Genomic DNA, 49,965 nt, shown 5'->3' with positions numbered 1-49,965 from the left:
CAACGCCGCGCTGATTGACGTACTGGAATGGCCGACCCCGAACGCATCGTATTCACTTTCGGCACGATTAGGGAAGGCGCATATACCGTCCCGGGTCCGGATCGTCGTCATGCGGTCTTTACGGCCGGTCAGGATTTTATGTGGATAAGCCTGATGTCCCACATCCCAGACCAGCTGGTCAGACGGGGTATCGAACACGTAATGCAACGCCACCGTCAGCTCCACCGTGCCCAGACCCGCCGAGAAATGGCCGCCCGAAATACTCACCGTGTGCGTCAGAAATTCACGAAGTTCTGCGGCCAGCGGTTTGAGCAATTCCTTGGGCAGGCGCCGAAGATCGGCGGGAGAATCGATGTCTTGAAGCAACGGGTAGTTTTTTAATGAAATCATATTAATAGAGGGGTTCGCGGTAGAACATCAGGATGAGTCCTATTAAAAATAAGGCTGCGACCGAGACAAATCCGGCTATATCTTTGCCCGGTTTATCCAGTTTTAACTCCAGCCAGCGGCCGCAAGCCAGTATCAGGGACATAACGCCCATCATCGTGTGGCCCACTTGAATCAGGAATGCACTTTTAGGTTGAAAGCCCACATGAGAATGCGTCAACAGCATTAATCCGCCAAATGCGGCCAGAATGGGAAAGAAATAAGGCATATGGGTATTCGCATTTTTCGATTTTCTGGCCTGGAGTTCCAGTATGCCTAAAACAAAAACCAGCAGTGTTGCAATTCTGTGCTGCAGGACTTCACCATTGTTAAACGTGCTTTCCCAAAACCCAATAGGGCCCAAGGGCCAGCTTTCCGCATCGCTGCGGAAAAATAAAAACACCCCTAGCGCTACAAAGCCAAAAGGCCAATAGCGGGTATATTTTAGGCAGCCATCAAACAGCGAAAATGCAGACGGCAAGCGTTTCGCATAAGACAGCATCGCAAAAAAACTCATTACCGTGAGGAAGATGCCCGATATGTTGTGATTATAGTCTGACCAGGCGGTTGCAGCCGGTGAAGGGACCTGGCCTATTATTGCCACTCTACCTGCTTCCCCTGCCAGTAATTCTTCATGAGTCGGTGATTGTGTTCTGGGTACGCGCGGCGTAAAAGTGCCGACAACGTCCTGCCAGCTGGCCGTTAAATTTGGAATGTCAGAGGCGGGAGGTTGTGATGCGAGACTGGCGGCCGTGAACAACAACGTGACCAGCACGAAAGTTTCGGCTTCAATGTAGTAAGGAACACGATGGTTTAACGCATAGTTATTGCCGGTCAGCTGAAATTGTTTGATTGCTTTTCGGTTCAACAGAGCAAAGCCCAGAGCCAAGCCCAATAAGATTATTTTCACCATCAACAGGTTGCCATAGCCGGTGCCGATAAAGCCGTTTATGGAATCGATGTACTGGAAAGCCATTGGTACGCCGGTACCCAGCAGTAAAATGACACCCGCGATACCGAAAGGTGAAAAACTTTTCAGAAATTGCGGCCATAAATGCGCGGGAATATCTTTACGTTGATGTAACAGCCAGACATTAACCAGTTGAAAAACCCCGCCTATCCATGCTGCAGCGGCAACCTGGTGTGCAACAGTCAAAAACATCAGCAGATATCGATTTTCAAATCGCCCGGCGCCGTGGACCAGCCAGGCACCAGAAATGATCATTGGAATGGCGATATAAGCGGCTATTCGCCAATGACTTTTCGAATAAGGATTTTGTTTTAAAAAGTAATGACAATAATAAGCCACTGACAGCGTCAGCAGCATACGCACCAGTCCCCCTTGAAACTGGACGGTATCGGCAATCTCGGGGAAGGGCCAGCGATCCAGGATGGCCGTCATCAGCCAAATTTTAAGAACGACCTTGAATAATTGCGCAAAAGCCAGGAAACAGGCCGCTTTAAAAATCAGGGCGATGACTTTTTGCAACATCAACGGGTTGTAATCGTGCGGTTTTTGCCAGGGACGCAGCAGTAAATTTGCCCAAAGGAGTCCACCAACCAACATTGAATAAAAAATCAGATCGACTCCGCCTATTAAGGAGTCAAGAAAATCTGCAATGCCTTCCATTTTCTTATCCTATTGCGAAACGGTGAAGTGAATCACGTCTTCGGTCAGATGGCCGTCTGCGGCCAGCACTTTGAGCCTGAGTGCATATTGACCCGCCGTCAACGGGGGGATGTCAACCACGATTTGACCCTGTTGATCGCCTTTGTGAATAGCTAATGTTTTATGTTTGTCACCTTCGCTGACCAGAAAAACCTGGGATAAACCAACTTCAATTTTTGAATTGAAGTTGAGTGTAACTTGAGCCGGTTGATTGGCTTGGACCGGAGCAATTTTAAGCGAATAATCCATGACGACCGCGTGTGCTAGCGTGCTTGAAGATTGAGCTGTCAGGAAAATTAAAAATAGTAAGGCTGAAAATCGTTTCATAATGATTGAGCTGAAATTAGTTTTTCTTGTTTTTTAGCGCGTGACTGGCCAAATTTTTCCCTAAATCCCAAATTGAACCGGGTACCTGATGAGTATCGGCAATCGTTTTTTCAAAGGATTGGATAATATGGTCTCTGTCTTTTTGAGTCAGTATCAGGGGCGGCAGCAGTTTGACAACGTTCATGCCGTGCCCGGCCACCTGGGTCAATATTCTGTGTTCTTTAAACAGAGGAATGGTAATCATCTGACAAAACAAACCTTTATTTGCCGTTTCGAGCATGACCCACGCGGCTTTTAAGGAAAGGCTTTTGGGTGCGTTGAATTCAATCGCAATCATGGAGCCTTTTCCACGCGCTTCTTTGAGAAATTCGTATTTACCGGACATCGCATTTAATGTGCGGATGATGTCTTCTCCCACTTTCGCGCTGTTCTCAACCAGGTTTTCAGCTTTAATCACTTCCAAACTGGCTAAGCCCGCAGCCATGGCCATATTGTTTTTGGAAAATGTTGAACCATGAACGACGGCCCTGTCCATTCGGTTAAAAACACTGTCCATAATATGATGTGTCATAGCGACGGCGCCTACCGGCACAAAACCTCCGGATAGGGCTTTAGCCATGCAGATCATGTCTGGTTTGACATTCCAATGTTCGATAGCCCAAAACTTTCCGGTACGGCCAATGCCGGTTTGTATTTCATCCGCTACAAACAAGGTGCCGTATTTTTTACAAAGCCGCTCAACTTCAGGCAGGTAACTATCATCCGGTAAATTAACGCCTTTACCCTGAATGGGTTCGACTATAAATGCTGCGACATCTTTATTGCTGAGCGCTTTTTCAAGGGCTGCCAAATCATTAAAAGGAACGGCTACACAATCAGGCAGCAGAGGGCCGAAACCTTCACGGAAAATGTGTTCGCCATTTAACGATAAAGCGCCCATGGTCAGGCCGTGATAGCCATGTTCGCAATAAACAATTTTGCTGCGCTTTGTGGTGTAGCGGGCAAATTTGATGGCGGCTTCAACCGCTTCCGTTCCTGAATTACAGAAAAACACCTTATCCAGATTATCCGGCGTTGTCGTCAAAAGTTCCTTGGCCAGCAAACCGCTGAGTATGGAAACGTCAAGCTGAACAAGATTGGGTAATTCCAATGTTAAAGTTTCTTGCAAAGCACTTATCACCGAGGGGTGGTTACGCCCGATTGCAAAAACGCCAAAGCCGCTGAGCAGATCGAGATATTCATTATCATGCTCATCGTACAGATACTGTCCCTTGGCTCTTTTATAATTACGATCGTAACCAATGGTTTTCAGGACTCTGACCATCTGGTTGTTAAGATGCTTTTCATGCAACTCGAATTTATCGGTGCTGTGTTGCGCTAAAAGCTCGGCTATGCTGAAAGACATGGATGACCTCTAATTAATTTTTTTACTGGTGAATGCAGGCAGGATGATTAAACTGCAAACGATCATGAACAATATGCCGATTGCCAGTAATAATCCCATGCTCGCTGTTCCTTTGTGGGGCACAAAGGCGAGACTGGAAAAGCTGCATAAGGTGGTTAATGCGCTAAATAAAACACCTCTGGCGGTGCTGCTTTGCAAAAAATCAGTGCGATCCGACCAGCCGTGATGAAGTCTGTGGACTACATGAATGGAGCTGTCTACTCCCATGCCCATCAATAAGGGCAGGGCAATCACATTGGCAAAGTTAAAAGGATTGTCGAGTAAAACGTTGGTGGCTCCCGTGTACAAAGCGGCAAGTATCAGAGGGCTAACGGTTAAAATAGTTTCCTTGATACTTTTTGAAATGATCAAAATAAGTAAAATGATAGCGACAAGCGCGCCGCCAAACGCTTCAATAAATGATTCAGCTACGGCATTTCCAGAGGCCTGATCCGCGACCGGTAAGCCGGAGATCGTGTCATCTACCGTTTGTACTTCGCGGACAAATTCTTTTAGGTTGCGGCTTATGTTTTGGTCTTTAGCCGGTGTGATCAGAATTTTGTAGAGTCCATCGGCGCTGATCCAATGTTCGGTGATGTACTCCGGTAAATCTTCCAGCCCATAATCCGTAGCGGTCAGGCTCGTGCTCAATCTCTGCATGGTGAAGGGCAGAAGGCTCAGCAGATTTTCCTCTAGAGCCGTGTATTCATGGTTAGTGTCGGTTTGTTGATCAGCAAAATGGGTAAATTTTTTGATGGTGTCCTGCAATGATTGCATGGCCGCCAACGGCGCAGTGGCATCTGCAGCATTGATGGCTTTTCTCAAGGTCTCGGAAAAATCCAGCAAAGCTGCTTTTTGGTCGTTCGGTGACAACGGATTATCAAATTGTTTAAGCTGTGCACCCAGGATCATGTCCAGTTCTTCAAGCATGGCCAGTTTGTCATCTTGATCCTCGGCCACAAAACTTTTTAAGGTAATGGTTTCATGCACTGAGGGCAGTTTTTCAAGTTTACCGGCAAGAATCAGGGCCTCGTCCAGGTTGTTGGTGAGCCCTGTTAATGAAAAAGGGGAGTCCGTTTTTGATTTAAGTAATTCTCTAATGGCTTTTACTGATTCGCTATCAGGGTTTCTTAAATTAATTGGGTTTGAGTCGAACTCAAGGTCCGTCAGAATAAAGCAGGAGGCTATAGCCGTCAGCAGAGTCACTATGCGAATCGGTTTGGCATGCTTGAATGGAAAAAGTGCCAGATTAGGGGGTAACTGAGATGAGCTGAATGGCTTTACATTCTTTAGCGGCATCACTTTAAAAAGAGCGGGTACGATGCTGAGCGATAAAGCCAGACCTATAAACATGCCGCCGCTAGCAATAATGCCTAATTCTGATACACCGGCATAATCGGTAGGGATAAAAGCAAGAAAGCCTAAAGCGGTGGTCAATGCGCATATAAATAAAGAAAAGCCGATGTTGTTGATGCTATCGCTGATGGCTAGCTCGTTGCTCATGCCTTCGGCTCTGCATTCCCGGTAGCGCAGGCTGATATGAGTAGCATAATCGACCCCTAGGCCAATATAGAGTACGGCAAACGCCACCGAAATAATATTCAGATGCCCTACAGACAAGGTGGCAAAGCCTGCGGTCAGGGCAAGTCCCATGATCAGAGCAATGAAAGTAATAAACAACAGCTTGAATGAACGAAAGCCAAGCCAAAGCACGGTGCATACCAGCATTAAAGAGGCAATGCCTGAAAATATGGCGCCATCGGTAACACTTTCTAATTCTTCATGTTCTAGAGCGGTTTCGCCGGTCATGCGAATGTTGACTGCCGGGTATTCGGCCATCAGCTTCTCCGCAATCTCATGTGCTGATGTGAGTGCGCTATCGGCAGGCAAAATCTCGGAGAAATCCATTTTTGGTTTAGCGATAACCAAGGTGCGCCTGGACTCAGTATTGAGTTTGTTGCCGGCCAGTAAATTTTGCCAGGATAAGTGTTGCGGTTGCTGTTCAATTCTTTGATGCAAGATGTGTTCGATTCCGGAGAGTAAAGGCACCAAATCCATAGGTAGGGTTTCTTTTTTCTCTTCCAGAGCGAGTCGAATAATCTCAAACAAACCTTTCAGATTATAATTTTCAGACAGATGTCCAATGAAAGGTTGAGCGTCAGTCAGCTTTTGGGTGAGTTCTTCCAGTTCGTCAATGTCCAGAAACAAGAGTGCTTGCTGGCGAAAAAAGGGGTTGTCGGTCGGGATATAGACAGAATCAAAAAGATTGCCCTGTTGCGTGAGTTGCAGTGCCAGTTTTTCAGCAACCTGTGACGTTTGCTCCGGCGTTTGTCCGTCAACGATCAGTAAAAGGGTTGATGCGTCTTTTGGAAAAGCATTTTCCACTCGTTTACGATTCACCTGAAAGGGCAAATCAGGTGACAGCATGTCTGCCGTATTGGTATAAAAGCCGAGATTTTCTGCCGTGTAGAATAGACTTCCGGCGCTAAGCAGCGTCGTTACTATCAACAATACCCACGGAAACTGTAAGACTTTTTTTTCCCACCACAAAAGTAGTTTGATGAGTGAGCCAACTAAAAAAGAGTGTTTGGACTTTGACATAGCAAGTAAATAGGCCTAGGGGATTAGTTCGCGTAAAGCGTGAACGTGTTTAATTTTTTGGCCGCTAATTGTAAGGTTTTTCTAGCTGAGCTGAAATCCTTTCCCAGTCTTATCAGGCTTGGAATTTCATTAGGGTGAGTCATTAAATAGCATAATAGTCTTGTCAATACGACTTCACCTTGCTTATCAATTGCAAAGCTGATGGCTTTGGGAAGATCCATCGAAGCCGGGTCGGCAATGGCTCGCACGACCAGGCAGGGCAATTCATACTGGTTTGCAACCTGTGCTATCGCATAGCTTTCCATGTCCAGTGCTTTTGCCTGCATCTGTTCGGCTATCCCTTTTTTTTCCAGTGCAGTTGAGACAATATGGGCGCTTTCCGCTAAGGTGCCGCTGAGATCACAATCCAAATTAATCGCTTGTAAAACAGTCCTGGTTTCTTCAAGCCAGGGCGAATTCAGGAAAATTGGCGGCGAGTTATCCGATACCAGACGGTCAGGAAGAATTAAATCGCCCGGTTTACAGGCTTTATGTAATGCAGCGGCACATCCCCAGCTCACTAAACGGTTTGCACCGTTACTGATTAATTGATTTGCAGTTCGGGCGGCGTTTTCCGGGCCGGTACCGGATAAACAGAGGAGTGTCGTTTCATTCAATGAATGACAGCACCCTTTAACCAGTTTTTGGCTGGTCAGGGTGCTGAGTTCTTCAGGAAGGGCAACGACAATCCCCGTGATCACGGATGACCGACCGCATTGCGGTACTTGGCAAGTGCCCAAAGCGGGAAGAACTTGTCGTAACCGTGGTATTTCAGATAGAAAACTCTTGGAAAACCAGGCGCTGTATAGCATTTGTCGTTCCAGCTGCCGTCAGTCAGTTGAGTTCTCAGTAAAAAATCAACGCCGTTTTTAACGGCCTGGCTTTTGGCTTCACCTGCTGCAATCAGACCCATCACGGCCCAGGCAGTTTGAAACGCGGTGCTGAATCGATATTGTCCTTTCAATTTATCATCGTGGTAACTGAAGTTGTCTTCGCCCCAGCCCCCATCTTCCCGCTGAACACTCTTTAACCATTGTGCAGCTCGGGTATACATGGGGTCTGATTTTTCCACCCGGGTTTGTTCAAGTCCTATCAATACAGACCATGTACCGTAAATGTAATTGGTGCCCCAGCGGCCAAACCAGGAACCATCGGCTTCCTGTTCGCTTCGTATGTAGTTGATGGTCCGCTCTAAGGCCGGCAGATATTCGTCATGATCTTTGCATACTTTGGCCATTAACATGGCGCAGCGTGCACTTACGTCCACGGTGGGCGGGTCCAGTAATGCACCGTGATCGGCAAATGGGATTTCGTTCAGATATTCGTAATTATTATCGACATCAAAAGCCCCATAACCGCCATTTTTAGACTGCATTCCTACAATCCAGCGTGTCGCTCTATGAATGGATTCATCCAGATCAGGAAGGTTGGAGTCGGCCATTGCGAAACCCACTAGACCGGTATCGTCAACATCAGGGTAATGCGGGTTGGCATATTGAAAAGCCCATCCGCCGCCTTCCAGGTTGGGTTGGGTGATCCGCCAGTCGCCGGGTTCGTCTTTAAGCTGTTTGCTTTTTAACCAATCATAGGCGCGTGTCAATGTTTCCTTGTTTTTGATCTTGTCGGTTTCTTGCAGGGCGAGTGCTACCAGGCCCGTATCCCATACGGGTGATAAGCAAGGCTGACAGTAGGCATAGTCCTCTTTGATGACCATCAATTTGTCGATGGCTTTCCTTGCAGTGACCAGTAATTCATGTTCTTTTGGCATGCCAAGCAAAAGCATGGCCTGATAAGCAGCCGCCATTGCAGGATAAATCGCGCCTAAGCCATCTTCACCATTCAATCGTTGAACAAACCAATCTTTTGCTTTGGCTATTGCTTTGTTCCGGACACGTTTGGGTATAAAAGGATTTGTTATCCGGCCAAATTTGTCGAGTCCTAGAAAAATCTTGTTCAGTAGCGTTCTTTCCGGAAAATAATGTTTTTCCAGGTCAGGGTGGACAACGAACAGCTCCAATACATCGATTTTCTTTGGATTTAGGGCTGTCGCTTTTAGCGTGCAAAGAATGAACAAAGGAACCATTACGGTTCTGGACCAGTAGGAGACCTTGTCTAAGTGGAAGGGGAACCATTTAGGCAGTAACATGATTTCAACCGGAATGTAAGGCACGCCGCGCCAAGGGATTTGCCCGAACATGGCCAGCGCAATCCGGGTAAAAACATTAGCTCGCGCAGCGCCTCCTTGGCTGAGAATATAGTTTTTCAACCTGACCATATGCGGTGCTTCGGGTGAGTCGCCAGCCAGCTTTAAAGCGTAATAGGTTTTGACGCTGCAACTGATATCGCCGGGGCCACCTGTAAACAGAGGATAGCTGCCGTCTTCGGATTGTTTGGATCTTAAGTAATTGGCAACCTTGGCTTGCAGAGGCTCATCTATTTCACCCAGATAATTCATAAACAGGATGAATTCTGATGGGATCGTGCAGTCGGCTTCCAACTCGAAGACCCAATGACCATCGGGCTGCTGCAGGTTAAGTAAATAGCTTTCCGCTTTGCTTATGGCTCTATTGAGATCATTAGGACGGCCGGTAATAGCCGTGGCGGTGCTTGGCAGATCATAGGTATTAATCTCTGTATGTGCGTCGGTAAACATAATACTTCCTTAAAGTGCTGACTTAGCTTTCAGGGATTGCGGAGAATAAGTCCAGCCGGGCGTTTTCAGGGGCCGGCTTGAAACGTTAAATAACAACGATAAAAAGGTGTTGCTGCGAACAGCAAGGCGGGTAGTGAAAATTGTCGCCTTGACGCTGTTCCGGGTAATTTTGACTTGGCTGGAATTGGTGAAATCAGGATGTTGCTTGATTTTTCTTAAAGTAAGCACTGCCATGCCTAAAGCCAGTAAGCAAAAGTTACGGATGCCCGTTTCATGGCTTGGAATCAACAAGGTAAAATTCAGCGCATTTTGTAAATGGCCTTGGGCAATGCCGATCAACCGTTCCAAGCCGAGTTGGAAATTTTTGTCATTGGTTGTGGTCGTTAGGTCCGACAGTTGATAACCCGTTTCGGTAAAAATATCCTGTGGTAGCCAACACACATCGCGGGACGCATCATCCCAAATATCTTTCAAGATATTGGTCATTTGCAAGCCCTGCCCAAATGACACGGACAGTTTTAGCAGTTCCGTCTCATGAGCGGCTATTTCCGGCGAGTAGTGGCAGAACAGTTTGGCCAGCATTTCGCCAACGCACCCGGCTACGTAGTAACAATAAGTGTCCATGTCTGCCAGGGTGCTTAGTCCCATTTTAAGGTTTTGCGCCTGAAAAACCGGCATGCCTTTAGCCATGGTTTCAACGCAGTTTGCCAATGCATCAATCTGATAGCGGCTGAAGCCGTGAGTAATGGCAATCACGCGGGGAATTTGTTGAATAAGCAGATGTTCGGCGGGAATAGTCTGGCTGGATAACAGTGGGCCTAATTCTTGAGCAAATGCTTCTGCTTGCCGGCCTGTTTTTGTGACAGAAATGAATCCGGTACAAAAATATTCTTTTTGGGCGGGTGAAAGCGAAACCTCATCTTCAATGGTATCGACTATGCGGCACAGAAGATAAGCATTAGCCACGGCTTCCTTTAAACCATTTGGCAGTTCAGGGATTGTCAATGCAAATGTGCGTGATACATCTTGCAGCAAATAAGCTTGAAAATCATCATCGGATAGATGATCAAGCATAATTTTGGTATCTGAAGATGGAGAGTTTTCGCTCATTATTAATCTGTGTTTGGGCCGGGTTAAAACGCTTCTTTAAAACAATGATAGACTTTTTGTTGGTATTTTGCAAAGTAATGTTGTTTTCTAGCCAAGAGTGAGTGTTTTCGGGCGGTTAAGCGCTTATGCCCTAGTATAGGTGGGGTGATTTTTAACAAAACGTTGTATTTTGGTGAAATGGCAACAAATATGAATTTTTGTTGTTTATTCTGCATTAATTCGTGCTAAAACTGGAGTCTTTCCAAAAAAGATAGTATTCTACTGGGTAATGGTTAAGCTCCCGTAATACATGGATAGGCTGTTTTTTAGAAGAATTCTGGCAGCCTTTCAATCCTTGTTTATTGCATGCAAATACAATGGATAGGGTGTTGTTGTTTTGCAACATTTTGGAGTGTGGCCGCTTTTTTTGGGGTGACTTTTGCGAAGTTTATCCGGATTTATTTTTACCGCATTATGGAGGGTGTTCTCGTGGGTGTTCCTTTACGTCAACAATTGGCAGTAGGCAGTTATTTATTAAAGCAAAAAATTAAAGGGGTAAAAAAATATCCTTTGGTTCTTATGTTGGAGCCACTTTTTCGATGCAACTTGGCATGTTCCGGCTGCGGAAAGATTGATTATCCGGATGATATTCTTGACAAGCGCCTGACGGTTGAAGAATGTTTACAAGCCGTTGACGAGTGCGGCGCCCCGATGGTCTCTATACCCGGCGGCGAGCCTTTGCTCCATAAGGATATGCCAAAAATTGTGGAAGGGATCGTTGCAAGAAAGAAATTTGTCTATCTTTGCACCAACGCGTTACTTCTCAAAAAGCGCATTGGTGATTACACGCCGTCACCTTATCTGACTTTTTCCGTCCATTTGGATGGTAATCAGGAAAGACATGATGCTTCTGTATGTCAGGATGGGGTTTTTGAAAGAGCCGTTGAAGCCATTAAGCTAGCGCTTGATAAAGGCTTCAGAGTCACTGTTAACTGTACGCTATTCCAGGGAGAGAATGCGCCTGAGGTGGCTGAGTTTCTTGATTATGCAATGGAATTAGGGGTTGAAGGCATTACTATTGCGCCCGGCTTCAGCTACGAACGGGCTCCCCGGCAGGATGTGTTTATCAAAGGCAAGGATGTTAAAGAGCTGTTTCGCGGTATATTCAAGATTGGCAAAAACCGTAAATGGAAATTGAATCACTCTTCGCTTTATCTGGATTTTTTGGCGGGGAATCAGAGTTACGACTGTACGCCATGGGGTAATCCTACTCGTAACGTATTTGGCTGGCAAAAGCCCTGTTATTTGTTGTCTGATGAAGGCTATGCCGATAGTTTCAAAGACCTTCTTGAAGAAACGCCTTGGGAAAAATACGGCACTGTCAATAATCCAAAATGCGCTAATTGCATGGCCCATTGCGGCTACGAAGCGACGGCTGTTGAAGATATGTTGAAACACCCTATTAAAGCCTTGTTGACTTCTGTCAGAGGGCCTAAAACTGAGGGTGAAATGGCTCCTGAAAAAGCCCCGGTTTATGTTGGTGGCGACAAATCATTGCCAAATATCGGAGGAATTCCCGTTAGAACAGAAGTTTAAGCTTAACTGGCAGGATCTGCCTAACGCCTGATACTGCTGTGTAGTTTCCAAACCCCGTCGTATTCGCAGGGACGCGAGTATCCAATCCTGCTAAAAGGCTCACTGTTTCCAGAAGTTATTTAGCGGCAAGTCCTTACGGTTTTACGGGTTAATTAAAGTTAAATGGTTTAAGGCATGTGTCTACATGCAATAACAAATGGAGATTTCAATGCAACAATTTTATAAGCGAATACCGTCCGCGTTATTAATTTGTTTATTGAGCTTTCAGTCCTGGCCGCTTATGGCCTCCGAAGCTGAAAGTGCGCGTGTCATTGTCGAATCTTTTCAAATGGCTCTGATAGATACGATGAAACAGGGCAAAGAGTTAGGCTATGAAGGCCGTTTCAATAAACTGGCTGAACCGGTAAAAGTGAGTCATGATCTGATCAAAATAGCCCGAATTGTGGTAGGTCGTGAGTGGGAAAACTTAACGGCTGAACAGCAGACTCAATTAGTCGACGTATTCAGTAAATTAAGCATTTCATCCTATGCGCATAATTTTAAAGATTTTGATGGTGAATCGTTCGTATTTGATTCTGAAGAGGAAACCGCTAGAGGCGGCGTTATCATCCACACAACGTTAATTATTCCGAATGATAAAAATGTAAAATTCGATTATATGTTGAAAAAAAAGGGAAATAGCTGGAAGATAATCAACATCATTGCAAACGGCGTCAGTGATTTGGCTTTAAAACGGTCCGAGTACACCAGCATTCTCAAGAGAGAAGGTTTTGATCCGTTAATAACCAAGATAAACGAAAAAATCGATAATTATTCAAAACAATAGGTTTTTTGATGAAAAAGTTTGGGCATGGCATAAATCAGCGAGCAGCTATTCAGTTGGCTGCATTGCTTTTTGTTGGAGCAAGTCTTTTTATACAGGGTTGTGCCTCCACTCCAACAGAAGGTCAAGCTGATTCTTCGGCTCAAATTGATCCTTACGAGGATTTCAATCGTTCCATGTACGACTTTAACAGCCAGGTCGATAAATATGTTGCTGCGCCTGTGTCGGATGGCTACAAATATATTACGCCCGGGATAGTCCAGACAGGCATTACTAATTTTTTCGATAATCTGAAAGGCATTAACACGGTTATCAACGATTTGTTGCAGGCCAAGTTTGAACAAGGTGCTCAGGACACAGGCCGGTTTCTGCTCAATACTACGGTAGGTGTCGGTGGGCTGTTTGATGTTGCAAAGGCAGCCGGTTTGGAGCACAACGAAGAGGATTTTGAACAAACGCTGGCGGTGTGGGGTGTACCTCAGGGGGCCTATCTGGTATTGCCGTTGATGGGGCCATCAACAACTCGAGGAATTCCCGGCGCCGTATTCGACACAGCGGCTAATCCTGCAACCTATGTCGGCTATCCGGTTCAGCTGCTATCGGTGATAAACTCTCGTGCCAATGCGGATGGTGCTTTAAAATTTGTCGATGAAGCCTCTCTTGATTCCTACGTGTTTACGCGTGAATCTTTTTTACAATGGCGCCAATTCATGGCGACTGATGGCGCATCCGGGGTTGCCGATGATGATCTGCTGGGTGAAGACGATGATTTTATGGATGAAGATCTTTCCGGTGGCGAAGCCAAATCCAATGCAGGAAAGGAAAAATCGTCTTCTGTTGAATCCGCTCAGCCAGGGCTGACACCCGTGATCAGCGGCTCTAGTGATTCTGCTCTTTCGCAAGGTAAGCCGGCAGAATCTAAATAAGCAAGCGTTAGGGCTGGGGACAGTGTAAACAAGCTGACTTTCCCGCAATCGAGGCGCCTAAAAATACAGCTAATTATGCAGCGTAAGGTGGTTTAGCTCGGAGAGCACAACCCACAATCCAAGCATTCATCTTTCGTAAAAAGCCATCTGTTGGGTTACGGCTGTCGCCTAACCCAACCTACGCGGTGTATCACCTTGGTTTTTTTGTTCCGCTGAACAGTTAAAAATGCAGCAAAGAAAACACTTCATAGTTTTTTAGTTTTTCTCGTCCGTTAAGAAAATCCAGTTCTACTACAAAAGCGCATGCTTCAACGGTGGCGCCCAGTTTTTCTACCAATTCGCAGCTCGCTTTTGCCGTGCCGCCGGTTGCCAGTAGATCATCAATCAGCAAAACCCTGTCATTTGGCTCAAATGCATCGATATGAGCTTCCAGCGAAGCCGAACCGTATTCCAAATCGTAAGAAACGCTTTGAACGTCGTAAGGCAATTTACCGGGCTTTCTCAATGGAATAAAACTAACGCCCAATTCCCAAGCCACCAATGATCCGAAAATAAAGCCTCTGGCTTCCATGCCCGCTACCGCAGTAATCGGGCGTTCCAAAAAAGGCTGCATCAGCAAATGCACAGCCAATCTTAAGCTCGTCGGATCTTTAACCAGAGGGGTAATGTCTTTGAAAATAATGCCGGGTTTTGGAAAGTCCGGAATATCTCTGATTTTAGTGATTAATTTTTCCATAGATGATCGATAAACGGGTAGATTTGATGTTTACGTTGCAAGGATGTAAAGCTATAAACTCAGCTTCGCTCGATAATTTCCAAAGCATTGCCGTCAAGGTCTCTAAAGAATAATGCCCGGCGCCCTGATTTACTCAAGGTATAAATAATATTTTTTTGATCCAATTCGGCTTTGACCAGATCCAGATCGTCGACATTAAAGGCTACATGCCTATCGCGTCCGCCATGCTCCGGCCTACCGGTTGCCGGATCAGGATTGGGAAGTTCTAAAATGTGTATTTGCTGAGGTCCCAATTGAAACCAGGCGCCGGGAAAACCAAGATCAGGGCGTGCAACTGATTTTAATCCCAGTACCTCTGAGTAAAACTGCAGGGCTTTTTCAGTATTTGAGACCACCAGGCTGACATGGTGCAAGCTGATATTATTTTTTTCCATCATGATTACGGCATGTGTTGAACAAGTTTTGAGTATACCTTAACTTGCATGAGGGCTGAACTGTTTATAAAGGCAGACCCAGCCCTTCACAAAATGTTTAAATGCCGATGATTCAACAAGATAAGCCTCTCTGTTTAAAACCATTAGCATTTTTTTATCATGCCGCTGTAATATTGGGTTTTTAGTAAGCACTGAAAATAACCGCACAGGCAAATAGGTATCACAAGCAATGATTATCTGCGTGTTTTTAAGATCGGTTCGGCGGACTATATACAAGCGTGCGGGTCTTATGACCATGTTATTAAAACCAATAAGCCGTTTTTACTGAGGCAGGTAAAATGAACGATAAACAAAAAGTAGCACAAGCGGCTGTTGAGTATGTTAAAGACGGGATGGTTGTTGGCTTGGGCACCGGATCGACAGCCAATTACTTTATTGAGGCCTTGGCTCTTTGCGTCAAAGAAAAACAATGGTCTATAAAAGTTGTTTCCAGCTCCACGGTGAGTTTAATCAAAGCTCAGGAATACGGTTTGCAGTTGGTAGGACTTGATCAATTGAGTCAGCTTGATTTGTATGTGGATGGTGCTGACGAAGTCACTCCCGATTTAACCTTGTTAAAGGGCCGAGGTTATGATTTAGTCAAAGAAAAACTGTTGGCAAAAGCATGCAAGCGGTTTTTGGTTTTGGTCGATCAGAGCAAGCAGGTCGAAACCATTGGCGAGAAATTTCCTGTGCCGATTGAAGTCATTCCTTTTGCCTGGCAGATGGTAAAAGAGAGCTTAAGGCAAATAGGCGCCGACAGCGAATTGCGGCAGACGGCTTCAAAAGACGGGCTCGTCATTACCTCGCATGGCAGTTTGGTTCTGGATACGCGTTTTCAAGACTCGCCAGGAACTAAAGAATTGAATGATAGGCTTAACGCTATTCCCGGAGTAGTAGAGCATGGCGTTTTTTATAAGTTGGCCAGTGATGTATTAATAGTAGACGAGGGAAAAGTGAGTGTCCTGAGCGGGGCGGATAGTCGAAGGTAACAGTAAGCATTGTATCAATCCTTGAGGAGATAAACATGTTAGAAAAAAATCAACCAGCACCTTATTTCAGATCTTTGCAGCAAGATAATAAACTGGTGTCATTAGACGACTACGCGTCATTAAAAAATGTGGTGCTTTATTTCTACCCCAAAGACGATACCCCCGGATGCACCATCGAAGCCAATGACTTTACGGCTATGGCGGCGGATTTTGCGCTGCTGGATACTGTTGTCATCGGCGTCAGTAAAGACTCTTGTGAGAGCCATCGCGCATTCATCAAAAAATACGATCTCAACGTTGAGTTATTGGCTGATGAGTCAGGCGAGATCTGCGAAAAATACGGTGTCTGGCAAGAAGTTGAAAAAGAAGGGGTGAAAAAATGGAAAATCGTTCGCTCCACATTTATCATCGATAAGAATGGGATTCTTGTCGAGGCGATGTATAACGTTACGCATGAAGGGCACGCGCAAGCGGTATTGGACATGATAAAAAACAGGGAAGAAAACGCAGATGCCTGAAGGGAGCCGTCAATCATGAATGAGAAAGCCAAGTTGAATTGGGGAATATTAGGTGCGGCCCGGGTTAATGAACGTCTTTTGCCCGCTATTGTTGAGGCGTCTAATAGCCGCTTGGTGGCGATTGCCAGCAGGCGTCCGGGAGCTGCCGCCGAAACGCTTGCTAAATATGCGCCCGGTCAACGCGATGTAGCATGCCACGATCAATTGGACGCCTTGCTTGCCAATGATCAGGTTCAAGCGGTCTATCTGCCGCTTGCCAATCATGAGCACGCAGAATGGGCAGTAAAAGCAATAGAAGCGGGGAAGCACGTCTTATGTGAAAAGCCCATGGCTTTAACAGTCGCTGATATTAATGCCATTGAAGCAGCGGCCAAAAAGCATAATGTTACTGTCACAGAAGGCTTTATGTACCGTTTTCACCCTCAGCATGCGCGGGTCAGGGAAATAATCAATTCCGGACTGATTGGTGAAATCAAAACGGTGCGAAGCTGTTTCTCATTTATGATGAAGCCGGCTCGAATGTACAGACTGGCGCTGGATGTCAATCAAGGCGGCGGTGCCATGTGGGATATCGGTTGCTATGCCATTCATACGGTCAGAATGTGGTTTGAAAACGATCCAGTGGCCGTTACCGCCCTCGCCAACTATGTACAAAGCGGAGCCGACACCGCAATGAGCGGCGTAATTGATTATGGAGAAGGGCGTTATGCCCATTTTGATTTTAGTTTTGAGCGCGCAAGACGCGCGGAATACGAAATCATCGGCACCTTAGGCGGTATCAAATGCCACAATGTCTGGCAATTGCCGGGCGATGTGCCGGTCATTTCATACTGGACAGAATCAGGGTTGCAAACCGAAGAACGTCTTCCCGCTCATAACCATTTCCGGCTTGAGATAGAAGGCGTCAGCCAACGTATTCTGGACGGCAAGCCGCCGTTGCTTTCCTTTGCAGACGCAAAAGGCAATTGCCGGGTTATTCAGGCGGCTATCAAGTCGGCTGAGGAAGGGCGGTTGGTTGGCGTGGCAGATATGGATATTCGTTAAAAGTGTTCCAAAACAGCTTCTCATTAATTTCATTTCGGATACGCTAGATTTTCACAATTACTACAAAATCATCAACACCGCTATCGGCAAAGGCGACAAACTGCATGACGTGTTCGAGCTGCATTACATCGAACTGCGCAAATTTATCAAACCGTACCGGGAAATCACGACCGCGCTGGATCGCTGGAGTACCTTTTTGACTAAAGCCCATCAACTCGACAAACAGGATGTACCGGAACAAATGCGCGGCGACCCGGCCATCGTCAAAGCGATCACGGCGGTAGACCGGATGTTCGACGAAGACGATCGTATAATCTATCAGATGCGCATGGAGGCCCTAGCCGACATTCGGAGTAAAATCGCTTCAGCGGAAGAAAAAGGACGAAAGCTACGAAAGCAAGGAATAGAAAAAGCACAGAGCGAGGTTGCCCAAGCCACCGCCCAAAATTTACTGAGACAAGGGCTTGACCATGAAACCATTGCCCGAGTGACACGCTTAACGGTCGATGCGACAGCTTCATTAAATGCAAAAGGGGGGGGATTTAGGCTGTCGAAATTTACCGATTTTCAAGTCAAAAAAAAATGACTGTTTTAAAAATTTGAAGAAAATAGAGTCGTCACAATGATAAGATAAATATCATTTAGAAAGACATAGTCTCTTAATTTAAGGAGTTATTGAAATGAGCGAAGTTGAAGAACTTGAATCCCGTGTTTACAACTTACCCAAAGAAGAATTTACTCAATTTCGCGATTGGTTCCTTCAACTTGAAAATGATCGTTGGGACGCTCAAATCAAATCTGACTTTCAGGCAGGGAAATTTAACAAACTTATTGCGAAAGCACGAGAAGCATTTGCCCAAGGCAAGGCCTGTGAACTTTGAAGCACTATACCTCATCGGATTTCTGGGAGTTGTACTGGAAACTTCCTGTCGAAATTCGAGAACTTGCTGATAAAAATTACGAATTGCTTAAGGAAAACCCTCGTCATTTATCTATTCGATTGAAACGTATTGAAGAATTATGGTCTGCGCGAGTGGGTCAGAATTACCGTGTCATCGGAATTGATACCCCCCAGATGAAATCCAATGGATTTGGATCGGTTCTCATGCCGACTATGAAAAGTTTATTGCCTAATATGAAGAAAAAGGTGGCGGGTTAAATTAATAATCTAACCGGACCCTTTTTTGTACTTTTTTCTTATCCCTTATCCGGCCTGATCAGCGAAGCCGTAATCATAGTGCAATACCAGGAACAACGCCATGTGCAGAATAAACCCACGAGTCGATTTTGCCTTCAAAAAACTGTTCGGCAGCGAAGAAAACAAAGACCTGCTGATCTCATTGATCAATGCTATCGTCTCCGAAGAGGACCGGGTGGCTGAAGTCGAGCTGAAAAACCCCTACAACCTGGCAGATTATCAAGCCGGAAAAATCTCGATCCTGGACATCAAGGCGAAAAGCGAACAAGGGCGTTGGTTTAATGTGGAAATGCAAATCAGCGAAGACTACAACTTCGACAAGCGCGCGATTTATTACTGGGCCAAACTGGTCACCGAACAGCTCAGCGAAGGCATGATGTTCCGAGAACTTAAAAAAACAATCAGCATCAATATCCTGGACTTCAATTTCATTCCGGATACGCTAGAGTTCCACAATTGCTACAAAATCATCAACACAGCTACCGGCAAAGACGACAAACTGCATGACGTATTCGAGCTGCACTACATCGAACTGCGCAAGTTCATTAAACCTTACCGGGAAATTACGACCGCATTGGATCGCTGGAGTACCTTTTTGACTAAAGCCCATCAACTCGACAAGCTGGATGTACCGGAACAACTGCGCGGCGACCCGGCCATCGTCAAAGCGATCACAGCGGTAGACCGGATGTTCGACGAAGACGAGCGACTGATCTACGAAACGCGCATGCAGGCCTTGGCGGACGTAGAGAGCAAAATCGCCTCGGCGGAGGAAAAGGGTTTGGAAAAAGGGCGAGAAGAGGGCATGGAAAAAGGTTTGGAAAAAGGAAAAGAAGAAGCGGCCCACGCCATCGCCCGTAACTTATTAAAGCAAGGTCTCGACCATGAAACCATTGCGCAAGCGACCGGTCTATCGGTCGGCGTGATTGCCGCGTTGGCGGAGGCGGGAGAATCTGCCGGTTTCCCTTAATGCTGAAATTTTAATTGTTGCGGTATTAGGCAGTTTTAAACTGCGGTAAGTATTCGATTTTTAATCGTTTTATGGGGGGCGATCTCGAGAAATTTCCGTCAAGTGGAGTGAATCAACGAATACTTTTGGAAATGAGTAAACTCAAGGTGACCATTATTCAAAAACGTTAATTTGAAAATTTGCGTGACTGCAAAACTTGCCCCTAGTCCCCGCATAAAGTGTGTATTCAATGCTATGTATGGTTTGCCTCGTATCCTCCTTGCTCATTGGAGTCCGGCAATCCATGCCGGAATCACGGCCTTCGTTAAGGAGTGGACGTGAAATCTGACAAAGTAGAACTAAGACTTTTCAGTGAGATACATATCCGCTTTTCTTTTGGAAAAAAACATCAATAACGGTGGTAAAAATAATAAATCCATAAGGAGAGCAATAGTGATAGTAAGGGCCGTTAACTGTCCCATGCCCGCATTTAAACTGAAATGAGAAAAGCTCAACACGATAAAACCGCAGACCAGAACCGCTGAAGTTATCCACATGGCATTGCCTACAGTGGAAAATGCGTGGCGGACTGCGTCTTCACTGCTTAATTGACCTTCTTTTCGTGCCCGTTCGTATTTACTGATGAAGTGAACGGTATCATCAACGACAATACCAAGAGTCATGCCTGCGACTATTGAGAGACCTAAATTAATTTGACCGTTAATCAGTCCCCATACGCCAAAGGCGATTCCAGCAGGCGCCAAGTTTGGTATCAGGCTTATTAAACCTAATTTGACCGATCGAAATGCTGCTATCAAAATAAATGAAATGACAGTCAATGCTAAAAACGCTCCCCCGATCAAGCTAATAATATTGCGTTTGCCAATATGAGAAAACATTAATCCGGGGCTGGCAATTGCAACATCAAGCTCCTGATAATGTGTAGTCAGACTTTGTCTGATTCGGTCTTCTAATTCCAACATTTCAATTGAGCTCATTTCGCGCAATGTTGCGATTATTCTGGTTGATGATTTGTCCAGGTTAACTTGGTCGTTTAGGTCAAGTCCGTAAGGCAGAGACATTTCATAGGTCAGTAAGTATTGGGCCGCCAAGTTCCTCTCTTCAGGCAGTTTGTAAAAGTTATTGTCATCGCCGTGCATATTTTTATTTAAGCGTTTAAAGGTGTCCGTCAGCGTGTTGACATGAACTACTTCTGGTTGGTTTCTTAACCATTTAGATAACGATTCTATTTCATTTAAAAATTTAGGCTCATTAATGCCGCCTGTTTCACCCGAATTGACAGCCAGTTCAATGGTGTAAATCCCCCCCATATTTTGATTAAGAAAATCGGTCGCTTTACGGAATTCAATGGTTTCGTCAAAATATTTGACAAGCTCATCATTCAGTTCATTTTGACCTGCAAATACAGAAAATGTAATTGCAATCACAACATTAGCAACGAGAAGGAACTTGCGGCGATGAATAACGAACTGTGCCAGTTTGTTAAAATTGGAATGGCCTAGATCATGAGTAAATTTTGTACGGACGGGTAAAAGTGTCATAAAAGCGGGCAAAAATGTCACTGTCAAAATAAAGGCACAAACAACGCCGATTGCAACGACATTGCCTAAATCACGGTAAGGTGGTGCATCACTGAAATTTAAGCTAAGAAAACCGATAGCTGTAGTTATGCTGGTCAAAAACATAGGTTGAAAATTGATCCTTAAGCTGTCTTGTATAGCGGCTTTTTTATCAAGTCCATTCCGTAAGTGATGCAGCATCGATGCTAAAAAATGTACACAATCTGCCACAGCCATCGTCAGTATGATGATAGGTGCCGGCGCCGAGGCCAACGTCAGGGCATTGTCCATCCAGCCGAATAAGCCTAAAGCTGGTGCGATCGAAAGTAAAATCAGTACAACTACAGCAAGAGTTGCTGATATTGACCTAAAACAAAGCCATAAGACCAGGATTACGACGCCAAACATTAAAGGCGCCAGTGTCATATTGTCGTGCATGGCGGCTTCAATGAAAGCATTATTCATCATTACAATGCCGGTCAAGTGAATTTTTATATCAGGATGTTTCTTGGTTATTGAAGTCGCGAGTTCTCTTGCTTTTTCGGTTACTTCCATCGCAGCAAGGGCATTGTTGTCAGGTAATTGAACAGTGACATTGATACCTGAAACATGACCCTTTAGTGAAATTAGCCGATTCGCTAGCAACGGCTCGTTAAGTGCAATCTGTTTGATGGTTTCAATATCGCTGATGTTCAGTTGATCGGGTTTTGCAACTAAATCGGAAACAACTAAATCATCTTCGATTGAGAGCGTGTTTTGAAAGTTCGTAATAGAGTCGACACGGCTAGTATAAGGGATTTGCCATGCTTTTTGGGTCAAGTCAGCAATGATTTGAAGGCCTTCCGGGGTAAAAATATCGCCATTTTCTGGCTCTATGACAAACATAACGTTGTCGCTTTTGTTGTAAGTGTTTTGAATGGCGTTAAAGGCAATTAACTGTGGATTCTCAGGGCCGAAAAAGACTCGGTAATCAGTTTTGAAGTCAAGTTTTGCGACTCCCGCAGTTAATGCGCTCACAATAAACAAAGTTAAAAAACAAACCAGCCAGGGAAAGTGAGTGACAAATCTTGCTAGACTAAGCGCGAGAGAGTTTTTCTGCATATCAATTACCTTATGTTTCATAGCGCGGGGGTATTAAATAAATTTAGCAGATTTTAACTATCCGGAATCTGATAAAAAATGTAAAAGATTAAAAATAACTAATAAGGAACCATTTATGCCTCTATTCGATTATGACTTAGCGTTTTCCAGAAATCATGGCATCACCAGTGCTGAGCAGCAGATTGGTTTAAAGCACTCGACTGTAGCAATTGCCGGAATGGGTGGAGTCGGGGGGGATTATTTGATCACCCTCGCCCGCATTGGTGTGGGCAATTTTAAAATATCTGATTTTGATAATTTTGAAATGGCGAACTTTAACCGGCAATATGGCGCCACAATGTCTACGATAGATCTCCCCAAAATGGAGGTAATGCATAAGTTGGCTTTGGATATCAACCCGGAGGCAAAAATACAAACCTTTGGAAGTGGTATAGACAGCACCAATATTGATGAATTTCTGGAAGGTGTGGATGTGGTGGTTGATGCTATCGAGTTTTTTGAAATCAATGCTCACCGCATTTTAGTGAATGCCTGCATGGCGAAAAGTATACCGGTCATTTTTGGTGTTCCCTTGGGGTATGGGGTGGGTATGCTTGTTTATACATCAGACGGGATGAGTTTTGATGACTATTTTGATCTGGACTATGCCGCACCTTTGGAACAGCAAGTATTAAAAATGTCACTAGGCTGTGCGCCTGCAGGCTTTCATCTCAAATATGTTGATCCGACTTCTGTTGATCTGAGTCAACGAAAAGCGCCTAGTATTGCCAGTGGTTGTAAACTGGCGACCGGCATGGTTATTACCCAGACAATAATGGCGCTGTTGCATCCCAAGGAGTTAAAGTCCATTCCGCATTACACCTGTTATGATGCGCGTCTCAATAAGTTGAAAAAAGGCTATTTATGGCGGGGTAATCGTCATCCGCTTCAGAAACTAAAATTTATTTTTGCCAGGAAGATGTTGGGTATATAAGCCTAAACGGATGCAGACGAATTAATCGAGAGCTTTACATTCGCTTGTTAAGTTGTCGGAAAATTTTACACTTTATTTCTGCTGAATAAAAACCCATTGTCGAGCCTGTTTTTTGTACCACATGGGTCTGTTTTTGATAAAACAATGGCTTATTGATGAATGATTCAATCTTTAATTTTAAAATTATTGGGCTCTAGCTCCTCTCTTTTACGCTCTAATGTCAGGCAAATGGCGGTATGAGAGTCAGAAAGGGGTAATGGGTGTCCGAAACTCAGTCGTTATGTAAAAATCTATTTGGCGAATGGCTTTGGGTGCCTATTCCGACCAATTTGACGGTATAAAAGAAGGGCAATTTTGCAGTCGCGGGGGGGTAATGGCGCAAAACTGAAGATTAAGTTTCCAAGCCCTTTGTTTAAAACCAAAAAACTGTCGATAAAATTTACATCTTCAGATTATTAGAAAGTAATGAAGTTTATTAACTATTTGATATTAAATAAATTATTTATTTTGGCGTAAATGGTGTATTAATTATTGCGAGCATGATGGCTTTAAACAAAAAAACTTTTATACCTTTGGAGAAAACAATGAAACTTTTAACCACTAAAAACTTGGCGGCAGCGACTTTAACTGCTGCAATGGGCATGGCCAGCACAAGCGCAATGGCATTCCCGCTTTTTACTGTCGATGAATCATCAGTCGAAGGTAATGTTAACACAGTCATTGCAGACAGAATTACTGGTGGCTACACTGAGGTAGTAACTTTTGAAGCGGTTACTGCTGCAACCGGGAACTTTTTTACATCGATCATATTCAATGCCGGTCAATTTTTTAATGGTGCAAACTCTCAAGGTACACTATTAAATAATATTTTTGGCACTATTGGATACGCATTATATGCAACCTTTTTAGGTGAAGGCACCTATGTCACTAATGCTGATTTGACAACTGACTTTGTTTTTACCGGCGGTACCTTTGACCTATTTGTAGATCCAGATAGGGATACTACTTTTGCAGGTCCTGCAGATGGAAAAACTGCATATGGCGTAACTCCGGGTGTTGCTGATTTAAAAGTTGGATCTGGATCTATAATTTTTGGAAATGGAACGCTAGATCCTACATCTGCCACCTGTATTAATGGCGTGAATTGTGGAAGTTTTGGTACTAACACCGATTTTCAACTGACAGCCTTTGGTGCAACCTATTTTGTAGATCCTATTCCTTTCTATAATTTGACTTTCGAATCAGGCCAGTTTTTAAATTTCACAGTAGCAGGAACTCAAACAATTTCTGGTTCTATGGATGTTGTCTTCGGTACTAAATCAGTTCCTGAGCCAACTACTGTTGCCCTGATGGGTCTTGGTTTACTCGGTTTAGGCTTGCGTCGTCGCAAAGCTTAAAATTGAGCTGAAATAAATGAAAACCCTCAAGGATCGCTCTTTGAGGGTTTTTTTTCGGTTAAATGAGTGAGGTTAAAAGCATAAAAATTATTTTTTTAATCCTTTTTAAATTTCCGTTTAATAAAACCTTAATGGTTTGTGAATAAAGTCACACTTTGTCAGCTTATTATAATGTCCAGGCAGAGAGGTGGTTATGCAAGAGGGAGTAAGATTTGTAGAGCAAGAGGAAGATTTGCGTGCTTGCTTTAAGCTTAGGTACCGTATTTATGTGGAAAACATGGGAAGACTTGCGGATAACAGCGATCATATCAACAAGGAGTTGTATGATGAATTTGATAATACCGCCAGAGTTTTGATGGCTGTCAAAAAGGGTAAGATTACAGGCACGCTGAGATTATCCTGGGGTGGTGATGCACCTTTTGCCGGTTCGATGATATCTGATTACCGGCTCATTCCATTTCTCAAACAGATTAAAAGGGAAAAAATTTGTATTGTCGAAAGACTGATGATTGATCCAGATTGCCGAGGGTCATCTCTGGTCGTGCGTATGTACAAAGAGGTGATGAATTTTGTGCTTCAGCATAAAGCTGAAGTGGTATTGCTCAATTGCGAACTGCACAATTTGAATGCCTATTTAAAACTAGGCTTTAGGGCTTTTGGCGATATTTATGACTATCCGAGTATTGGACCAGTTGTGCCTATGGCTTTAATCGTTGGGGATTATGATCATCTAGTAGCTGTTGGTTCGCCTGTTGCCTATTTGATTTCAAGCAAGGACGTTCAATATTGCTGCAAAACAGCAGAAATCACGAAAGTCGTGTTAAATGAAACGCCTCTATCAGTCGCTAATGCTCTTCCTATTATTCAAAAACTCAAAAATTTAAACAAAGCCAGAAAATCGTTGGTCAACAATAGAACGTTTCAATTTACTGAGCGTTTTCAGCTTAGATTGAGTGCTTAAAAACTTTTTTAGATATCATTTTTTCTAAATAAAAGCAGAAATGTGATTGAATCTGTGAAAAATAATGCGTGAGCTATTAGACTATCCCTTGTATATGACAGCAATAATTTAGTCTCAGACTAACTAAATGGTGAATACAATGGAAGATGGCGTTAGATTTGCGGAAACTGAAGAGGAATTAAGGGCTTCTTACCAACTACGTTACAAAGTTTACGTAGAATGTATGGGACGGCTTAAAGACAAAAGTAATCACGAGCTGAAAGAATTACGTGATGAATACGATAAAACTGCCAGAGCGGTAGTTGCTATCAAAGACAGTCAGCCGATAGGCACTTTAAGGCTTTTTTGGGGAGGCGATGCGCCTTTTACAGATACACTAAAAGAAGCCTATAGCTTGGCTTCATTCCTCGATATTCTTGAAGAAAAAGACATTTGCATCGTAGAGCGCTTGATGGTTGATGAAAAGCATCGAGGATCATCCACCACCCTCAGGATGTATAAGGAGGTCATGCACTTTGTGCTCGACAAAAAAGCTGAAGCGGTTTTTTTGGATTGTGAACCCCATCATCTTAACTCTTACTTGAAATTGGGTTTTCGCCCTTTTACACACACCTATTCTTATCCCGGTATTGGTTTGGTTATCCCTATGGTGCTGATTGCCGGGGATTACGAGCATTTTAAATTAGTCGGTTCACCTTTTGGAATGTTGACTCGGGAAGACGATCTGGTCCATTGTCGTCATACTGAACAGTTATTGCGTATTACAGAGCAAAGAACCAATATTCTTAGCCAAGCTTCAAGTAACCAGACTGAGTTTTTAAAAAACATTTATGATCAAACGGATTTGTTAATCAGTGATAAGCCAAAAATATTTGATGAATTAACCGAGGATGAGTTACGGCGTGTAATTGAGAGGAGTCATATTATCGATTGTATGCTCGGCGATCATATCATTGAGAAAAATAATGCCGCTAAAACGCTATTCGTATTACTCTCTGGTGTTGTTGAGGTAAGAAGAAATGGTCAGTTGCTGGCAATTATTACCCCGGGCGAAGTGATTGGTGAAATTGCTTATTTTCTGAACATTCCTCGTTCTGCCAATGTTACCGCCGCCACCGAAAATGTTAGATTACTTAGTCTTGATGAGCCTTCAATGACCCGGCTGCTCAAGTATGAAAGTGCTTTGGCTAATAAAGTCCTTATGAACATGTGTCGCAGTTTGTGTTCCAGAGTCATCAGTGGCGTTGAAATATCAGATTTAAGATGAATTATCCGCTAATCATCCTTGATTAGCGTAAGAATCCCCGTTTATTTTCTATTTTCCTTTGAGTTCATTCAGCAGGCCTACTGCCGATTCTTGAGTTGTGAACTTATCCTGTATAGAAACGATTTTTTCTAATATTTCAATTGCGGTCTTTGTATTGCCGTTAGCGTCATAAGCTTTGGCAAGATGAAATTGAATGTCATAGACAGTTGGAGCTAACTCCGCTGCTTTCTTTAAAGTCTCCAACGCTTCCTTATTATGGCCTTGTTTTAGTAGAGAGGTTCCATAAGTGTCAGCTATAGCGGCTGAGTTGGGTGATTTGTTATAGGCTTGTTTGGCATAATCAAGTGATTTCGGGTCGTTTTGATCTTGATAAAGCATAGCTAGATTGTTAAGCACAATTGCATTATCCGGTTTTTCTTTCAGGATAAATTGATAGTGAGACTCGGCTTTAGGATAGTTTTTTTGGACATAGAATAAATTTGCCACTTTGAAATGCGCATCCAGATCTTGGTTGTTTTTATCAAGATAATTTTCTAGCATCTTGATTGCTTCGTCTGTTTTGCCTTGCGTAGTAAGCAAGCTGATAATATTATTTAAAAGCTTTGGGTTGGGTTGAATTTTGTAAGCTTGTTGATTGATATCCAGTGCTTTTTCGAGTTCATTTTGGGCAAGATAGACATCGGCTTTTAGCATTTTACCTACGGCTAATTTCGGGAATTGCGCTTCAATGTAGTTAGCTTGATTCAAAGCCTCTTCGAAATTTTTGGTTCTGATCAGCAAAGCAGTTTTAAGTGTTAATGCGGGGCCGTTATTAGGATCAATTTTCAAAGCCTCATTAATTAAATCAAGCGCTGCTTTTTGTTTGCCCTCCTGGTCTCCGGTTATTTGGGCGAGAAATAGGCGATGATCTATATCTTTTTCATCCTGGTTAATAATTTTTAAAAGTGTTTGTTCGCCTTCTTCCTGTTTTTTATTAAGAATTTGAGCTTTTGCGAGTAAAGAAAGTGATTGCTTGTCATCCGGATAGTTTTTCGCCAGGTTTTGAGTAAGGGTGAGCGCTTTTTCAGGCTGTTTTTTTAGTAAGTAAAATTTAAACAAGTTTTCAGTAACTTGAGTCTCTAGGTTTTTATCTCCCTTCACTCGATTAAGCGCAGTCGATAAGGCGCTTTCTACTTCTTGATCATTTTTTTGTTTATAAGCGATATCTGCTTTTAAAAAATACGCTTTGATTAGTTTTGGATTTAGAGCTAAGGCTTTGTTTGCAGAGTCTTCGGCCGATTTAAGATCATTGGTTTCTAAGCTTATGGTTGCTAGACCTAAAAGAGCGATCTGACTGTTCGGATTTAACTTAAGTGCTTGTTCGTAGCTTTTTACCGCTCCTTGGGGATTCTTTTTCAATGTTTGCAAGAGAGCTTGTAAGCTGTGATATTCGGATTCTTCTGGGTATTGCTTAAGCAAGGCTTTGACTTTTTCCTCCGCCTTATCGAGTTTGTTCTGCTTAACAAGTTCAAGTACACTTTGATAGCTTTCCTTTTTTTCATCCACTTCAGATGATTGGAATGATTCTAGGATTGAAAATCCTTGGTCTGTATCGGTGTTAAGTTCAGGTTTATCAAATATATCATCGCTCTTAATGTCAAAGTTTGCCGCTTGGCTTGTTGAGCAAATAATCAGTAAAGCTAGGCTTACGGCTAAGCCGGAGTGGTATTGTCGAATAATTGGGTTCATTTGATTTCTCATGGATAAAAAATAAATTTTTAAATTGATGTATGCAGTTACGTGACGAAAGCCCCGTTTATTGGGTTGAACAGTCAGGTACTTGTCTATTAAAAAAATCTTTCGTATAGGTGCGGCTCTCTTGATGATTGAGGGTTCTTATATTTATAACCCTATCATTATGTGTTCGAACAGGGCAATAGTAATAATGGTTTTTGCCAAATGGAAATTCATTTTAGATAGGGTGATGAAATTTAACTTTAATAGTATAGTCTTTGACAGTAATGCCAATAGAGCTGATCTTGTCGCTGTTTATTTAATATTTGTTATTTCTGGAGTTTCAAAATGGCACTGGGCCAAGAAGATCTGATTCAAATTCAGCAATTGATCGACAAAACGCTGGCTTCGCGGCCGGAAGCGGCTAATGCCAATGTGCGTTATGAGTTGGATATTCGAGAGCGTATCGTGCGCGTCGAAGAAGAGCTTAAGCACCAGCGAGAACTGATGCTGCAAGGGTTTGAAAATAGCAATAAACGGTTTGAAGAAGTCAATAAGCATTTTGATGAAGCGCGCTCTGATGTCAACAAGCGTTTTGAAGAAATGCGTGCTGATATGAATAAACGCTTCGAGCAAGTCGATAGGCGTTTTGAGCAGGTCGATAAGCGTTTTGAACAAGTGGATAAACGCTTTGAGCAAATTGAAAAACACTTGACCATCATTACCCAGCGCATGGACAGGTTCATGTTCTGGTCGTTAGGTTTGACCGTTTCTGCTGTTATCGCTATCGTTAAGCTGACTTGAGTCTTTGACTGTTATTAGATCCAAGGATGACATTGGGTCGAAATTTCAAATGTCATCCAATGGATATTTCAAGCGTCAATCGTTTTTTAATATTACTCTTGCGGACGTTTGCTTTTTTTGGACGTGGAACTCATTCTTTTTTTACTTTTGTCTTTGCTGGCTATTTCGCCCATCCTGGAAATATTAAGCGGCAGTCCTGCCACGCGTACTTTTTTTAAGTCATTGAACAAGTCTTTGGGCATGCCGGCTGGCAGTTCGACTGTGCTGTAATTCTCTTCAATTTTAATGCGCGCAATATGATCGCCGTCAAGGCCGGTTTCGTTGGCGATTGCGCCGACGATATTGCCGGGTTTAACGCCATGGCTGCGGCCGACTTCTATTCTATAGGTTTCCATTTCTACGTCACTTTCCCCACTGCGTCTGGGTTTGCGGTCGCTACGATCGCGCGCGGGTTTGTCGCTGTTGTCAAATTTTGAAGGGCGACTGTCGCTGCTGGATTCTCTAGTGCTTTTAGGCGGATTTTTGATCAGTAATGGCGTATCACCTTGGACAATTTTAGCCAATGCCGAAGCGATTTGGATGGCGGTAACATTGTGTTCGGTCTGATATTGTTCCATCAGTTGAGTAAAGAAACTCAATTCTTCAGCCGCCAGCGTGTCGGTAATGCGTTGTTTGAAGCGGCTGATTCTTTTATTGTTGATGACTTCTGTCGAAGGCAATCCCATTTCTTCCACTTTTTGCCGGGTCGCTTTTTCTATGTTGCTGAGCAAGCGTCTTTCGCGAGGTGAAACAAAAAGGATGGCATCACCCGTGCGTCCTGCGCGGCCTGTGCGGCCTATGCGATGGATATAGGCTTCGGTATCGTAAGGAATGTCGTAGTTAATTACGTGGCTGATACGTTCCACATCCAATCCACGTGCGGCGACATCGGTAGCAACCAGTATATCTAGCTGACCGTTTTTAATGTGGGCGATGGTGCGTTCTCTTAAAGCCTGGGACATATCGCCGTTAATCGCAGACGCTGAATAACCCCGGGCCTCCAGCTTTTCGGCAAGCTCGATCGTTGCGGTTTTGGTACGGACGAAAATGATGATGCCGTCAAATGTTTCGGATTCAAGGATGCGCGTCAGTGCGTCCAACTTATGAATGCCGCTAACCAGCCAATAACGCTGGCGAATGGTTTCTGCTGTTGAGGTGCGAACTTTTACGGTAATTTCTTCGGGATTGTTAAGATGGGTTTGTGCTATTTTGCGAATAACCGCAGGCATGGTTGCCGAAAATAAAGCGATTTGACGCTTTTTAGGCGTTTGTTCCAGTACCCATTCAACATCATCAATAAAGCCCATGCGCAACATTTCATCGGCTTCATCAAGAACCAGGCAGGTCAGTGCATCCAGTTTTAGTGTGCCTTTGCGCATGTGATCCATGACCCGGCCTGGCGTACCAACAATGACGTGTGGTCCACGTTTCAGCTGTTTCAGCTGGGTGGTGTAATCTTGGCCGCCGTAAATAGGCAGTACGTGAAAGCCCTTAAGATAGGTTGCATAGCGTTGAAACGCTTCAGCTACCTGTATGGCCAATTCGCGGGTAGGTGCCAGTACCAAAACCTGGGGTTCGGTTTTCTTTAAATCGATTTTTGACAACAGCGGCAGTGCGAAGGCGGCCGTTTTGCCTGTTCCTGTTTGTGCTTGTCCCACCACGTCTCGACCTTCGAGTACATAGGGGATGATTTGTGCTTGAATAGGGGAGGGAGATTCATAGCCAACATCATCCAGTGCTTTTAGCAGAGGTTCAATCAGTGCTAGTTCACGGAAAGTGGGGAAAGTTGAATCATCATTGGTCATGCATTTACCTGTAAAATTGGATTGGCGCATCAGCGCGAGGGTTTTATGGGGATAGATTATACCGTAATACCTGTTTTGCTGCATGGAGAATCAGATTGGCAAGCGTGATTTGTTGTGTAGAGGATTGGTTTTATTGAGAAATTAAGGTGCAATTTTTGGAGAAGCGAGGTGTTGTAGCCATAAAGTTCATCACTTGGATTTTCCACTGGGGATGCCAAAATCATTTACCCCAACTCATCAATTGATGTATGAATAACGGCGGTCTATGCCGAAATCATCTAATGTCAAAGGTTTTGGACATGAAGGGTCATCACAAGGCTTAGCGCTTGGTTCATGCCGGGTAAATCAGCTGTTATCCGTTTGAAAAATTGCTTGCTCTGGTTGCGATGCTTCAGGTGACTTACGTATAAATGCACTATCGAGCTGAGTTTTAATTTTTTGCTTGGTATAATGCCGGACCATTTTTTTGTTTTAATATCATCGAGAGATTTGCATGATTCAAGGTAGTATCGTTGCGTTGGTTACACCCATGGATGAGAGTGGCAGCATAGACCAGGTCAGCCTGAAAAATTTGGTTGAGTTTCACATTGAACAAGGAACGGATTCTATTGTTGCGGTAGGCACAACAGGTGAGTCTGCGACGCTTAATGAGGAAGAGCATTGTGAAGTGATTGCTGCAATCGTCGGCTACGCGGCGGGGCGTATTCCTATTCTTGCCGGAACCGGAGCCAATTCAACTTCGGAAGCACTGGAATTGACGCGCAGGGCCAAAGCAGCCGGTGCCGATGCCTGCTTACTGGTAACGCCTTATTATAACAAGCCAACGCAGGAAGGATTGTATCTGCATCATAAGCTGATTGCCGAAGCCGTCGATATTCCACAAATTCTTTACAATGTGCCTGGGCGGACTGCCGTTGATATGTTGCCTGAGACCATAGCGCGCCTGTCGGAAATCGAAAATATCGTAGGCGTCAAAGAGGCGACCGGCAAACTTGAACGATATAGACAAATCAGAGATTTATGCGGTGACGATTTCGCGTTGTATTCAGGCGATGATGCAACCAGCTGCGATTTTTGTCTGTTGGGTGGCAACGGCACCATAACCGTCACAGGCAATGTGGCGCCCCGCCTGGTTCACGAGATGATTCATGCTGCAATAGACGGTGATCGTGAAACCGCCTTGGCTATCGATGCCAAATTAACGGGTTTGCACAGACATCTGTTCATCCAATCCAATCCGATTCCGGTTAAATGGGCCTTGGCGGAAATGGGATTAATCAAACAAGGCATCCGTTTGCCGTTGACCTGGTTGACCGAAGAATGTTTCGACACGGTTCGAGCCGCCATGCGTCAGGCTGAGGTTATCGAGTAGCCTATGTACAGGTTTTTTTTAAGGTCTGTTTTACTAATCATTCTTCTGAGCTCCGGACCCGGTTGCAGCCGGATTAAGAGCTGGTTTCCTGATAAAGAAAAAGATTATCAGTTTAAAGCTGAAATACCGGATTTAATCGTCCCGGATGATCTCGGGCATCATACGATCAGAAAGTCTCCAACTGCCAGCGTAACTCAACCGGTCACCACCACGGCAGCTGTTCAGGCAGAGTCTGCTGAGACTGGAGAGTCTGAAGAAGCAAGTGAAACGGCCACGGTAGAACGCGTTGGGGGTACCGATGGAAACCGTTTGCGCTTGAGTGAAAATATGTCCAGAACCTGGCGGGTGGTGGGCAAGGCACTCAGCCGGAAGTCGGTTGAGATCGTCTCGCGCGATCGGGCCAATGGCGTCTTTATCGTTCAATTCGATCCTGACGAACTTAAAGTGACGGATGATTCCTTTTGGGATGAAATGCTGTTTATGTTGGGTGCCACCGGGGGTGGCACTGAGCTTGAATACCGCGTCAAACTGATCGAGTACGAAGGATTCACCGAGATTTTTATTTTGGATGAGAAAGAAAAGCCTTTATCCGAAGGGAAAGGTTTAGCGCTGCTGACTCTTTTGCAAAAGGCAATCGAAGAGGACATTGATGATGATTAGGACCTTGGGCCGGGTTTGGCGTTAGCTTACCCGGCTTCGGAACCTCTGAATCCGTTTGCACATCAAATCAAGTTTGTCCTGTAAACCAGTGATTGTCCTCACCGAATTTTAAATTTCCAACACCTATTACTATGCTATTAATTCCCGGTACCACCGCACTTTCCGGTTTTCGCGTCACAAAATTGTTGACCGAGCTGCAATCCATTGATGCTTCAATTCTGACCGTTTCAGCCCATTATGTTCATTTTGTTGAGCTGACTCAGCCATTAGATGAAAGTCAGTCCGCTATTTTAAACAGGCTGTTAAGTTACGGCGAGAGTTTGGCCGAAAAGGCTGAAGACAGTCCTGATTTTCAATTGACTGTTTTTCCCAGGCCAGGCTCCATTTCTCCCTGGTCCAGTAAAGCTACTGAAATTGCGCAGCGCTGCGGATTAACTGATGTCAATCGCATTGAACGCGGTATCGAATATCAGTTGAAAAGCCAGTCATCGCTCGGTGAGTCTTCCCTTTCCAAGATTGGGGCCGCCTTGCATGATCGAATGACGCAAGTGGTTAAAGCCAGCAATTTGATAGGGGAAGAGGACTTATTCGCGCACCATGAGCCGCAACCGTTACAGCGGGTTGGCGTGATCGAGTCTGGCCGGGCTGCGTTGGTGTCGGCCAACAGTGACTTGGGTTTGGCGCTTTCCAATGATGAAATCGATTATTTGACCGATAGTTTTCAAAAATTAGGCCGTAATCCGTCTGATGTCGAGTTGATGATGTTCGCTCAAGCCAATTCCGAACATTGCCGCCATAAAATTTTTAATGCCCGCTGGACAATTGACGGAGTTGAGCAAGCCGAAAGTTTGTTCGGCATGATTCGTCATACCGCGGAGCAAAGCCCTTACGGCATTTTATCGGCTTACCACGATAATGCTTCCGTAGCCGAAGGGTCCAAGACGCAGGTTTTCATCCGCAATGCGATGACCGGCGAATATGCTTATGTCGAAGAAGAAGCCCATCTGCTGATGAAGGTGGAAACGCACAATCACCCAACTGCGATTTCTCCGCATCCGGGCGCTGCTACAGGCTCGGGAGGAGAAATTCGCGATGAAGGGGCGACGGGGCGAGGATCGGCAACCAAAGCCGGTTTGACCGGGTTTAGTGTTTCCCATTTAAAAATCCCAGGTTTAAATCAGCCCTGGGAAACAGACAACGGCAAGCCCGGCCGGATTGCTTCAGCTTTGGAGATCATGCTGGAAGGCCCTATCGGCGGTGCTGCGTTTAACAATGAATTCGGCAGGCCCAATCTGGCCGGTTATTTCCGAAGTTTCGAACAAGTCGTTCCTGATAGTAACGGTGCCGCTCTCCGCGGTTACCACAAGCCGATTATGATCGCCGGCGGCATGGGCAATATTCGTCCCATGCTGGTCAATAAAAACGTGATTCCGCCCGGTTCGCTAATCATCATATTAGGCGGACCCGCCATGCTGATTGGTTTGGGAGGTGGCGCGGCTTCCTCGCAAACCTCGGGGGAAAGCTCGGAAGCGCTGGATTTTGCATCAGTGCAACGCGAAAATCCTGAAATGGAACGACGCTGTCAGGAAGTCATCAATCATTGTAATTCTCTGGGTGATGAGTCGCCGATTGTGTCCATTCATGATATCGGTGCGGGCGGCTTATCGAATGCAGTTCCGGAAATTATTCATGATTGTGACCGTGGCGGCCGCTTTGAGCTGCGCGATGTGCTGAATGCCGATAAAGGCATGTCGCCTATGCAGATCTGGTGTAACGAAGCCCAGGAACGCTATGTTGTTGCGATCAGGCCCGAGTCTCTGGAACTGTTTAAATCATTCTGCGAGCGGGAGCATTGTCTTTTTGCCGTGATCGGCGAGGCGACTGAAGCGGAGCATCTGGAACTTAGCGATGCATTATTGGGTGATAAGCCGGTGGATTTGCCGATGTCGGTCTTATTCGGCAAACCGCCTAAAATGCACAGAGATGTAAGTCATCTGAAGGTGCATCACAGCTCACTCGACTTTGACGCGGTTCTGATTGATGATGCGGTTCGCCGTGTCCTGTCGTTTCCAGCGGTAGCCGATAAAAGTTTCCTGATTCATATCGGCGACCGTTCTGTAACCGGGCTGGTAGCGCGTGATCAAATGGTGGGGCCCTGGCAAGTGCCGGTTGCCGATGTTGCAGTAACCGCGACCGGCTTTTATGCGGTGACCGGTGAAGCCATGGCGATGGGTGAGAGAACGCCGCTGGCCGTTATCAATGCCCCGGCGTCAGGCCGTATGGCAATTGGTGAAGCACTAACCAATCTGGCTGCTGCCCGGATTGAGTCATTAAAGCACATTAAACTTTCGGCCAACTGGATGGCGGCGGCCGGCGCACCGGGTGAAGATGCCGCCTTATTTGATACAGTCAAAGCCATAGGCAAGCAATTATGCCCGGCTTTAGGTCTGGCTATACCAGTAGGGAAGGACTCGTTGTCGATGAAAACGGTCTGGAAGGAAGCCGGCCGTGAAAAAATCATGACGGCGCCGGTCTCGTTAATCGTTTCCGCTTTCGCGCCGGTTTTGGATGTGACCCGGACCCTGACGCCGCAGTTGCGTGATGAAGATAGTGAACTGTTACTGATTGATTTGGGCCAAGGCAAAAACCGGCTCGGCGGTTCCGTATTGGCGCAGGTTTATCGGCAAATGGGCGATGAAACGCCGGATCTGGACGATGCCGGATTATTTACAGCGTTTTTTAATGTGATTCAACAATTGAATCAACAAGATCGATTGCTGGCTTATCATGACCGTTCCGATGGCGGACTGCTTGCTGCGGTTGCTGAAATGATGTTTGCCGGTCGCTTAGGCGTTAATCTGAATATCAGCGCCTTGGGGTCGGATGTTTTAGCAGCCTTGTTTAATGAAGAATTGGGTGCCGTTGTGCAGGTACGCAAGCAGGATTGCGAGAGGGTTCTGGCTCAATTGACCGAAGCCGGACTGGGCGCCTGTAGTCATAGAATTGGCGAGATTGCGGCTGCGCAGTCTTTGCTTATCTTCGATGGTGAGCAAACAATATTTTCAGCCACGCGTGCCGAATTGCAAACTACCTGGTCCGAAGTCAGTTACCGGATGCAGGCTTTACGCGATAATCCTGATTGCGCTGAACAGCAATTCGAACGCATTAGAGATGATCTGGATCCCGGCTTGAATGCGGTGCTCACTTTTGATTCGAATGAAAACGTGTGTGCGCCGTTTATCAACTCAGCAAGGCCCAAAGTCGCCATCTTGCGTGAGCAAGGGGTAAACGGTCATGTCGAAATGGCGGCGGCATTTGACAGGGCGGGCTTTACTGCGATAGACGTGCACATGAGCGACATCATTCATGGCCGGATCAGTCTGAAGGATTTTACCGGCTTGGCCGCTTGCGGCGGATTCTCTTACGGAGATGTGCTGGGTGCCGGCGGCGGCTGGGCCAAATCCATTTTATTCAATGCACGGGCCAGAGAAGAATTTTCGGCCTTTTTCCAAAGACAGGACACGTTTGGTTTGGGTGTTTGCAACGGTTGTCAGATGATGTCCGGTTTGCAGGAAATTATTCCGGGGGCCGAGCATTGGCCGCGTTTCATGCGGAATGACTCCGAACAGTTCGAGGCCCGGGTTGCTCTTGTTGAAGTGCAGGAGTCACCGTCCATCTTGTTTGCCGGTATGGCCGGTTCACGAATGCCGGTTGTTATCGCTCATGGCGAAGGGCGCGCCGAATTTAATATTGATCCTGCTGTTGCACTAGAAGCCGGGGCAGTTTCTTTGTGCTATGTAGACAATGAAGGGGAGTTGACGACGGAGTTTCCGGCAAATCCCAATGGTTCTCCTTTTGGTATTACCGGGTTGACCACGCGAGACGGCCGTTTCACGATTATGATGCCGCACCCTGAGCGTTGTTTCAGAACGATGCAGAATTCCTGGCATCCCGGTGATTGGGGTGAATATGGACCTTGGATGCGATTATTTAGAAATGCCCGTGACTGGGTGGGTTGAAAAGAAAAGGAAAGACCTTATATTCGTTGTGACTCAAGTTGGAAATGGATAACTGACTGAACTGCCGGTTGAAATTTCAGGGTGAAAAATCGGATCACATGAAGATAGATTGGATTATCGGCAGTTACAGTCAGGTGGATTATTTTTGACCCTGTCTTAACGTTTAAACCAATAATTTATTGATTAGTGTGGAGGTTGTTATGGCTATCACCCGATATGAACCTTGGAGTTTATTGAATCAATTACAAAAAGAACTGGAGCGTGCGCATGAAAAAACGGCGGTTGATGGAGGCTCCACGTCAACCGCAGAATGGGCGCCTGCAGTCGATATAAAAGAAGAAGCGGATAAATTTGTCTTGTATGCGGATATCCCCGGAGTCAAACCCGAGGAAATCGATGTGAGTATGGAAGACGGCATTCTGACCGTAAAAGGCGAGAAAAAAACGGAAGCCAAAACCGAAACTGAAGGTTATAAACGCGTCGAACGCACCTATGGCTCGTTTTACCGCCGTTTCAGTCTACCTGACACAGCCAATGCCGATGCCATATCGGCAAGATCAAAGCTCGGTGTCCTGGAAATCACAATACCTAAAAAAGAAGCCGTTCAACCCAAGAAAATTAGCGTATCCGCCGAAGAGTAAGTCAATCCGGCTTTTTCCAGTCCTCCGGTCTTTTCGGAGGACTGGTTTATTCATTAAACCGAAGTTTCCCAGTTTTTATAGGGTTGTCCAGGCTTGTAAGAGAACTCTGTTTGCATTAATAGTTGCCGTCTTTCCGGTAGGGATTGCCGGAGCCGTTAGACCGCGAAAGCGAATCCAGGTCACAAGAATGTGAAAGTCCAACGCCATCCATGGCTTCTGGACCCCGGCAATCCCTGCCGGGGCGACGCCTACTATTAACGCGAATATAGCCTTTTTTCGTCCATCGAAAGAGGGTTGGCAACAATACCGTTAAGGTAATTCCCTCGAAATGAAGCGATAGATGGTATCCGTAAGAGCGGGCCATGTCCGCGATTGAACCCGCGAATGAAAGACCCACCATCCCTTTCGCGGGCATGGCCCGCTCCTACAAAATACGATTACCTTAAATGCATTCGTTTTGTCGTTTATGGATGATCACAAAAATAAAAAAAGAATTTTTCCTATAGGTTGTTGTGACAAGTAACCAGATAATGCTTGTTTAAACACGATGCCCCCTAAAGCGATGAGCTTACGTTTTCAAATCAATGTTCGAATAGTCCTGACCAGCATTTTAATCTTGTTGATAGGCGGTGCTGTCGCTATCTGGCATGCACGGGGGGCTGTCGATCGCGAAGTCGAATCCTCATTGAACCTGACCTTGCAACTGGTCCAGCTCAGTTTTTCCCAAAACAAACGCAGTAATTTTGATGTCAACGAATGGCTTCCGGGATTTGTGGCGATGAGGCAAACGCGGCATTTGACGATTCAGCTGAAAAAGCCCAGCGGTGAAATCGTCAATTTTAATTCTGTTCAAGAGCGTCGTAGCGATAAAGAAATGCCGCCTCGCTGGTTTATCAAGCTGGTGTCCAGCCAGTATCCGGAAGTTGAAAAACAGCTGACGACAACGGATGGACAATCGATTACGCTACTGATCAAAGCCAATCCGCTGGATGAAATTTCCGAAGTCTGGGAAGAAAGCCTCGCCTTTTTTGTGTCATTGGTCGTCATGACATTGATGACTTGCCTCGCGGTAAATTTGGCATTTAATAAAGCCCTGAAATCTATCGGGGTTATCGTTGAGGGTTTAAAAAACATTGAAACCGGTCATTACGATCTGAAATTACCCGAGTTCTCCATCAATGAATACGACAGTATTGCCGGCGCCATCAATCATATGACCGAAGTTCTGGATGCCGCGAACAAGGAGAACAGCGCGTTAACCCAGCACTCACTGGAGATTCAGGAAGAAGAACGCCAAAATCTTTCCCAGGAGCTGCATGATGAGCTGGGGCAATCATTAACCGCCATCAAAGTCATGGCGGTTACAGTCAAAAATAAAAAAGCCGAAACCGATCAAATCGCCGATACCATTATTTCGATTTGTGATCATCTGATTACCGTTGTCCGGTCCATGATGCGCAGTCTTCATCCTATCAGTCTCAAGGAATTAGGGCTTAAAGCGACACTGGAGGAGCTGTTGAATCAATGGGCAGTCAGAAATCCCGAACTGAAATTAACACTGGAATGTCCTGATGAAGTCGACAGTCTCGATCATAAAATGACGATTCAGGTTTTCCGGGTTATCCAGGAGTGTTTGACCAATGTCGTGCGCCATGCCAATGCCAGTCAGGCTATTATTAAATTGGCTCTGGGCCATGAGTCTCAACAGGGTCCAGTGTTATTTTTGGACATTTCCGACAATGGAAAGGGCTGCGCCCCCGATTCGCTCAAGTCCGGATTCGGTATGTTGGGTATGAGAGAGCGCATCAAGAGTTTGGGAGGCGATTTTTTTATTCGTACCGACAGTTCAAAAGGATTATCCGTAACCGCCACTGTACCGTTAAGATGAATGAAGCCATCAAAGTCATATTAGTCGATGATCATGCCGTAGTCCGAGCCGGATTCCGCTTGCTGCTGTCCGCCGTACCGAATATTCAGGTCATCGCCGAGGCGGAACGGGGCGAACAAGCCTGCCAGCTGTATCTGGATAACAAGCCGGATGTGATGGTGCTGGATTTATCCATGCCCGGTATTGGCGGATTGGAAAGCATCCGGCGTATCTGCAACCGGGATAATCAGGCCAAAATTCTGGTATTCAGTGTTCATGATGAACAGGTTTATGTGAACAGGGCCATGATGGCCGGAGCCAAAGGCTATATCACCAAAAATTCCGCACCGGCTATTCTGGTCGAGGCCATACAGAAAATTTCTGAAGGCGGGGAGTACATTGAAGACGGCTTGTTAAAAAACACAACTATCGCGGGTAATCCCACCGATTACCGGGCCTTGATTGAATCCTTGTCAGCCAGAGAGTTTGATGTGTTTTGCCTGCTGGCTAAAGGCCTGACGATGCATAAAGTCGCCGACGAGCTCTGTCTGGGCTATAAAACTGCCGCCAATTACGGCACACAAATCAAAAATAAATTAAAAGTGTCCACCGTGGCCGAGCTGGCGCATATCGCGATGGCGCTGGGTGTGGTGAAAAAATAAATCGACAGGGCATTTGGCTGAAGCACGAACTTAAGAACTGATCGTACCTGCCATAGGTTCATCAGGAAAAAAACTTACCGGCAGTGATCAAGGTATTGACTATGCCCCAGCTCAGAGGAATGCCCACCGCCAACCAGGCCAGCCAAACTGTTAATGGATGACTGCGGATGTTGGTATAAACCATTTCATCCGCATCATGGGCGTGTATTTTTTTATATTCCAGGCGCTTTTCTTCTTCCAGTTCGGCACCCGTCATAAACCACTTGTCATCAACAGGCCGTATCAGCAAATTACAGATCAGGCCTATCACCAAGAGTCCTGCCAGGATAAGCATGGTCTGGTTGTAAACCTGCTCGCGTGGCAGGCCCAGGCTTAATTGATATTCACGCATGTAGTTGACGACCACTGGGCCGAGAATTCCAGCCGTTGACCATGCCGTCAGCAAGCGGCCATGAATGGCACCCACCATTTGTGTGCCGAACAAGTCGGCAAGATAGGCCGGAACGGTCGCAAATCCTCCGCCATACATGCTTAAGATCAGACAAAACGCGGCGACAAATAAGGCTTTGTTTCCGGTCATTGCCAGTTCCGGAATACTAACGTACAAAAGCCCGCCCAGTACAAAAAATACAATGAAGGTCAGTTTTCTGCCCAGCCAATCGGACAAGCTGGCCCAGACAAATCGCCCGCCTATGTTGAAGAGGCTTAATAATGCGGTAAAACCGGCGGCTAAACCGGCAATTGAAGCCAGCTGGGTTTTATCCAACCCGGTAAAAGGCTTGTCAATGCCGATCAGCTGACCGCCGAATACTTCCTGCAACATCGGCGATGACATACCGATGACGCCGATACCGGCGCTGACATTCATGCATAACACCACCCATACCAGCCAGAATTGCTTGATCTTGAATACATTTTTCACATGTACATGACCGTGGGTTACCATCGTTTTGTTTTGCTCCGGAACGGGTGGCGTCCATCCGGCAGGTTGCCAGCCGGTAGCGGGAATCCGGTAACTTAATGCACCTGCCATCATGAAGATAAAGTAAATCCCTGCCATGGCTATCAAGGTCTGCATCACGCCGACATCGGTTTCGGTCGCAAAGAACTTCATTAAAGCCGTTGCCAAAGGGGAGCCAATCATCGCGCCCCCGCCGAATCCCATGATGGCCATCCCGGTTGCCATGCCGCGCCGGTCAGGAAACCATTTAATCAGCGTCGATACCGGTGAGATATAACCCAATCCCAAGCCTACCCCACCAATCACGCCCGAACCCAACAGCATGATCCAGAATTGATGCAGGTAAATGCCTAAAGCGGAAAGCAGCATGCCGCCGCACCAGCACAAAGCGCTGACCACACCGGCTTTGCGGGGACCGACATATTCCAGCCAGCCGCCCCAAATGGCGGCAGAAGAACCCAATAGCACGAAAAACAGCGTGTACATCCAGCCTAATGTGGCAATGCTCCAATCGCAATTGGTAACAAATAGCTCCTGGAAAAAGCCGACTTCCGGTCCGCATTCAATGCTTTCTTTGATGCCTATTGCCCGGGATAGCGGCAGCCAAAATACCGAAAAACCATACGCCATGCCTATGCATAAATGAATTGACAATGCAGCGGGCGGCACCAGCCAGCGATTAAAGCCGGGACCGGCAATGGTGTGTTCCTTGGCTAAGAAGCCCGGTTTCGTATTCTGGGTCATGATGGTAGTTAGTTGATTCAGTTTCTGTCTGAAGAATAAGGGCTTATTTTCACGGGGGCATAGCTTAAACTAATGTCTGCAGTTTGTGTTCACTTTTGGGGCTTTCCAGTAATTTCCGGTTGGACGATAAAAAAGGGGTGACTTAAGCTTTGCGAGGATGTCCGGCAGCAGGGATGCTGCCGTCAAGCCCCCATGGAAGGGTCTACGGCGTTCCTCGCAAGGCTTAAGTCACTCCTTAAAGTCATATAAAATTTCAAACTGGGAATTGGTGGGGACTTCTCAAAAAGGTCTCCTGAAAATGCCTGTGATTGCGTTAAAAATGGGTGTCGCCCCGGCATGGATTGCCGGGTCCATAAGCCATGGATGACGTTGGGCTTTCACATTCTTGTGGCTTGGATTACGGCAATCCATGCCGGAATGACGGCAAAGATGTACTTTCAACTACTCACGCGAACAGTGCTTTGAAAAAGGGGAGAAAGAGGGATTTATTAAAAATCCTTCCCTATTTCGGGAAGTTATTTGTGCCCCTATCCTTAGTCATTATTGTTAACAGAACCAAAACCGCCGCCGCCCGGTGTTTCGATGATTATCTGATCGCCCGGATTAACGAGAATTTCCGCGCAACCGGCCAGCAGATCTTCCGTTCCATCATTCCGGATAATACGGTTCCCTCCGGGTTTACCGGGCGAGCCACCTTGTAAACCGAAAGGCGGTTTTATGCGGTGACTGGACAGTATGCCCGTTGTCATTGCTTCGAGAAATTCGAAGCGCCTGATAACGCCTTCGCCTCCTCGATAACGGCCACTGCCTCCGCTACCGGCACGAATCGAGAATTCTTTCAATAACACCGGAAATCGCCATTCCAGTATTTCCGGATCGGTGATGCGTGAGTTGGTCATATGGGTATGGACGGCATCAGCGCCGTTAAAACCATCGCCTGCACCTGCGCCGCCGCAGATGGTTTCGTAATACTGATAGCGTGCATTGCCGAAGGTGAAGTTGTTCATTGTGCCTTGCGAGCCAGCCAGCACAGCTAATGCGCCATAAAGTGCATCGACAACGTATTGCGAAGTTTCAACGTTTCCGGCTACAACGGCAGCCGGATAACACGGATTGAGCAGGCAGCCTTCCGGAAGGGTGATTTTCAGCGGTTTCAGGCAACCTGCGTTGAGAGGAATGTCGTCTTGAACCAGGGTTCTGAAGACATAGAGCACCGCCGCTTTACAAACCGCAGCCGGTGCATTGAAGTTACCGCTCATTTGGGCAGACGTGCCGGTGAAGTCGATGTGGGCTGACCGGTGAGTGCGGTCGATAGTAACGTGTACAGCGATTTTTTCGCCCTGATCTAATGCGTATTCGAAACGTCCCTCATTAAGCTGGGTCAGCACGGCGCGGACACAGGCTTCGGCGTGGTCTTGCACATGCTGCATATAGGCAAAAACAACCGGCAACGAATAGGCAGCGACCAATGCCGACAGTTCCTGGGCACCCTTTTGATTGGCGGCAATTTGTGCCTGCAAGTCGGCAATATTCTGATCAGGATTACGGGCTGGATTAGAGTTGCTATTGAGCCATGCGCGAATTTCGGTTTCCTGAAAACTTCCTTGATCCAGTATTTTCAGTCCGTCGCTGATAACGCCTTCATCGTCGATAGACCGGCTATCGGCAGGCATAGAGCCGGGTGAAATGCCGCCAACGTCGGCATGATGGCCGCGCGATGCGACAAAGAACAACAACTGCCGGTTAGCGTCGCAAAATACCGGCGTCACTACCGTAATATCGGGTAGATGCGTGCCGCCGGCGTAGGGGGAATTGAGTAAATAAGCATCGCCGGGCAAAAATTGCCCCGCCAGTTTTTCCAGCAAGGCTTTGACGCTTTCGCCCATCGAACCCAAATGCACTGGAATATGCGGAGCATTGGCGATTAACTCACCCGCTGCATCGAACACGGCGCAGGAAAAGTCCAAGCGTTCTTTGATGTTGACCGAGTGAGCGGTGTTTTGCAGTACAAAGCCCATTTGCTCTGCCGCGGACATAAAGCGCTTGTTGAAAATCTCCAGTAATACCGGATCAGCATGGGTGCCCAGCGCCAGATCACGTTGCGGGTGTCTTCGGCTTAGCAGTAAATCGCCGTTGGCATGCAACACCCCTTGCCAGCCCGGTTCAATCACAATGGTCGAGGTTGGCTCGATAATGATCGCAGGGCCTGCTACGGCAGATCCTATCTGCAACCGGTCACGGTAATAAATCGGTGAATTGTGCCAACTATTCTCGCTGAACGTTCGACTGATCATTTCGGCTTGTCCGTCGCGGTTTTGACTGCTGAATACCGTTGTATCAGGCGGATTGGAATCACTTGCGATGCACTCGACTTCCAGCGCAGCGATCAATACAGCTCGGTTAGTGTAAAAAAATCCAAATTGACGACGGTATTTGGATTCAAAGTTGCTGATTAGCTTTTGCGAGTCATCATCAAAGTCGACAGTGAGCGACGTATCGGTACCCTGAAATCGTAGGGCCAGCCGCCATTGGGCGCTGATCTGCTGGTCTTCCAGGCCCTGCAGATGTAAAGCCGAGCGGCCTTGTTGTTCCAGTTCAGCCAGATGATTTTTGAGACTTTCAAAACTGACCGTGTCCCAGGTTTGTTCCAATGCGTGCTCTTTAAGCACCCGAAAGTCCGCCAGTCCCATGCCGTAGGCCGACAAAACGCCGGCCAAAGGATGCAGCAGCACGGTCTGCATGCCCAGCCGGTCCGCAATTTTGCAGGCATGCTGAGCCCCAGCCGCACCATAACAGCACAAGGCATATTCCGTCAGGTTATAACCTTTTTGCACCGAGATTTTTTTGATGGCTTCGGCCATGTTCTCTATGGCAATCGCCAAGAATCCTTCGGCCACTTGTTCAGGACTTCGCAAGTCGCCTGTTGCGGCATGGATGCGGCCGGCTAGCTCGGCAAACTGGTGTTGAACGCAGTCGGTGTCGGGCGGCAGATTGCCGTCCGGTCCGAAAACAGCCGGAAAGCAGGGCAGTTTGCCCAGCATCAGATTGGCATCGGTGACTGTTAAAGGGCCTCCTCGCCGGTAGCAGGCAGGGCCGGGATCGGCTCCAGCCGACTCAGGTCCGACCCGATAACGCAAGCCATCGAAATACAAAATTGAACCGCCGCCTGCCGCGACGGTATGAATAGCCATCATCGGCGTGCGGATTCGGACCCCGTCTATTTCCGTTTCAAACGTCCGTTCGAGTTCTCCCGCATAATGCGCAACATCGGTAGACGTTCCGCCCATGTCAAAAGCAATGATTTTTTTGATGCCGGCGCGTTTGGCAACAGCTATTGCTCCGACGATGCCACCGGCAGGGCCGGAGAGTATGCTGTCCTTGCCTTGAAAGGCCGACGCTTCAATCAGGCCGCCGTTGGATTGCATGAATAACAACCGGGGGGATTTACCGTTACCGCCCAAACCGTTCGTAACCTGAGCGACATAACGGCGCAACAGTGGCGAAAGGTAAGCGTCGATAACCGAAGTATCGCCACGTCCGACGATTTTAGGTAAAGGACTTACCTGATGCGACAGGGATATCTGGGAAAAGCCCACCGCTCTGGCGATCTCGCCTAGCGCCTGTTCGTGCTGCGGATAGCGCCAGGCGTGAATTAATACAATCGCAACGGCACGAATACCTTGAGTATAAACAGCTTGTAATTGCAGTCGAGCCTCTTCGGTATCCAGCCCTTGCAGCACTTCACCTTGAGCGTTGACGCGCGCATTGATTTCGATGACAGTCTGATAGAGCATGCCGGGGCGGCGAATATTCAAAGCAAAAATGTCCGGCCGGTTCTGATAACCGATGCGCAGACAATCTTTGAAGCCGCGATTGACAAGCAGAGCCACTGCTTCACCCTTGCGTTCCAACAAAGCATTAGTGCCTACCGTGGTGCCCATTTTTACGGTATCGATCAAACTGGCAAGGGGCGCGTCAGCGGGTAACTGTAAAATGTCGCGCATACCTTGCAAGGCCGCATCTGCGTATTTTTGAGGGTTTTGCGATAACAGCTTTCGCGTGACCAGTTGTCCTTCGGGGTTACAAGCGACAATGTCGGTAAAGGTTCCGCCCCGATCGATCCAGAATTGCCAGCCTGCCATACCGTAATAACCTATTGGAAAAAATTAACGAAGAAATTAATGCCTAAACAGGCCGATAGTATATCGTGCTAAGGCCTGGATCTGGGTATTATGAAAGGCAGTATCAAGCACAACATTAAAGCTGAATAGGATGTGCTGAACAGCGTGAAGCGCATCAGCATCGTTTGCGATTGATGCGCTTCGTCCCTCGGCACATCCTACAAATCATACTTATTCTGCATTGGAAGAGACTGCAAATTGCAAACAGGATCTCTTTTAGGAGACAATAATCCGTTACGCACTGTTTTACTGTGCATTTTGAATACCCCTAACACGCCATACGCTCGATCTTGAGCCGCTATGCAAGCTTTGGAATACGCTATGAAAAAGACCATGTATGAAAAAATCTGGGACAGCCATCTTGTCGTTGATGCGGCTGGACAGGCACCCTTGCTCTATGTTGATCGCCATCTTATGCATGAAGTGACCAGTCCTCAAGCCTTTGAGGGTCTTCGGTTGGCTGGCCGCAAGGTGCGCAACCCGCACAGTATTCTTGCTACGATGGACCATTGCGTACCGACCAAAAATCGCGATCTGCCCATTGCCGATCCAATTGCCAAAAAGCAGATCGAAACGATGGCTGAAAATTGCAAGGAAAACGGCCTGAACCTGTACGACATGAAAAATCCAAATAACGGTGTCATTCACGTGGTTGTACCGGAACATGGTTTTGTTCACCCCGGCATGGTCGTGGTTTGCGGCGACAGCCATACAGCGACCCATGGCGCTTTCGGCGCACTGGCTTTCGGCATTGGAACGTCAGAGGTCGAGCATGTTATGGCCACTCAAACCCTGCCGCAGAAAAAATCCAAAACCATGCAGATTGTGGTCAATGGCGAGTTATCAAAATACGCTTCGGCAAAGGATATTGCGCTGGCGATTACCGGCAAAATCGGTACAGCAGGCGGCACCGGTTACGTCATTGAATATACCGGTCCGGCGATCAGAGCGCTGTCGATGGAAGGCCGTATGACGCTGTGCAATATGGCGATTGAAGCCGGAGCCAGAGCCGGCTTGGTTTCACCCGATGAAAAAACCTACGACTATATCAAAGGGCGCGAGTTTGCTCCATCCGGTGACTATTGGGATCAGGCGCTGGCTTACTGGAAAACGCTGCCTAGCGACGAAGGCGCGGTATTTGATGCCACTGTCATCCTCAATGCGGCCGATATTGCGCCGCAAGTGTCTTGGGGCACATCACCCGAGCAAGTGACCGGAGTTGATAGCGTTGTGCCGGATCCGGAAAGTTTTAGTGATGAAGGCAAACGTAAAGCCTGCGAAAGCGCCTTGGCTTATATGGGCTTGACGCCGAACACCAAAATAACCGACATCCCGGTGGATCTGGTTTTTATCGGCTCTTGCACCAATGGCCGCATTGAAGATTTCCGGATTGCCGCTGATGTGGCCAAAGGCACTAAAGTAGCACAAGGGGTCACCGCGATTGCTGTACCCGGTTCTTATCATGTCAAAAAACAGGCAGAGGAAGAGGGGCTGGATAAAATTTTTATCGATGCCGGTTGGGAATGGCGTGATCCGGGTTGCTCCATGTGTCTGGCGATGAATGGCGACGAACTGACCAAAGGTCAGCGCAGCGCGTCGACTTCAAACCGAAATTTTGAAGGCCGTCAAGGTAAAGGCGGACGCACTCACTTGGTTTCGCCCGCCATGGCTGCGGCCGCTGCGGCTGCTGGCCATTTTGTTGATATTCGCAAACTTTAAAGACCGGAAAGAATTATGGAACCGTACAAAAAACATGAAAGTATTGCTGCCTTGATGAACCGCAGTAATGTCGATACCGACCAGATCATCCCCAAGCAGTTCTTGAAAAAAGTTGAGCGCAGCGGTTTTGGCAAACACCTTTTCCACGACTGGCGTTTTAACGACGACGGCAGCGATAACCCTGAATTCGAGTTGAATAAGCCGGCATTTAAAGGCGCCAAGATCCTGGTCGCGGGTGACAACTTCGGCTGCGGCTCATCACGCGAACATGCGCCCTGGGCGATTGCCGATTATGGTTTCAATACCATTATATCCACCAGCTATGCCGATATTTTTTATAACAACTGTTTTAAAAACGGCATTCTGGCTATCAAAACCGATAAGGCCCAACTGGACAAATTGATGGCTGAAATCACCAACAACGAAGGCGTAAAGTTTGTTGTCGATCTTGAAAACCAGCAAGTGACCACGCCCGGCGGCAATGGCTTTAGTTTTGAGATTGATCCGTTCCGCAAAGGCAACCTGCTCAGCGGACTGGACGACATCGGTTTGACCTTAAAGCATGTTGATAAGATTGATGAGTATGAAGTCCAGCATAAAAATGATTTTCCGTGGCTTTGGGTTTAAACTTAAAAATCCTTAACGTTGAGGCCCATTGAAAACACTGGCCGTAAGCGCTGGGTTTTCCTAACACTCAACCCTGCAGCACTTGTAATCCGATATTGTAAAGTTATACATAAATCTAAATTCGAAAGAGTATGCTTGATCTTTTCATTAATAGCACCAATATTTCTAATGCCTTTTTATGAAAAAAAGATGGATGGAATAGAGTCAATATTTTATTACTTACTAACGGCGTATCTCATTTATAACCTAATCCCTCATGCAATATTAATCGTAACTGCTATACCTCTACGTTTATATTTAATTTTCAAGAAATGGTAGGTAAGGGCCGTAGGCTGGGTTGAATGCAATGAAACCCAGCGAAACCTAAAATGCTGGGTTTCGCTTCCGCTCTACCCAGCCTACATGGATGCGTTAAGCTATTGATGATCAAATGATGAAGAATAAAATCATTGAGTCGGCAAAGAAAAAAATCCTTTTCTTGCCTCACGCGGTCAAACAGATGTCTCGACCGGATAGAATGATTTCAACAGATTAAATTCGGGAAGCTGTTTTTTATGGGGAAATAATTGAAGAATATCCGGAAGATCTAAGAGGCGAGAGTTGTTTTGTTTTTCATACTAAAGATCAGCGTGTTATTCATGTAGTTTGTTCGCCGAAAGTCGAATATTTGGCGATTATCAACGCTTATTTGCCCGCCGCAGATCAATGGTCAGCGGATTTTAAAGTGAGGAAATAAAATGGAATGCTTTCATTGCAAAGGTAAAATGATCCAAGGTCACTCACCCTTCAGTGCGGGCCGTAATGGCTATCATATTTCCTGGGAAGCGGTTCCCGCTTGGGTTTGCACGCAATGTGGGGAAGCGCTTTTTGAAGAAAACGAAGTGAATCATATTCAAAAAGCTTTAAAGAATATTGATTCTGAAACATTAGCCTTAACACGAAAAATAGCGTAACAAAAAATTCAAACCAAGCTTATATACGCAAGCGCGTTGGGTTCGGCGAACGCTGTGAGCCTACAACACTGATTAACAATTTAAATGTCGATTGATGAAATTTACTCAATACTTCCAATCAATGAGCCAGCGTCCCGATAGGGCGACCATTGACATTGAATGGATTCAACGAGTCATTGAGCACCCGATAAAAGAGATTGTTCAACAAGATGGTAGAATTCGCCGTTGGGCAGCTATTGAAGAAGCGAATGGTAAGTATCTGAGAGTTATATTGCTGTAACTATTCAGACCCCCACTAAAAAACTGTATTTTTAAGCCACCAAGACTTATTCTGTGCGCCATGCAACTGAGCGATCATGATCTAAACCAACTGGATGAAGACAAGCTTCTTGACCTGCCGGAAGAGGATTTGCGTC

42 protein-coding genes are annotated in these 49,965 nt (G+C 46.0%); 26 read left to right on the top strand and 16 right to left on the bottom strand.

Going from position 1 to position 49,965, the window contains the following annotated elements:
* The 8 genes from Q7V32_RS19285 to Q7V32_RS19250 all read right to left on the bottom strand — a co-directional run.
* Positions 1-390 (bottom strand): 1-deoxy-D-xylulose-5-phosphate synthase N-terminal domain-containing protein (locus tag Q7V32_RS19285; RefSeq protein ID WP_304898605.1); only part of this gene is annotated, 390 nt, incomplete at its 3' end.
* Position 391: 1 nt separating this feature from the next.
* Positions 392-2,056 carry a copper resistance D family protein gene (locus tag Q7V32_RS19280; protein ID WP_304898604.1) on the bottom strand — a complete coding sequence of 555 codons (1,665 nt, stop codon included), beginning with the start codon at positions 2,054-2,056 and terminating at the stop codon, positions 392-394.
* A 9-nt stretch (positions 2,057-2,065) separates the two neighbouring features.
* Positions 2,066-2,422, bottom strand: a complete 357-nt coding sequence (locus Q7V32_RS19275) for a copper resistance CopC family protein (protein ID WP_304898603.1) — start codon at positions 2,420-2,422, stop codon at positions 2,066-2,068.
* Between the two features lie 16 nt (positions 2,423-2,438).
* A complete protein-coding gene (locus tag Q7V32_RS19270; RefSeq protein WP_304898602.1) occupies positions 2,439-3,827 on the bottom strand; it encodes an aspartate aminotransferase family protein in 1,389 nt (462 codons plus the stop codon).
* A 9-nt stretch (positions 3,828-3,836) separates the two neighbouring features.
* Positions 3,837-6,467, bottom strand: coding sequence for an MMPL family transporter (locus Q7V32_RS19265; RefSeq protein ID WP_304898601.1), 2,631 nt, complete (start codon positions 6,465-6,467; stop codon positions 3,837-3,839).
* 23 nt (positions 6,468-6,490) lie between these two features.
* Positions 6,491-7,207, bottom strand: coding sequence for a phosphorylase (locus tag Q7V32_RS19260; protein WP_304898600.1), 717 nt, complete (start codon positions 7,205-7,207; stop codon positions 6,491-6,493).
* Complete coding sequence (gene shc / locus Q7V32_RS19255) at positions 7,204-9,159, bottom strand: squalene--hopene cyclase (RefSeq protein WP_304898599.1); 1,956 nt, start codon at positions 9,157-9,159, stop codon at positions 7,204-7,206. Before shc ends, Q7V32_RS19260 begins: the two co-directional genes overlap by 4 nt.
* 9 nt (positions 9,160-9,168) lie before the next feature.
* Positions 9,169-10,269, bottom strand: a complete 1,101-nt coding sequence (locus tag Q7V32_RS19250) for a phytoene/squalene synthase family protein (protein ID WP_304898598.1) — start codon at positions 10,267-10,269, stop codon at positions 9,169-9,171.
* A gap of 468 nt (positions 10,270-10,737) precedes the next feature.
* On the opposite strand from Q7V32_RS19250, the gene hpnH reads away from it, so the two are divergent.
* The 3 genes from hpnH (at position 10,738) to Q7V32_RS19235 (ending at position 13,593) form a co-directional block, all read left to right on the top strand.
* On the top strand, positions 10,738-11,844 hold the full coding sequence (hpnH, locus tag Q7V32_RS19245; protein WP_304898609.1) for an adenosyl-hopene transferase HpnH: 1,107 nt from the start codon (positions 10,738-10,740) through the stop codon (positions 11,842-11,844).
* A gap of 280 nt (positions 11,845-12,124) precedes the next feature.
* Positions 12,125-12,670, top strand: a complete 546-nt coding sequence (locus Q7V32_RS19240) for an ABC transporter substrate-binding protein (RefSeq protein ID WP_304898608.1) — start codon at positions 12,125-12,127, stop codon at positions 12,668-12,670.
* 8 nt (positions 12,671-12,678) lie between these two features.
* Positions 12,679-13,593, top strand: coding sequence for a VacJ family lipoprotein (locus Q7V32_RS19235; RefSeq protein WP_304898597.1), 915 nt, complete (start codon positions 12,679-12,681; stop codon positions 13,591-13,593).
* 220 nt (positions 13,594-13,813) lie between these two features.
* Here the strand turns inward: Q7V32_RS19235 and Q7V32_RS19230 are convergent, their stop codons facing one another.
* Both Q7V32_RS19230 and Q7V32_RS19225 read right to left on the bottom strand, forming a co-directional pair.
* Entirely contained in the window at positions 13,814-14,329 is a 516-nt protein-coding gene (locus tag Q7V32_RS19230; protein WP_304898596.1) for an adenine phosphoribosyltransferase, read from the bottom strand.
* 59 nt (positions 14,330-14,388) lie between these two features.
* Complete coding sequence (locus Q7V32_RS19225) at positions 14,389-14,763, bottom strand: VOC family protein (RefSeq protein ID WP_159652634.1); 375 nt, start codon at positions 14,761-14,763, stop codon at positions 14,389-14,391.
* 338 nt (positions 14,764-15,101) lie between these two features.
* Here Q7V32_RS19225 and rpiA point away from each other — a divergent pair, with 338 nt between their 5' ends.
* The 7 genes from rpiA (at position 15,102) to Q7V32_RS19190 (ending at position 19,524) form a co-directional block, all read left to right on the top strand.
* Complete coding sequence (gene rpiA / locus Q7V32_RS19220) at positions 15,102-15,794, top strand: ribose-5-phosphate isomerase RpiA (RefSeq protein ID WP_304898595.1); 693 nt, start codon at positions 15,102-15,104, stop codon at positions 15,792-15,794.
* 35 nt (positions 15,795-15,829) lie between these two features.
* Positions 15,830-16,312, top strand: coding sequence for a peroxiredoxin (locus tag Q7V32_RS19215; protein ID WP_304898594.1), 483 nt, complete (start codon positions 15,830-15,832; stop codon positions 16,310-16,312).
* 15 nt (positions 16,313-16,327) lie between these two features.
* Positions 16,328-17,356: a Gfo/Idh/MocA family protein gene (locus Q7V32_RS19210; protein WP_304898593.1), complete on the top strand. Its 1,029-nt coding sequence runs from the start codon at positions 16,328-16,330 to the stop codon at positions 17,354-17,356.
* Positions 17,328-17,942: an Rpn family recombination-promoting nuclease/putative transposase gene (locus Q7V32_RS19205; RefSeq protein WP_304898592.1), complete on the top strand. Its 615-nt coding sequence runs from the start codon at positions 17,328-17,330 to the stop codon at positions 17,940-17,942. The genes Q7V32_RS19210 and Q7V32_RS19205 overlap by 29 nt, the downstream gene beginning before the upstream one ends.
* A gap of 94 nt (positions 17,943-18,036) precedes the next feature.
* Positions 18,037-18,237 (top strand): hypothetical protein, encoded by a 201-nt coding sequence (locus Q7V32_RS19200; protein WP_304898591.1) that lies wholly within the window; start codon positions 18,037-18,039, stop codon positions 18,235-18,237.
* A complete protein-coding gene (locus Q7V32_RS19195; RefSeq protein WP_304898590.1) occupies positions 18,234-18,515 on the top strand; it encodes a type II toxin-antitoxin system RelE/ParE family toxin in 282 nt (93 codons plus the stop codon). The genes Q7V32_RS19200 and Q7V32_RS19195 overlap by 4 nt, the downstream gene beginning before the upstream one ends.
* A gap of 100 nt (positions 18,516-18,615) precedes the next feature.
* Positions 18,616-19,524 (top strand): Rpn family recombination-promoting nuclease/putative transposase, encoded by a 909-nt coding sequence (locus Q7V32_RS19190; protein WP_304898589.1) that lies wholly within the window; start codon positions 18,616-18,618, stop codon positions 19,522-19,524.
* Between the two features lie 338 nt (positions 19,525-19,862).
* Here the strand turns inward: Q7V32_RS19190 and Q7V32_RS19185 are convergent, their stop codons facing one another.
* Complete coding sequence (locus Q7V32_RS19185) at positions 19,863-22,184, bottom strand: RND family transporter (RefSeq protein WP_304898588.1); 2,322 nt, start codon at positions 22,182-22,184, stop codon at positions 19,863-19,865.
* Between the two features lie 115 nt (positions 22,185-22,299).
* On the opposite strand from Q7V32_RS19185, the gene Q7V32_RS19180 reads away from it, so the two are divergent.
* The 4 genes from Q7V32_RS19180 (at position 22,300) to Q7V32_RS19165 (ending at position 26,782) form a co-directional block, all read left to right on the top strand.
* Positions 22,300-23,157: a ThiF family adenylyltransferase gene (locus tag Q7V32_RS19180; RefSeq protein ID WP_304898587.1), complete on the top strand. Its 858-nt coding sequence runs from the start codon at positions 22,300-22,302 to the stop codon at positions 23,155-23,157.
* A 542-nt stretch (positions 23,158-23,699) separates the two neighbouring features.
* Entirely contained in the window at positions 23,700-24,554 is an 855-nt protein-coding gene (gene pepA / locus Q7V32_RS19175) for a flocculation-associated PEP-CTERM protein PepA (protein WP_304898586.1), read from the top strand.
* Positions 24,555-24,747: 193 nt separating this feature from the next.
* The gene (locus Q7V32_RS19170; protein ID WP_304898585.1) at positions 24,748-25,515 is read left to right on the top strand and encodes a GNAT family N-acetyltransferase; all 768 of its coding nucleotides are present in this window, start codon (positions 24,748-24,750) and stop codon (positions 25,513-25,515) included.
* Positions 25,516-25,654: 139 nt separating this feature from the next.
* Positions 25,655-26,782 carry a GNAT family N-acetyltransferase gene (locus tag Q7V32_RS19165; protein ID WP_304898584.1) on the top strand — a complete coding sequence of 376 codons (1,128 nt, stop codon included), beginning with the start codon at positions 25,655-25,657 and terminating at the stop codon, positions 26,780-26,782.
* 48 nt (positions 26,783-26,830) lie between these two features.
* On the opposite strand, the gene Q7V32_RS19160 is transcribed toward Q7V32_RS19165, so the two are convergent.
* Complete coding sequence (locus Q7V32_RS19160) at positions 26,831-28,510, bottom strand: tetratricopeptide repeat protein (protein WP_304898583.1); 1,680 nt, start codon at positions 28,508-28,510, stop codon at positions 26,831-26,833.
* Between the two features lie 333 nt (positions 28,511-28,843).
* Here Q7V32_RS19160 and Q7V32_RS19155 point away from each other — a divergent pair, with 333 nt between their 5' ends.
* Complete coding sequence (locus Q7V32_RS19155) at positions 28,844-29,299, top strand: hypothetical protein (protein WP_304898582.1); 456 nt, start codon at positions 28,844-28,846, stop codon at positions 29,297-29,299.
* 92 nt (positions 29,300-29,391) lie between these two features.
* Here Q7V32_RS19155 and Q7V32_RS19150 read toward each other — a convergent pair whose 3' ends face one another.
* Positions 29,392-31,143: a DEAD/DEAH box helicase gene (locus Q7V32_RS19150; protein WP_304898607.1), complete on the bottom strand. Its 1,752-nt coding sequence runs from the start codon at positions 31,141-31,143 to the stop codon at positions 29,392-29,394.
* Positions 31,144-31,636: 493 nt separating this feature from the next.
* Between Q7V32_RS19150 and dapA the strand changes: the two genes are divergently transcribed.
* The 4 genes from dapA (at position 31,637) to Q7V32_RS19130 (ending at position 37,835) form a co-directional block, all read left to right on the top strand.
* Positions 31,637-32,515 carry a 4-hydroxy-tetrahydrodipicolinate synthase gene (gene dapA / locus Q7V32_RS19145; RefSeq protein WP_304898581.1) on the top strand — a complete coding sequence of 293 codons (879 nt, stop codon included), beginning with the start codon at positions 31,637-31,639 and terminating at the stop codon, positions 32,513-32,515.
* Between the two features lie 3 nt (positions 32,516-32,518).
* Positions 32,519-33,175, top strand: a complete 657-nt coding sequence (gene bamC / locus Q7V32_RS19140; protein ID WP_304898580.1) for an outer membrane protein assembly factor BamC — start codon at positions 32,519-32,521, stop codon at positions 33,173-33,175.
* Between the two features lie 131 nt (positions 33,176-33,306).
* Positions 33,307-37,194, top strand: a complete 3,888-nt coding sequence (gene purL, locus Q7V32_RS19135) for a phosphoribosylformylglycinamidine synthase (protein ID WP_304898579.1) — start codon at positions 33,307-33,309, stop codon at positions 37,192-37,194.
* Positions 37,195-37,394: 200 nt separating this feature from the next.
* Positions 37,395-37,835, top strand: coding sequence for an Hsp20/alpha crystallin family protein (locus Q7V32_RS19130; protein WP_304898578.1), 441 nt, complete (start codon positions 37,395-37,397; stop codon positions 37,833-37,835).
* Positions 37,836-37,950: 115 nt separating this feature from the next.
* Here Q7V32_RS19130 and Q7V32_RS19125 read toward each other — a convergent pair whose 3' ends face one another.
* Positions 37,951-38,250 carry a hypothetical protein gene (locus Q7V32_RS19125; RefSeq protein ID WP_304898577.1) on the bottom strand — a complete coding sequence of 100 codons (300 nt, stop codon included), beginning with the start codon at positions 38,248-38,250 and terminating at the stop codon, positions 37,951-37,953.
* Positions 38,251-38,382: 132 nt separating this feature from the next.
* On the opposite strand from Q7V32_RS19125, the gene Q7V32_RS19120 reads away from it, so the two are divergent.
* Both Q7V32_RS19120 and Q7V32_RS19115 read left to right on the top strand, forming a co-directional pair.
* Entirely contained in the window at positions 38,383-39,723 is a 1,341-nt protein-coding gene (locus Q7V32_RS19120; RefSeq protein WP_370691486.1) for a histidine kinase, read from the top strand.
* Positions 39,720-40,364, top strand: a complete 645-nt coding sequence (locus Q7V32_RS19115; RefSeq protein WP_304898576.1) for a response regulator transcription factor — start codon at positions 39,720-39,722, stop codon at positions 40,362-40,364. Before Q7V32_RS19120 ends, Q7V32_RS19115 begins: the two co-directional genes overlap by 4 nt.
* Positions 40,365-40,425: 61 nt before the next feature.
* Here the strand turns inward: Q7V32_RS19115 and Q7V32_RS19110 are convergent, their stop codons facing one another.
* Both Q7V32_RS19110 and Q7V32_RS19105 read right to left on the bottom strand, forming a co-directional pair.
* Positions 40,426-42,069, bottom strand: a complete 1,644-nt coding sequence (locus Q7V32_RS19110; RefSeq protein WP_304898575.1) for an OFA family MFS transporter — start codon at positions 42,067-42,069, stop codon at positions 40,426-40,428.
* A gap of 533 nt (positions 42,070-42,602) precedes the next feature.
* Positions 42,603-46,211 (bottom strand): hydantoinase B/oxoprolinase family protein, encoded by a 3,609-nt coding sequence (locus tag Q7V32_RS19105; RefSeq protein ID WP_304898574.1) that lies wholly within the window; start codon positions 46,209-46,211, stop codon positions 42,603-42,605.
* Positions 46,212-46,571: 360 nt separating this feature from the next.
* Between Q7V32_RS19105 and leuC the strand changes: the two genes are divergently transcribed.
* From leuC to Q7V32_RS19085, 5 genes are all read left to right on the top strand, one after another.
* Positions 46,572-47,969: a 3-isopropylmalate dehydratase large subunit gene (gene leuC, locus Q7V32_RS19100; protein ID WP_304898573.1), complete on the top strand. Its 1,398-nt coding sequence runs from the start codon at positions 46,572-46,574 to the stop codon at positions 47,967-47,969.
* Between the two features lie 15 nt (positions 47,970-47,984).
* On the top strand, positions 47,985-48,596 hold the full coding sequence (leuD, locus tag Q7V32_RS19095) for a 3-isopropylmalate dehydratase small subunit (protein ID WP_304898572.1): 612 nt from the start codon (positions 47,985-47,987) through the stop codon (positions 48,594-48,596).
* A gap of 535 nt (positions 48,597-49,131) precedes the next feature.
* Entirely contained in the window at positions 49,132-49,332 is a 201-nt protein-coding gene (locus Q7V32_RS20895; RefSeq protein WP_370691487.1) for a DUF4258 domain-containing protein, read from the top strand.
* A 1-nt stretch (position 49,333) separates the two neighbouring features.
* On the top strand, positions 49,334-49,549 hold the full coding sequence (locus tag Q7V32_RS19090; protein ID WP_304898571.1) for a YgiT-type zinc finger protein: 216 nt from the start codon (positions 49,334-49,336) through the stop codon (positions 49,547-49,549).
* Between the two features lie 121 nt (positions 49,550-49,670).
* Positions 49,671-49,829, top strand: coding sequence for a hypothetical protein (locus Q7V32_RS19085; RefSeq protein WP_304898570.1), 159 nt, complete (start codon positions 49,671-49,673; stop codon positions 49,827-49,829).
* The last annotated feature ends 136 nt before the right edge of the window (positions 49,830-49,965 follow it).

The organism is Methylicorpusculum sp. (assembly GCF_030651835.1).
GTDB lineage: Bacteria > Pseudomonadota > Gammaproteobacteria > Methylococcales > Methylomonadaceae > Methylicorpusculum.
The sequence above is the reverse complement of the archived record's forward strand: the minus strand, read 5'-3'. Positions and strand labels throughout refer to the sequence as shown.

Coding starts and splice junctions, on each gene's coding strand:
- Q7V32_RS19280 (WP_304898604.1), bottom strand. CDS start 2,056: ATGGAAGGCATTGCAGATTTTCTTGACTCCTTAATAGGCGGAGTCGAT.
- Q7V32_RS19275 (WP_304898603.1), bottom strand. CDS start 2,422: ATGAAACGATTTTCAGCCTTACTATTTTTAATTTTCCTGACAGCTCAA.
- Q7V32_RS19270 (WP_304898602.1), bottom strand. CDS start 3,827: ATGTCTTTCAGCATAGCCGAGCTTTTAGCGCAACACAGCACCGATAAA.
- Q7V32_RS19265 (WP_304898601.1), bottom strand. CDS start 6,467: ATGTCAAAGTCCAAACACTCTTTTTTAGTTGGCTCACTCATCAAACTA.
- shc (WP_304898599.1), bottom strand. CDS start 9,159: ATGTTTACCGACGCACATACAGAGATTAATACCTATGATCTGCCAAGC.
- Q7V32_RS19250 (WP_304898598.1), bottom strand. CDS start 10,269: ATGAGCGAAAACTCTCCATCTTCAGATACCAAAATTATGCTTGATCAT.
- Q7V32_RS19240 (WP_304898608.1), top strand. CDS start 12,125: ATGGCCTCCGAAGCTGAAAGTGCGCGTGTCATTGTCGAATCTTTTCAA.
- Q7V32_RS19235 (WP_304898597.1), top strand. CDS start 12,679: ATGAAAAAGTTTGGGCATGGCATAAATCAGCGAGCAGCTATTCAGTTG.
- Q7V32_RS19230 (WP_304898596.1), bottom strand. CDS start 14,329: ATGGAAAAATTAATCACTAAAATCAGAGATATTCCGGACTTTCCAAAA.
- Q7V32_RS19225 (WP_159652634.1), bottom strand. CDS start 14,763: ATGGAAAAAAATAATATCAGCTTGCACCATGTCAGCCTGGTGGTCTCA.
- rpiA (WP_304898595.1), top strand. CDS start 15,102: ATGAACGATAAACAAAAAGTAGCACAAGCGGCTGTTGAGTATGTTAAA.
- Q7V32_RS19215 (WP_304898594.1), top strand. CDS start 15,830: ATGTTAGAAAAAAATCAACCAGCACCTTATTTCAGATCTTTGCAGCAA.
- Q7V32_RS19210 (WP_304898593.1), top strand. CDS start 16,328: ATGAATGAGAAAGCCAAGTTGAATTGGGGAATATTAGGTGCGGCCCGG.
- Q7V32_RS19200 (WP_304898591.1), top strand. CDS start 18,037: ATGAGCGAAGTTGAAGAACTTGAATCCCGTGTTTACAACTTACCCAAA.
- Q7V32_RS19190 (WP_304898589.1), top strand. CDS start 18,616: ATGTGCAGAATAAACCCACGAGTCGATTTTGCCTTCAAAAAACTGTTC.
- Q7V32_RS19185 (WP_304898588.1), bottom strand. CDS start 22,184: ATGCAGAAAAACTCTCTCGCGCTTAGTCTAGCAAGATTTGTCACTCAC.
- Q7V32_RS19180 (WP_304898587.1), top strand. CDS start 22,300: ATGCCTCTATTCGATTATGACTTAGCGTTTTCCAGAAATCATGGCATC.
- pepA (WP_304898586.1), top strand. CDS start 23,700: ATGGCTTTAAACAAAAAAACTTTTATACCTTTGGAGAAAACAATGAAA.
- Q7V32_RS19170 (WP_304898585.1), top strand. CDS start 24,748: ATGCAAGAGGGAGTAAGATTTGTAGAGCAAGAGGAAGATTTGCGTGCT.
- Q7V32_RS19165 (WP_304898584.1), top strand. CDS start 25,655: ATGGAAGATGGCGTTAGATTTGCGGAAACTGAAGAGGAATTAAGGGCT.
- Q7V32_RS19160 (WP_304898583.1), bottom strand. CDS start 28,510: ATGAACCCAATTATTCGACAATACCACTCCGGCTTAGCCGTAAGCCTA.
- Q7V32_RS19155 (WP_304898582.1), top strand. CDS start 28,844: ATGGCACTGGGCCAAGAAGATCTGATTCAAATTCAGCAATTGATCGAC.
- Q7V32_RS19150 (WP_304898607.1), bottom strand. CDS start 31,143: ATGACCAATGATGATTCAACTTTCCCCACTTTCCGTGAACTAGCACTG.
- dapA (WP_304898581.1), top strand. CDS start 31,637: ATGATTCAAGGTAGTATCGTTGCGTTGGTTACACCCATGGATGAGAGT.
- bamC (WP_304898580.1), top strand. CDS start 32,519: ATGTACAGGTTTTTTTTAAGGTCTGTTTTACTAATCATTCTTCTGAGC.
- purL (WP_304898579.1), top strand. CDS start 33,307: ATGCTATTAATTCCCGGTACCACCGCACTTTCCGGTTTTCGCGTCACA.
- Q7V32_RS19130 (WP_304898578.1), top strand. CDS start 37,395: ATGGCTATCACCCGATATGAACCTTGGAGTTTATTGAATCAATTACAA.
- Q7V32_RS19125 (WP_304898577.1), bottom strand. CDS start 38,250: ATGCCCGCGAAAGGGATGGTGGGTCTTTCATTCGCGGGTTCAATCGCG.
- Q7V32_RS19120 (WP_370691486.1), top strand. CDS start 38,383: ATGCCCCCTAAAGCGATGAGCTTACGTTTTCAAATCAATGTTCGAATA.
- Q7V32_RS19115 (WP_304898576.1), top strand. CDS start 39,720: ATGAATGAAGCCATCAAAGTCATATTAGTCGATGATCATGCCGTAGTC.
- Q7V32_RS19110 (WP_304898575.1), bottom strand. CDS start 42,069: ATGACCCAGAATACGAAACCGGGCTTCTTAGCCAAGGAACACACCATT.
- Q7V32_RS19105 (WP_304898574.1), bottom strand. CDS start 46,211: ATGGCAGGCTGGCAATTCTGGATCGATCGGGGCGGAACCTTTACCGAC.
- leuC (WP_304898573.1), top strand. CDS start 46,572: ATGAAAAAGACCATGTATGAAAAAATCTGGGACAGCCATCTTGTCGTT.
- leuD (WP_304898572.1), top strand. CDS start 47,985: ATGGAACCGTACAAAAAACATGAAAGTATTGCTGCCTTGATGAACCGC.
- Q7V32_RS19090 (WP_304898571.1), top strand. CDS start 49,334: ATGGAATGCTTTCATTGCAAAGGTAAAATGATCCAAGGTCACTCACCC.
- Q7V32_RS19085 (WP_304898570.1), top strand. CDS start 49,671: ATGAGCCAGCGTCCCGATAGGGCGACCATTGACATTGAATGGATTCAA.